Here is a 56,761-nt window from a genome sequence, read left to right as displayed (position 1 = left end):
CGGCGTCGGCCAGGACGAGACCGGGCGGCACACGCTCGGCCCGTGCGGCCCGGATCTGATCCAGGGCGATCTCCGGCTTGGTCTGGAAGCCGATCTCCTGAGGCACGCCGGCCTTCATGCGCCGCTGCGCATCGTGAGCCCACGCTTCCGGCAGGTAGAGGCGGTAGGCGATCGGCAGGCTGGCCTGGCCGTTGGCCAGCGAGAGCGTCACGGCAACTTGGCAGTCATCCTGTTTGCCGACCTGGCCGCAGGATTGCCGGCCCACGCCGACCGAGTGCCGGCCCTTCCTGGGAAAGCCTGTATCCTCGACGATCCAGGCCTGGATCGGGCCCCGGCTCTCGATGACGGGCAGAACCACGGCGCGGACCCGAGCCAGCAACGCGGCGTCGGACCACTCACCGTTAGCCACGAAGTGGTGCAGCACCTGATGGGTGGCCTGAACGCGGGCAGGGGCGATCTGGGCCGCCATCGGCGCGATGCTCTTGCGCGTGCCCGGCAGGAGGAGACCGGTGCAGTAGGCCTTGAGCGGCGCGATCCGGTCCGCATGGCCAAGGACGTCCGAGAGGGTGCCGACGTAGGCGCCGAAGCGCGGCTGGCCAGCCAGGACAGTGTTCAGGGGATCCATATCTCGCTCCTGCACGAGATCGAAGCGCGACCATACGGCCCAAACTCGTGACGCAGTCGCATCAGTCGTTCGGCATACAACTGGTGGTGGCAATGTGCGGTCGACGCGCCCGTGAACCCGTGGGACCCTTGCGCAGCGACAGCGAGGCGCGCGGATCTCGCGTCACCGGTCTGCGCGCGGGCCGGGGCCGGCTCCCGTCGCGAGAGTGCCGGTGAAGATCGGCATCGACCATCTCGCGCACCATCTCCTCCAAGCTCACCGTCGGTTCCCAGCCCAGCACCCGTCGCGCCTTCGCGGCATCGCCGATCAGGACATCGACCTCGGCGGGCCGGAAGAGATCGGGATCGATCACCAGATGGTCGCTCAACGACAGACCCACGTGGCCGAAAGCGATCTCGCACATCTCCCGGACCGTCACCGAGCGTCCCGTCGCCACGACGTAATCATCCGGCGCGTCCTGCTGCAGCATCAGCCACATCGCTCGGACGTAGTCCCGGGCGTGACCCCAGTCGCGTCTGGCGTCGATGTTGCCCAGCCTCAGGTCACGCGCCATTCCGAGCTTGATTCGTGCCACGCCGTCGCTGACCTTGCGCGTGACGAATTCGATCCCCCGCAATGGGCTCTCGTGATTGAATAGGATGCCGGTCGAGGCATGCAGACCGAAGCTCTCACGGTAGTTGATGGTCATCCAGTGCGCGTAGAGCTTGGCAGCCCCGTACGGCGAGCGGGGGTAGAACGGGGTCGTCTCGCACTGCACCGGCTGCTGGATGCGACCGAACATTTCCGATGACGATGCCTGATAGAAGCGCGCATCGGGTGCGGCGAGTCGCACCGCTTCGAGAACGTTCGCGCAGCCGAGACCGGTGATCATACCGGTGAGCACAGGTTGCATCCACGAGGTGTTGACGAAGGACTGCGCTGCGAGATTGTAGATCTCGGTGGGCTGGACGCTGCGCACGACGCGGATCAGGCTCGACAGGTCGGAGATGTCGCCGTCGATGCAGTGAACGCGATCGGCGATGCCGAGCCATGCGAGACGCTGAGAGCATCGATCCTGCGCGCTCGAACGTCTGGTCACGCCATAGACGGTGTAACCCTTGCTCAGCAAAAACTGAGCCAGATAGGCACCGTCCTGTCCGGTAATTCCAGTGATGAGAGCCGATTTCATCGCTTAATTATCCGTCCGACAACATGTTTGATGTGATGATTTAGCTTAACAAATTCGATCATGCATCGAGCTGCTTGCGAAAATACTCGATGGTGCGGATGAGGCCTTCGCGGAGATCGATCGTTGGTTGCCAGCCGAGGACCTTCTTGGCGCGATCGATGTCCGGTTTGCGCTGGCGCGGGTCGTCCTGCGGAAGCGGCCTGCGGACGATCTCGGAGCGCGATCCTGTCAGTTCGACAACCAGTTCGGCAAGATCCCGGACCGTAAACTCACCAGGGTTGCCGAGATTGATCGGCCCTGTCACCGTGGAGTCCGTCTCCATCAACGCGATCAGGCCTTGAACGAGGTCGTCAACGTAGCAGAAGGATCGGGTTTGGCGGCCATCACCATACAAAGTGATGTCCTTGTTGCTGAGTGCCTGGACGACGAAGTTGGAGACGACACGGCCGTCGTCCGGATGCATGCGCGGGCCGTAGGTGTTGAAGATGCGAGCGACCTTGATCGGCAGCCCGTGCTGACGATGATAGTCGAAGAACAGCGTCTCGGCGCAGCGCTTGCCCTCGTCGTAGCAGGAACGAGGGCCGATGGGATTGACCCGGCCCCAGTAGTGCTCGGCTTGCGGGTGCATCTCGGGATCGCCGTAGACCTCGGACGTTGATGCCTGCAGCACCTTCGCCTTCACGCGCTTGGCGAGCCCCAGGACATTGATCGTTCCAAGGACGCTCGTCTTGGTGGTCTGGACGGGATCGAACTGGTAGTGCACCGGGGATGCCGGACATGCGAGATTGTAGATCTCGTCCACTTCCACATAGAGTGGGGATGTGATGTCGTGGCGCAGCAGCTCGAACCTGGGATTCTTCAAGAGGTGCTCGACGTTCTGACGGGCTCCCGTGAAGAAGTTATCGACGCAGAGGACCTCGTGGCCTTGCTCGATCAGACTTTCACAGAGATGAGAGCCGAGAAAGCCGGCGCCTCCGGTCACCAGGATGCTCTTGATGCGTCGATGCGATGTCATGGTCTCGATTTCCCGTTCATCTCAGGATCCTGCAGATCCGGTTTCAGGACGATCCAGGCCGCCATCGACTGGCATGACCTTGATCGATGACGCTGCCGATCCCTGCGAGTCAGCGGCGATCTCACCCCCATGAAGCGCGGTCGCGCCACGGGATCACCCGTACGGGGATCCGGCGTCGCACCGCGGCGTGGCCCGTGGGCTGCCCGCCGTCGCTCGTCCGGACTCGACACGCCTCGCGCCGACGATCGGGCCCGTACCCGGCAGGGCGCTTCCCGGCCCTGCCGTCGCGGGGCCGCGACCCTGCCGCGTGTCACGCACCGGAAGTGCCGGCACGGTTTCGTCTGCTTGCTTCGGGCCGAATGGCATCTCGGCCACCTGCCGTGTAGACGCCACCATGACCGGCGAACGAACTCGTCGCCGCCAAATTTTTTGTATTCGTGATGCGATAATCTCGGTTTTCAAGCCGCTTCAAGCAGTCGCCGATGGCGGACAATCCAGTATACGGCGAAAAAGGCGGCCGAGGGCGGCCGCCATCTGCTTCGACGGAGCGCAGCATGTCAGGCGAGTTGCAGGGGTGATCTGCCGAGCCGGTGGTTCATGCAGCCGCACGCCGTCCGATCGGCCGGCGAAGGGAATCCGGGCCAGATGCGCAGGCCGCGCCGGGACCGCCCCGAGCCGGCGATCGGATCGTCCGGCGGATGCTCCGTCGCTCCGGCAAGGCCCGCCGGGCTTCTGCCGGCGAGGCGCCGCGCCCGCGCGACGGGCGCTCCGAACCCCGACCGGGCCGTCGCAGGCTGGATCCAGCAGCGAGCGGGTGTGCCGGCTCGGCCTGAGCACGACGCGACCGGTCCGGCGGGCGGCACCGTCCCCGATCGGGGCCCGGCGGGCCGGTGCGGGTCCGGCGGGCGCGTGTCCGCTCGGAGACCCGCCCGCCGGCTCGCCGCATCGGCCTTATCGCGAGCCTGCCGGGCGGAGGGCCGCCGCGATGTCGCCCTTGATGGGCGCGCCGACGCCCGCGGGCGACGGGGATTTGGGCGCCGGCGCGGCGGGCGCGCGGGGAGGCGCGGCCTGGGCGTTTCCGGCCCGCGTCTCGGCAACCCGCTCGGCATCCGCGCTCGGCACCGGCTCGGCCGCGATCTGCACGAGATCGCGCGGCATCAGCCGCGTATCCGCGTCCGCCTGCAGGACCTGCACCGTGCCGCCCGTCTCGCGGCGGATCGTGAAGACCGGGACGCGCGCCCGCCCGCCGCGCGCTTCCGAGGCGCTGACAGCCGTGCGTCCCACCTCGGCGCGGCGGCGGATCGGGAGCAGGCTTTCGCGCAGGCTGACCAGCTCACGCTCGACCTCGGCGAGCTGCCCGGAGGCCTCGATGGTGCGGGAATTCTCAAGGTTCGCCGAGGTCTGCTCGGCGATCGCACCCTGGAGCTTCGTTTCCGAGATCCGGCGCTCGATCTCCCGCTGATCGTTCTCGATGTCGATGATCGAGCGCTTGAGCGCGAGCAGCCGCGTGACCGGCACCAAGCGGGCGGTCTCGGAATCCCCGCCGATGGCCGCCAGCTCCTGCTGCAGCATGGTGAGCTGCAGGCCCTTCTTGGCGAGGCTCGCCTTGAGCGCGGCCTCCTGCTCGACCAGGATCTGGGACTGCCGCTTGAGGTTCTTGATCTCGCCGGTCATCGCCTCGCGGCGCTTGGCGAACAGGTGCATCTCGCGCGTGAGAAGCACCTCGGCCTGGGCCGGCTTCAGGCCTTCGGCCCAGCCTTCCGGCACGTCGAAGCTCGGTGCGGACGCGGCTTCGGCGCTGAGCCTGGCCCGCCGGAGGATCGCCGCGGCCAAGCGGCTCTGCGTCTGCTCCTCCTGCTCGACCGCCCGGTAGGCCTCGAAGACCAGGAGCGGGCCGCCATTCTCGAGCAGGCGTGGGGCGCCGCCGGCGAGCACGTAGGCCTTCGCCGCCGTCAAGTCGGTCGCCCAGGCATAGCGGCCCGGGTTCTGGACAGCGCCGCCGACGAAGATCGGAGCCGTCTCCAGGACCGTCACGGTGACGCGCGGCTCAAGGATGCCGGCCCGCTCGCGGCAGGCCGCGATGAGGCGGGCCTCCACCTCGTCGATCGTCTGGCCGGACGCGCCGACGCTGCCGACGAGGGGAAGGCGCAGGTTTCCGTCGCCATCCACCTTGAGCGCCAGGGACATGTCCGGCCGGCCGAACACGCGCACGTCGACCCGGTCCTCCGGCCCGAGCCGGAACGAATCCGCGCTGGCGGGCAGGCTCAGGACAGCGGCGAGTGCGAGACCTGCGAGAAGACGCTTCATACCGACCTCCGTTGTGCGCCGTCGAGGACGGCATCGATCGTTTGGACGAAGCGCGGCCACGTGAAAGCGGCCGCGCGTGCGGGCCCTTGCGCGCCCAACTGCCGGGCCAGATCCGCGTCCTGCGCGATGCGGCGCAGGCCGGCCGCGAAGGCGGCGGGCTCGGGTTCCACCAGCAGACCTGTGACGCCGTCCAGCACGGTCTCGCGCAGGCCGCCCCGGTTGCAGGCGAGCACGGGCCGCCCATGGGCCATCGCCTCGACCGGCGTCAGTCCGAAATCCTCGTTGAAGGCCGGGGCGAGGACCGCCCAGGCCTGCGTGTAGAGGGCGCGCATGCGCTCGTCCGACACCACCGTCTCGAACACGATCCGCTCGTCGCCGCCGGCCAGTTCCTGCAGCTGTGCGAAGTACGGACGGCTCTTGGCGTCGACCATGCCGGCAATGTGCAGGCGGAATCGCTGCAGCGCGGGCGGTGCGTCGCGCAGGAACCGGCGGAATCCGTCGATGGCGAGCTCGATGTTCTTCGTCCACATGATGCGGCCGGGGAGCAGGAACATCGGCTCGGAGGCGCCTTCGGGCACCGCGAGCCTCGGCTCGACGCCCGGATAGGCGAGGTGGATCTTGGATTCCGGAAAGAGACGATTGTCCGCGACGCGCCGCCGGACGGTGTCGGCGATGCAGATGACCTCGTCGAAGTTGCGCCACGCCATGCGATCGACGAGGCGGAACACCGTCTCGGCCGCCCGCTTCACGGGGCGGGCCGGACCGCCGCGCGCCAGCAGGCGATCGCGGTAGACCTCATCGTAGGTCGCCCGCAGCGGCGTGAAGCACAGGTTGACCACGGGCTTGCGGCGGTTCGCGAAGGTCAGGAGCGGGCCGAGACCATCGCAGCAGACGAGAACCGCATCGTGCTCCGCCGGATCGAGGCGGGTCCGGACGATCGACAGCGCGGCCGCGGTGACCGCCGAGTAGGTCCGCTCGACCGAGACCCGGGACAGTTCCGTGACGCCCATCCCGTCGAGTTCCGGGAAGGTTCCGCGTGGATCGAAGTGGTTGGTGTAGATGCGGATCTCATGGCGGCTTCGCCGCTTGATCTCGATCAGCGCCCGCTCGATCCCGCTGCGCAGGTAGACCCAGGGATAATAGACAGCAACTCTCATCGCGGTGCCTCCGGGTAGGGCAGCCTGTGGGCGAGAAGTGTTCGGTACAGGCCGAGGACCACGTCGCCGCTGCGCTCCCAGTCGTAGGCGCGGGCACGCTCGCGGTTGCGGGCGCCGAGGGCGAGGCAGAGGTCGCGGTCGTCCCAGAGACGCTGCACGGCCGCGACCATGCCGGCCGCGTCCCCCGCCTCGACCCGGACGCCTTCCGCGCCCTGCCCGGTGGTCCCGATGACGGCGCAGCCGCTGGCCATCGCTTCGGCGACGACGATCCCGAAGGTCTCGGCGTGCGAGGGAAAGAAGAAGATCCGCGCTTGACGGAGCAGGCGCCGGTAGCGGTCACCGCGGCTCTCGTGCACGGTGAGGTTCTCCGGTGCCGCCGCCCGCAGCGCCGCGATGTCCCCGCCCCAGCCGACGGCAACGAAGCGGATATGCGGGCAGGCCCGGGCGACCGCGAGCAGTTCGGCGACCCCCTTGCGGGCCTCGAACTTGCCGGCGAACAGCACGAAATCCCCTTTCGGTTCGGGCGATGCCTCCTCGAAGAAGGCTGGATCGACACCGGGCGGGGCCAGCACGACGCGGTCGCCCGGCTTCCCCCGCGCGAGGGCGAGGGAGTCCTCGCTGAGGAAGATGCGGCCCTGCGCCGGGAGGGCCACGAGCAGGCGCTCGACCGCACGATAGCCCAGCGCGACCGGCTCGGAGCGCATGACCGACCATGCGCGGCCGAACAACGCCATGTACTCGCAGACGAGAGGACGGCCGGTCAGCCGCGCCGCCACGAAGGCCGGCAGCATCGCGTGGTAGGTGAAGGCGTGCACGAGATCGGCCGAGCGCGCGGCCTCGATGAAGGCCGGAAGCCCGAAGGGCAGGGCCCGGCGGCGCAGCGGCAGGCGCCGCGTCGGCACGCCCTCGTGGTCGCCCAGCGCCGGATCGCCCGCGCAGATCACCTGGACCTCGATGCCGCGCGCGCGCAGATGAAGGGCGCGCCGGTGGGCCAGAACCTCACCGCCGCCGCCGGAATCGGGCAGATAGCGTTCATGGGCGAGGAGGACGCGCATCGTCTCACAGCACCAGGCAACGGTGACGGATCGAGCCGTACGCGAGGGCGCCGAAGATCAGGGCCGCCCGGGGCAGCCCGACCACGATCCGCGCGGCGATCGCGAGCGGATTCCGGTACCGTCCGCTCTCCAGCGTCCGGATCCAGGGATAGGGCAGGGCGGCCAGCAGCAGCACCGGATGCAGCAGCGCGGCCCCGGCGGCGGCGCCGACGGCCAGTGCGAAGGCGGCTGACTGGCGGCTGACGAAGTAGCCGCAATAGAGGTCCTGCCGGATCGCCGGCCGGAGCCGCACCAGGAGGGGCCAGACCCGAAGGTTCAGCGCCTCCCGGTGCCACGCCAGCAGCGTCTGGCGGAAGACCTCGTGGTGCACGAGCGCGTCGGACGCGAAGGCGCGCGCCCAGCCGGACTGCACGACCTTCCAGCCGAGATCCGTGTCCTCGCCCCAGAAGCGGTCGAGGAATTCCGTCGAAAATCCACCGACCCCGAAGAAGGCTTCGCGACGGTAGAAGATGTTGCAGGTTTCGAAGTACGGCGTCGGCGCCGTCACCGTCACGGTCTTCTCGAAGAAGTGCCGCGGCTGATCCGGCCGAGGCAGCGTGCGTCCCTGGACGAGACCCGTCCCGGTCGTCATGGCGGCGACGCCGGCCCGGATCCAGCCGCGCGTCGCCTCGCAATCGTCGTCGATGAAGGCGATGATCGAGCCCCGCCCGATCTCGGCCCCGAACTGGCGCGATGGCGTGGGCGACGAGAAGGCCTTGCGGTGGTAGCTCAGGACCGGCAGGCCGCCCTGCTCGACGAGGGCGCGGATCGCCTCCTCGGTGCCGTCATCGGTGAAATTGTGAACGACGATGATCTCGTACCGGTCGGCCGGGTAATCCTGGCGAAGCAGGGATCCGATCAGACGCACGACCATCTCGCGGCGCCTGCGCGTCGGGACGACCACACTGACAAACGGGAATTCAGCGAAATTCATCCGAACAGCACCGCATGTTCGCGCGAAACGATGGTGACACACAGCGTATTCGCGCAGCGAAAACGGCTTGTGCCTCGGGATCGATGACATTGACGACAATATCATCGGCTTTCGGAGCAGCCGTACTAAAAAGGATCATCCGCACTGCAGATGGCGGCGAGGCGCGAACGAAATGCGGGAGTCTCGACGGGCTGGCCGGGCGGCCCGATCAGGATGCCGCGCTCCCATTCCGGGGCCGTTCGTGGGCGGACGACACGCGCCGACTGCCCGCGCGATGTCGGCCGCCGATGATGGGGCGCACCGGCTCCCGGCCATCGTCGGCGGGGCCCGGCCGAACACGAGAGGGACAGGTTCGGCCGGATGCCGGAAGCGAAGACGGCCGGTCCGTCCGGTGGCGGTTCCTGGACGCCTGCCTCACGGGGGTTCCCGTCATGCGACATCCGGTTGACGGCCTCGCCCTCTCCCATTTCGGCCATGCGGATGTCGGCGTCGCTCAGGCGCCGCGCGGGCTTGGGATCCGGGATCCGCTTCGATCAGGCGGATCCCGGATCAGACGCGGTCGTCCGCGCCGAGGATCGGCGGCGCTGCGACGTCGGCTGCCCGGCGGCGCAGCCCTCCCAGGCGGCGCTTCGGAAACGCGCGACGGTCCATCAGGGCGCGGATCCCGCGGTCGTCGACACGGCGGCTCGCCTGAACCATCCGGCGCCGCGCGAGGGTGTCGGGGAGATGGCGCAACGTCCAGAGCAGCGCCCGCAGCTTGGGCCCGCGGGGGGCGCGCAGGACGGCGTCCGCGAGGCTGTAGGCCAAGGCCGGAGGACCATGGCGCAGCAGGCGGGCCGCACCCCAGTTCACCAGAACGGACCGAAGCCGGTTCTTGGCGGCGTGAAACACGATGGTCTCGGCCGCGCGCCCGATGGCGCTGCCAACCCGGTGGTGGACGACGGCCTCGGGCACGACGCGGACGCGCCACCCGCCGAGCGTGAGCCGCCAGCCGAGATCGGAATCCTCGTAGCCGTAGAAGAAGGCCTCGTCGAACCCGTCGATCTCCGCGAGGGCCTTGCGCCGGACGAGCAGCGCCGAGCAGTTCGTCCACAGCACGTCGCGGGCGCGCGTCGCCGCGGTCGCGGGCTCCCCTTCGAGCGCATCCCACGCGAGACCGAGCGGCCCGAGGGCGCCGCCATACCCGTTCAGCAGGTCCGGCCTGTGCGCGTAGACGACCTTCCCTCCCACGGCCCCGACGTCCTGATCGGCGTCCAGGGCCGCGCCGCAGGCTGCGAGCCAGCCCGGGTCGAGCGACACGTCGCTGTCCACGAACGCGACCGCGGCGGTGTCCGCCTCGCGCCAGCCCAGGTTGCGCGCCGCGGCCGGACCCTCGGGGGCCTTGCAGCGGTAGTGCAAGGCGATGCCCACGGCTGCGAGGGCCGGACCCCATCCGCCGACCACCGCGCGGGTGTCGTCCGTGGAACTGTTGTCGACGACCACCACGGCGCGCGGCCGCCGCGTCTGTGCCGCCAGGGCCGCGAGCGTCGCGGGGAGATCCCGGCCGCGATTGAAGGTCGGAACGACGACGGTGACATCCGATGCCGTCACGGGTGAGCCTCCTGAGTGGCGACGATCGCGTGCATGACACCCATCAGCAGGGTGAAGGTGAACAGCAAGGGATCCCAGAGCAGCGAGTAATCGATCAGCTGCTGCACGTACTCGGCGATGATACCGCAGAACAATCCAAGCGCGAACAGACCCGTCACCTGGGACGAGGCCGCCGAGGCCCGCCAAGCCAGCACGAGACCGCGCAGCAGGAACAGCACGAAGCCGATCAGGCCGAGAAGTCCAAGCTCGGACAGCACGAGCAGGTAGACATTATGGACGGGCGCGGTGCTGCGGAGATGGACCTTGTTGCGGGATTCGTTGCTCGAGAGCGCGTCGAGGGCCATGAGCACGTAGAGATCCGGGGAATAATGCCGGATCTCCAGGCCGAAATTGTTCGGTCCGACGCCGAGTATGGGGCTGGACTCCCACATGCGCGTTGCGGCATCGTTGTACGCAGCCCGGAAATCCACCGAGGCCCCGAAATCGCCCGAGAGCCGCTTCTCGATCGCAGGGGCGAGCGGGGCCACCACGGCGACGAGGAGCACCGCACCCGCCACGATCAGGCCGACCGCCCGCAGGGCTCGGAGCGCGCGGCGCGCCGTCATCAGGGCGATCAGAACGAGGGTCGTGACGAGCAGGAGAGCGATCGGACCGCGCGACTGGGTCAGACAGATCGTGAGAGTGCCGGACAGCGCCACCAGTGCGGCCGCCCGGCCGATCCAGGAGCCGCGCAAGCCGAGCGCGACGGCGATGAAGGGCGGCGTGATCAGGAGCAGGTAGGGGGCGAGGTAGTTCGGATGCCCGAGGGTGCCGGCCGCACGGCGGGCGAGTTCGGCCGGCTCGCTGGACTGGAAGATCTGCGAGAGGCCGTTCTGGCCGGAGGCGAAGGCCGCCTGGAGGACCGAGATCGGCGTTTGCAGGAGAATGACCGCCGCGAGGGCCGCGACGATGATCGTGAGGCCGCGCGCGTCGAGATTGTACTGCAGGTAGAGCAGGAGCAGGGCGAGCTTGAGGTAGCGGACGATCTCGACGGTGCTGCCGAGCGGCTCCGTGCTGGAGGCCGCCGAGAGCAGCCCCACCGCGATGAGCGGCAGCAGCCACAGCACCGGGCCTCCCCGGGTCGGGCGCGGTGGCGCCGGCAGGCGCAGCGCCCGCTCGATTGGCCACAGCAGCAACAGCCCCACCAGGCAGACGTCCGCCGGGCACCAGTACAGGCCACGGCCGCCGAGGTCTCCGTGCAGCCAGTCGAAGTCATAGTATTGGCGATTGTAGGTCAGGGCCACGACGAAGAGGGCGAGCAGCACCGGCCTCAACAGCCCGGCAAGCACCACCGCGGCGAGCGCGGCGAGGCCGGCGACCCCGACGAGCAGGAGACGCGGGCTCACGGTCTCGAGGGAGCCGGCGAGCGGCACGCTCGCGATCCCGAGCAGCCCGACCGCCAGGAGCGGCGCCAGGCGGCCGCCTTCGGCCTCGATCGGCGAGAGACGCAAGCTCATCGGGCCGCCCCCAAGCGAAGCGCCGCGACCGATACGGGCGGCAGGACGAGGCGGAGGCGCGCGCCCGGCGCGACGGGCCGGGTCGCGAGCGTGATCTCGTCCCGGCCGTGCGGGCGCGGGGCGCCGAAATCGGCGGTCTGCGCGAAGGACAGGCCTGGAACCGAAATCATGCCGGTGCCGCGGGTCGCGTCGGGGGCGGGCCCGCTCAGGATCTCCATCGATCCTGCGCGCGACCGGTCGAGGTCGAGCTCGATCTCCGCGGGCGCCTCGAGGCTCGCGTTCGAGAGCAGGATGGCGAGTTCGCCCGACTCGGTGAGCGAGGCCACGGCCTCGACCGTGGAGGCAGCGTCGACCCTGTCGATGAAGCCGATCGGGCCGCCGGAGAATGTCGGGCCGTCCACGCGGGTGCCGATCAGGCGGCCCGACAGGTTCGAAGCGTAGAGGCGCAGCACCTCGAGGGCGGGCGTCGCCGCGTAGCCGCCCCCGACCTTGCGGCCGATCCAGCCCGCATTCAGCAGGTCACTGAGCTTGAAGAACTCGGCTTCCGCGACGCCGGGCGTCCGCAGCAGGACGTTGAGGACCCGCGCCACGTACAGGCCGGACCCCAGGGTCTTCACGTGGTCGAAATACCGGTTGGCCGGATCGACGGCGAAGAGCGGTCCCCACTCGGTGACGGCCAGCGTGAGCCGGCGCCCGGCCTGCACGGAGTGCAGCTGCCGCATCGTCGTGACGAGGTTCGCCGCCATGTTGGCCGGCGCTGCCAGCATGGCCCGGTAGACCGATGCGGCGCTGCCGCCCTCCGGACCCGGCAGCAGGGGCGCGTAGCCGTTATGGATCGCCAGCCCATCGATCTCCGCGGCGAGCGCGGTCAGCACCGTGTCGTTCCAGCCCCGATGGGCGTTGAAGCGGTAGCGCCCGAAATTCTCCAGGCCGATGGCGTAGAAGCGCGCCGCGGGATCCACCGCCCGCACGGCCGCGATGGTCGCGCGGGCGCGCTGCACATAGGTCTGCGGGTCGGTTTGCCCTCGGGAGATGTCCTGCTCCATGTAGAGCTCGTTGCCGAGCTCCCAGGTGACGCGCGGTCGGGCATCAGGGCCGATGCGCGCGCGGACGTAGCGCGCCCACTCGGCCGCGAGCGCGGGCGTGCCGCTGCCGAGGTTCAAGGTGATCAGCAGGTCCGCATCGATCCGTCGCGCGGCCTCGATGATCTCGTCCGTGCCGATGACGTTGGGCGATTCCTCCGGCTCGCCCGGGGCATGCGGGGACCGCGGCCGGCTCGCCTGGGGACCGACGCCGTTGCGCCAGTCATAGCTGTCCGACCAGCCCCCTCCCGGAAAGCGCAGGACGCTCACGCCCGCGGCCTTGGCGAGCGCCAGCATATCCGCGTCGAGCGAGCGGGTCGCGGGGTTCCACAGCCCCTGCGCGTTGCGGATCCACTCGACATTGGCGCCGAACAGATGCCGGCGCACGGGACCGAGATCCTCGCCCGGGACGAGGGAGACACGGGCCGCGACGGGGCGGCCCCGGGCCGGCGCGACCGCCGGCGTCACCTCCGACACGAGCTCGATATCGTCGAAATAGGCGGTCCCGGCCTGGCCCTCGGCGACGAGGAACACGATCGCCTGCCGGGCCGCTGCCGGGACGGCCTCGTCGGAGCGGATGGATTGCACGCTCAGGGGCGGCGCGGCGGCGGCGCGCAGGACGAGGCGCGCTCCGACGTCGGCACCGCTCCCGTCGAGGAACGCGACGCCGACGACCGCGGCCGCGCCGCCCTCCGCGCCGAGGCGGGCCCGCAGCGTGAGCGGCCGGCCGCTGAGATCCGCCGCCTCGATGACTTGGCCGAGGCCGAGCGGCTTGTCGCCGCCGCGATTGCGGCGGTTCGGCGACAGGGCGAGGGTGCGGCCCTGCCCACCCGCGACCGTGACCTGACGGACCTCGCCCTTGTCGGCGGTCTGGCCGTCCTGGCTCCACCCGGGGGGCGGCGATCCCTCCTGTTCGAAATCCGCATTGGCGAGCCGCAGGCCCAGCGCCGGCTGCGCCGTGACCAGGAAGAGGCCGAGCAGCGCGGCGCACAGGGCGCCGCCGGCCGCGAGGATTCGGACGCGCCTCATGCTTGATCCTCCGCGCGCAGATCCCGGCCGGCGAAGACGGCGAGGCCGAGCACCCGCCGGGCCGTCAGGGTGAGGCCGAATGCCGTGAGGGCCATCGTCGCCAGGGTCGCGGCGGCCGCGCCCGTCATCCCGAACCGCGGCACGAGCAGCAGGTTGGCCGTCACGTTGGCGAGGATGCCGAGCCCCGTGACGGTCGCGATGCGGCGTTCGTTGCCCGAGGCGATCAACGCCGTGGAGGCCGCGCCGCCCGCCGCAAGGGCCATGTGGGCGGCTGCCAGCAGGCACAGGGCCGTCGTGCCGGAGCGGAACCCCGCCCCGAACAGCCCGAGAAGCGGGCCGGCGGCGATGGCGAGCCCGAGGCCGGCCGCGGCCGCGAGGGCGAGAGCGGCGCGGCTGGCCTGGGCCAGCGTCCGGGCGGCGGCGTCCCGATCGCCCCGCCCCAGCTGCTCGGCGAGCATGGGCAGCGCGCGCACGGTCGCGGCGGCGGTCCCGAGCGAGATGAGGGCGGCGAAGCGGGCTGCGACGCTGTAGATGCCGGCCGCTTCCGGATCGGCGAAGGCCGAGACCACCATGACGTCGAGCCGCTCGGCCAGGGCGGCCCCGCCGACGAGGAACAGCAGCAGCAGTCCCGGCCGGACCCAGACGCCGAGGCTGGGCCGACCCCGGGCCGTGAGCGCATGGCGGGCGATCGCGCGGCGCAGGGCATCCGCGGTCGCAAGGAGTGCCGCGAGGCTCGCGAGGCTGACCGCGATCAGGGCCGTGACCGCGTCGAGCAGGCCGAATGCCGGCAGCGCGAGCACCGCGCCCATGCCGGTGGCCGCGATCGGGCGCACCAGGAGGAAGGCCGCTTCGGCCGCGAAGGGACGATGCAGGGCCTGCAGCAGCGCTGTCGCGGTCTGCGCGGTCGCGAGCAGCAGGACGAGCGGACTCGCGGCCGCGAGCGCGCAGGCCAAGCCGGGGTCGTCCGCGCCCAGCATCGCGGCGGCGGCGGCGAGAATGCCGCTGCCGAGCAAGCCTCCTCCGACCGTCGCCGCGGCGACGGTGTCGAGGTAGGCCCGGGCCTCCGCACGCGCGCCATTGCTCAGGTACACGGGCAGGAAGCGCGAGGCCGTGAGCGGCAGGCCGCCGGCGGCGAATAGGGCGACCAGGGCGGCGGCGTTGAACGCCGTCGCGAAGGTGCCGTAGGCCGCGGCGCCGAGCAGGCGCGCGAAGGCCAAGTGCATCGCCAAGCCGAGCGCGCAGCCGGCGATCTTGAGGCCGAAAAGCAGGACGCCGCTTCCCGCCACGCTGTTCGCGAGCCGCCGCAGGGACGCCGCGCGATCGCGGCGCGCCCCGGCTCCGGCCGATGGCAGCCCGAGCGCCCTCATCAGACTCGCTCCAGGCGAGCGGGAATGAAGCGGCGCACGCCGTTGAGGACGATGCCGATCGGCTCCGTGCCGAGCCACCTCAAGGCCTCGAGTGCCGCGATGTGCCGCTGGGCGCCGTGCCGGCCGGCGCGCACGACGAGGAGCGTCGCATCCGCCCGGCTCGCGCAGAGGGGTGCCTCCGCATCGCCGGACAGCGGCGGCAGGTCGAGGATGACGAGGCTGGCATCCCCTTGCAGGCCTGGGCAGCTCGCGAAGCCGTCGCGCAGGAACGCCGCGGCGGCGTCCGCGTCGTCCCAGGTTGCCACGACCAAGCGGTCGCCGACGGCGGTCAGGGCCAGGCCGGTCGGCAGATCCGGCGAGGACGGCAACGGGTCCATGCGAACGCGCAGGTCCCGGGCGTGGTGCAGCAGGTCCTGGCTCGTCGAGCCCGAGATGAGGCGCACCGGCACGCGGCCGCGCCGGGCCATGCCGTGAGCGAGCGCGAGGGCGACGGTGGAAGCACCCTCATCCGCCTCGGCGGCGGCGATCGCCAGGACGGTGGGCCGCGCGCCGCGCAGGCGCTCGCTGACCGTGACGACGAGTCGGTCGAGGGCGACCCGCGCCGCCGAGTCGGGATCGCTCGGCGACCAGACCTGCAGCGGGCGCTCCCGCGCCGGCACCTCGCCGACCAGCGGCAGGCCGAGCGCGGCGGCAGCCTCCTCGCCCCGGTAGAGGCGTCCGTCGAAGACTTCGCGCACGAGCGCCCAGCCGCAGGCGAGCACGCCCGAGCACAGCGTGATGATGCCGAGCATCGAGAGCTTGCGAAGCCCGATGGGCGTGCCCTCGGCGGCGGCGGGCTGCACGACGACCACGTTGGAGAGCCGCGCGTTCCTGAGAGCGGCGATGTCGCGCGCCTCCGCGAGACGCTTCTCGGCATCGCGGTAGCGCGCCTCAGCGAGTTCGCGCCGCCGCTCCAGCGACTTCCAGCCGGTCGCCGCATCCTGGAACTCGCGCAACGCCGTCGAGACCTTCTCCACGCGCTCTCGCGCCGCCGCCTCGACGTGGACGAGATCCTGAACCTCGGCCTCGAGCTGGCGGAGCAGCACGACCGTCAGCGCGCCGAGCTTGGCCTCGACTTCTCTCACCTCGGGCGCGTTGGCCGAGTTGTTGACGAGGAGACGCTCGCGCTCGCCGAGCAGCGCCACCATCGAGGGCGCCATGCTGAGGGCCGGCGAGTTCGGCGGAAAGGTTCCGAGGCCCACCGGCTCGCGCTGGCTGGCCGTCCGGACCAGGACGCGGCTGAGCCGTTCGAAGCGCCGACGCGCGAAGTCCAGTTCGAGGGACTGGCGTTCGAGCGCGCGCTGCGCCTCCACGAGGTCGGCCTCCAGAAGGGGCAGCCGGCTCGCCGCATTGCGGGTGTCGTGCTCGCGCTCGAACACCGCCATCTCCGCCTCGACCGCCTCGACGGCCGCCTTGGCGGCGTCGCGCTTGGTGCTGAGGAAGTCGATCTCGCCGCCTCCCTCGAACACCGCCGAGCGAAAGTTCGTGTAGATCTGCAGGAAACGGTCGAGGAGCTGCACGGCCTGCGCCTCGCCGGGCCAGCGCAGGCTGACCGAGATGACGTCGGAGCCCGGCGCATTGTCGAGGATCAGCGACTGGGCGAAGACCTGGCTGACCGCGGCCGAGCGCGACAGCGGCGTCTTCAGGCCAGCCATGATCAGGACGGCATCGGCCCCGTCGCGCATACCCTGGTAAAGGTCGGAGCCGAAGCGCTTCAGGCGACCGTAGAGGCCCGTCGGCTCCGGACGCACCTCCGGCGCGCCGAGGTTCAGGTCCGCGATCAGACGCGAGACCAGCACCTCGTTGCGCATGAGATCCATCTCCGACTGCACGGCACCGCGGGTTTGCGCCAGGAACGTGACGTTGCGGTCCGAGCCGAGCAGCGGCGAGGGCGTCTGATCGACGCCGACGCGAACGTAGAGCTTCGCGTTGGCCTGGAACATGTTCCCGCGCACCAGGCTCAGGTAGCCCACTCCGCACAGGATCCCGATCCCGACGACCGCGGCCATCTGCGGCAGCCACTTGAACACCACGAAGAGGAGGGTCGCGCCCGTGTCGCGGACGCTCCCCCCCGAGGCCGTGTGCGGCCTGGCAGGCGCCAGACCGGTTTCCGATGGGAGCTTGGTCATCCGATCTCACCGATCCGGCCGATGGAGTTCCGGGGCCAGGCGACGGTTTCCGCCAGGGCGTCCGCCGTGCTCCACCGCGGCGACCAGCCGACGGTCCGCCGGACTTTCGCGGCGCTGAGGTGCCGGGCGTCGATCTCCGACCGGGCCTCGCCCAGGACCAGCGGTGCGAGATCCGGGCGCCGGCAGGCGCTGAGGATCGCGTTGGCGAAGGCCATCGTGCGGAGGGGCTTCCCGTTCGATCTCACCGATCCGGCCCATGTAGTTCCGGTACCAGGCGACGGTTTCCGCCAGGGCGTCCGCCATGCTCCACCGCGGCGACCAGCCGACGATCCGCCGGACCTTCGCGGCGCTGAGGTGCTGGGCGTCGATCTCCGACCGGGCCTCGCCCAGGACCAGCGGTTCGAGATCCGGGCGCCGGCAGGCGCGGAGGATCTCGTGGGTGAAGGCCATCGTGCTGAGGGGCGTCTCGTTCGACAGGTTGAAGGCCTCGCCGGCCACGCCCGGCTCGTGCATGGCCTCGCCGATGGCGAGGTATCCGGCCACGACGTCCCGGACGTAGATGTAGTCGCGGATCATCGTGCCGTCTGAGCGCAGCACGGGGCGCTCGCCCCGCAGCGCCCAGCGGATCGTCCCGGGCACCAGCCGGTTGAAGTTGAGGTCGCCTCCGCCGAAGAAGTTGCCGGCCCGCGTGATGCAGATCGGCAGGCCGTAGGTCTCGAAGTAGCTGCGCGCCAGGAGGTCGGTGCAGCTCTTGGAGACGTCGTAGGGTGCGCGCCCGACAAGCGGCATGTCTTCCGTATAGGGAAGGACGTCGGAACTGCCGTAGCTCTTGTCACTGGACGCGACGAGGATGCGTTCGACCTTCCCGTACAGCCGGCAGGCGTCGAGCAGGTTCCAGGTACCCCGAATGTTGGCCTCGAAGGTGCCCACCGGATCGCGCAGGGCCGTGCCGACGATCGGCTGAGCGGCGAGGTGGATCACCGTGTCCACCTCGTGCTCGTTCACGGCACGCCGCAGGGTCTCCCGATCCTCCAGCCGGCCGTGGACGACGATGGTCGGCTTGGCCAAGTCATCCGCCAGCGAATTTCCGTAGGCATTGAGGTCGCGCACGTAGCCGACCACCAATGCGCCGCTCTCGCGCAAGGTCCGCACCGTCCACGAGCCGAGGAACCCGGCCGACCCGGTGACGAGGACGCGCTTGCCGGACCAGAAAGACATCTTGCTCATCGAACAACCTCCAGCTCACGGGCCCGAACCACCGACGGGCGCGACTCGATCCAATCGAACTCGCGGCTCTCAAACATTGCCTCGAGTTCCTGCTGATCCTTGAACGTGTCCATCGACTTGAAGAAGCCGTCATGGTCGAACGAGAACAGCTTTCGACTCCGTAGCAGGGAGGGAAAGACTTCGCGTTCGAGGCTGCTGCCGTGCCAATGATCGAACACGGCCTTCCTCATGATGCAGTAGCCGGCATTGATGCGGTGATCACGCAGGATCGGCTTCTCACGGAAGGCGCGGACGCGTCCCTCGCGATCGGACTCGATCGTTCCGTACTGGGAACGAAGCGGGACGTTGGTGATCGTGGCGAGACCGTCGTGGCTGCGGTGAAAGGCGCGCAGGCTGTCGAGATCGACGTCGCAGAGCCCGTCCGAGTAGGTGACGAAGAACTCGTCGCCCAGCCTGTCCTGGCAGAGGCGGACACGATCGCCGGTGTCGGCCTCGTCGCCGGTGTCCACCAGTTCGACGTTCCAGCCGAGGGACCGCCCGGCAAAGTAGTCGAGAATGACTTCCTTGCGATATCCGAGCGACAGAACGAAATCCGTCACCCCCTGGTTCGCGAAGATCTGCATGACCCGGACGATGATGGGCTTTCCACCGACCGGCATCATCGGTTTCGGCAGGTAGTCGGTGTAGGGGTAGGCGCGCGTGCCGCGCCCACCGGCCAGTATCAAGACTTTCATGTGCGCTCTCTCCTTTGCGCGTTGCTGGTAGCCGTTGGCGGCTCCACGCCGGTGATGCTGGATCCTGATCGCGTGATGCGGGGGTCAGGACGCCGCGAAAGTGCTCAGGCCGTCGGCGCAAGGCGCCGGGGCGGCCGATGCAGGCTCGGAGGCGAAGGGCGGAGTCGCGCTGCCAAGCTGCGTCGGGAGGAATCTCTGGATTGGGAAGCGGCTGGCTCCGCGCCCACCGCGCAGCAGGAACCGCCAGCCGGTGAATGCTATGAGTGCGACATCCAGGTCAGTATTCCGGCGCTGAATGTAGAGAACATCGTAGGCTTGGCGCGCCTGGGCATGCTCGACCGAGTCGACGATGCCGTGGAAACCCATCACTTGCGCCAATCCGGTCATGCCGGGCCTGACGCTGTGACGGTGGTGATAGTTCGGCACCACGTCCTCGTAGGGAACCTGGAGAACGTGCAGGCCGACCGGATGGGCGCGCGGACCGACCAGAGACATGTCGCCGGCCAGGACGTTGAGGAGCTGCGGAAGCTCGTCGATGCAGTAGCGGCGCAGGATCCGGCCCAGCGGGGTCAGGCGCGCTTCATGGTCGTCAGGGTCGCCGATCGCGATGCACTTCGGCGAGGGCCCGACCATCGTCCGGAACTTGCAGATCGAGAAGATCCGGCCGCCCTGCCCGTACCGCGCCTGACGAAACAGGACCGGCCCGGGACTGCTCACCTTGATGGCGATCGCGACAACGACCAGCAGAGGTGCCAGCAGGAGCAGAATGCAGGCACTTCCGATCACGTCGACCGTGCGCTTGGCCAGCGCATCCACGATGGCTGCCGCATCCGCCGCCTGCCGCTCTCCCCTGGCGGGCGCATCCAGGTACGCGTTGCCATCCTCCGGCTCGGCCAGCGCCTCGCGCGGGTGCGAGCTCATGATGAGGCTCGTCATCGACTCCCCCTGATCTTGGCGTGAGCTGAAGAATTCCTCCGGGCCCGGCCGTCTCGGCCCGGGCGAAGATTTGTGATTGCAGTAGACATCGCGGCGGGGCGGCCGGCGGCAAAATTTTTTGCAGCATTCGTCGAATGCTGCCGCCCGGACGTGCCGGTCTGCGATGGATCGATGATCCGGCGCGACCGCAGGTGTGCAGCGCCTTGTGCGCCGACGCACAAGAAAGATGCGACTGATTGCATGCGGTGGAGCGATGGCGGCGGGGATGATCGTCTCGGGCGCGACGGCACTCTGGGGCGCGTCTGCCCTCATCGACGCCGCTTCGCGGCCCCTGGGGGCACGGCAGCCGCGAGGGCTGTTCAACCGCGAGGGCTGTTCCTGGGGGCCCGCCGATCCGCCTTCCGCGGCTCGCGACCTGGCCTGGACGCGGCGGCGCGCGCGGGCGGTGCCGAGGAGCGGTGCCCGGCGATGCCCCGCAGGGGCGCGACTGATCCGGGATGCGCTTGATCGCAGCGGATCCCGGATCACGCGCCCGCGCGGCGCCTGAGCGCGGCGCCTGAGCGACGCCGACATCCGCATGGCCGAAATGGGAGAGGGCGAAGCCATCAACCGGATGGCGGATGATGGGGATCGTGCGCGGGAGCGGTGCCCGCCGGAGTGGAGCGCGATCCGGCACGGGGGCGCAGCATCACGGCCCGAGGGCCGCGGCGGCTACGGCCGGAAGGCGAGCGGACCCGACGCCCATGGAGCCCGTCCGGGACCGGCCCGTCCCGGCGGCGATGCGCTCATCCGGCGCCGTCCGGTGCGCGGTCAGCGCAGCGCGACCGCCAGCTCCTCCACGACACGCTCCACGTCGCGGTCGCTCATGGTGGCGCGCAATGGCAGCAGCAGCCCTCGGTCGGCGAGACGGCGCGCGGTCGTGAGCGGGTGCGGGCGCTCGGCATGAAATGCCGAGAGATGCGGGATGCTATCGAGCGAGGGAAAGAACGGGCGCGCGCCGATGCCGCGCTCGCCCAGACGGGCGATCAGCCGATCGAGGGCCGGCGCAGGGTTGCGAAGGACGAGGGGAAAGAACCACTGGACCGGCTCTGCCCAATCGCGGATGGCCTGCAAGGCGATGGACGGATGATCGGCGAGGAGCTGGCGATACAGTCGATTCAGCTCGGCGTGACGCGCAAGGATCGCGTCCGCCCGCTCCTCCTGCGCGCACAGGATCGCGCAGGCGAGATTGGTCAACCGGTAATTGTAGCCGAGCCGGTGATAGATCGCTCGGCCACCGAGATCGAGCCCGTGGGCTCGCACTTGCGTCGCACGCACGATGAGGTCGGCATCGTTCGTGAGCAGCGCTCCTCCCTCGCCGCAGCTGAAGATCTTGTTCTGGAAGAAGGAGTGCGTGGTGACCGTCGCGGCCGCGGCGACCGGGTTTCCGCGATATCCGGCGAGCGGAGCGTGCGCCCCGTCAGCCACCAGGGCGATGTCCCGCGCCCCCGCGATCTCCTCCAGGGCGTCCATCGGGCAGGGATGGCCGAACAGATGGACCGGCATGATGGCCCGGGTGCGCGCCGTGACCGCGGCGGCCGCGGCGGCCGGGTCGATGCAGAAGGTCTCGGGGTCCACGTCGACGAGAACGGGCCGGGCGCCGGCGTGCAGCACGGCATTCGCGCTCGCCACGTAGGTCGTCGCCGGCACGATCACTTCATCGCCGGGCCCGATCCCGAGCGCCACCAGCGCCACGTGCAGCGCCGCCGTTCCGGACGAGACCGTGATCGCATGAGCGGTGCCGTTCCGGGCGGCCCAGATGGCCTCGAAGCGGTCGCGGAAGGGGCCGGCGGGCCCGATATCCCCGCTCGCCAGCGCCTCGGCCGCGTAGGCGATCTCGAGCTCCGACAGGTTCGGCAGCGAGAGGGGCACGTCGCTCGCGCGACGCGACATCGAGAGGGAAGCGGTCATCACACGGGCACCTCATGCTCGGACAGGTTCGGCAACAGGAGCGCATCGCGCGAGCGACGCGGCGCCGGGAGACGGGCGGTTCATCGCAACGGGATGGCGGCGGGCAGGGGAGGGCCGATCTCGCGCGGCGGGGCGTCGCCGCCGAGCAGGCCCTCGTAGCGGGGGATCAGGGCGTTCCAGGAGAAGGCCTGCGCCCGCGCGCGGCACCGCGCGCGGGTCTCGGGCCGCGCGGCCAGGGCCGCAGCCCTCAGGATGGCCTCGCTCAGTCCGGCCGCGTTCGTGGCGGCCAGCCGCGTCGAGCCCGGATCGAACAGAGCCCCCACCGTCTCGTCCGCGACGATGTCCGGGATGCCGGCGTGCCGCGCGCCGACCACCGGGGTTCCGGCCGCCAGGGCTTCGATCAGGACATTGCCCAGCGCCTCCCAGACGGCCGGGTTCACGCAGACCGTCGCGCGTGCGTAGAGGTGCGGCAGGTCCTCGACGCGGCCGAGACCGAGAAATTCGACTCGATCGCGGAGGTTGCCCGGAACGGCAGCGGACAAAGCCGCGCGGGTGGCCGGGCTCGATCGTCCCGTGTAGACGAGCCGGAGAGCCGGCAGCCGCTCGGCCACGGCCGGGAACGCCTGGGCGAGGAGGAGTGCGCCTTTGCGCGGCTCGTCGGCATCCCCGCTGAACAGGATGTAGGGTTCGCGCGGAGCGTCGTCCGGCAGCGCCTCGAAGGGAGCGGTCTCGGTGGGGGACGCAAGCAACGTCCCGGCGACCCCGTAATCCCGCGCGAGCGCGTCCTGAGCGAAGCGGGACAGGACCGCCACGGCATCCGCCTGCCGCAGCACCATGCGGAACATCAGGCCGTCGGCGGGAATGCGCCGGAAGTAGCGCCGCACCGGAATGCCCGTACACTGAAAGACGAGGCGGAACCGTGCACCCGCCCGGCGCGCGACCAGAGCGCCGACCGCATCGTGGTAGTTCAGGCAGTGCACGGCGTCGAACGGCTCCGCACGGAGCCACCTGGCCAAGTCCCAGCCGAACAGATGCTGGCTGTTGAACCAGCGGCCCGTCAGCGCGGCCGGCCCGGTTCTGCGGCGAAGCAGGACGCGCCGGACCGGGCCATCGGCTTCGATCCGCGTTTCGGACGCGGGAGAACTGGTCAGGACGGTGACGTCGTGGCCGCGGGCCGCCAAGCGCTGCGACAGATCATGGAGCATCCGCTCCGATCCTCGGCGAACCTCCGGCCATGCCGTCGGGTGAGTCACTGCGATCCGCACTGTTGCCTCCAACCGCTTCGCCGCGAGCGACCACGACCGTGTGGCTCCGGCGAGAAACTATCTTGCATTCAGAATTTTCGAGACTGATCTTGAAAAACGATGTAATTTGCCGTGGCGACTTCCGTATCGAGCAAATGCATCGTCAGAGATGAAAAGCTTCAAGGTGTCATTATGGAGCAACGCGCGGGTTCATAGAACGAGTGCGCGGTAGCGAATGCTTCCATAAAGCAGGGATGTTATCATGACGACCATCCGCGGCAGGTGAGCAATCACACGCCCGGCGTGGGCTGCGAGCTGCCGCGGGTCCACGGAGCCGGTGCGATGGATGCCCCGCGCGAGCAGTGCCGGCGGCAGCACGAGCAGCAGCAGCGGCTGCCAGATGACGGCGAACGCCGCCACGCATACCGCGAGGTAAAGCAGCCATATCGGAGGATAGAAGAACAGGCGCGCGACGAGGAGACGTCTCCTGAGTTCCGGATGCCGCTTGACTAGGGCAGGAACCAGAAACAATCGTGTCGGCTCGAGAATCCATTGGAGAAGCGATTGCTGTTCGATCTCGTGCCAGATGACGGCGCGCGGCTCGAAGCGGCGGGTGTAGCCGGCCTCGATGATGCGCCAGGCGAGATCGGTATCGGCACATTCCGTCGCCCGGTTGAGCGGGTCACGGAACGAGAGGGTTTCGTCGAAGCCGCCGAACGCGTCGAACACGCTTTTCCGCACGACCATGTTGGCGGTCGGAAAGGTCGGGTGCTCCTGCGCCGTGACGAACGTGAGTTTGGAGCAGAGCGATGCCGTTTGCTCCGGCTTGGGCAGGACCGGGCCCGTCGAGAACGCGACCGCCGGGTCGGCCAGGGCGGCGATGCCAAGGGCGAGCCATTCGGGATGGGGCCGGCAATCGCTGTCCGTGAAGGCGATCAGCGGGGCCCGCGCCTCAAGCACGCCTCGGTTGCGCGCCGGGGCCGGTCCCTTGTCGTGCTGCATGCGCAGGTAGCGGAGCTGCAGACCCTGGGCCCGCATCGCCGTGCAAAGACCGGCGATATCGTCCTGAGACACGTTGTCGACGACAATGACTTCGAAGCTCTCGACGCCAATCGTCTGCCTGAGCAAAGCTTCCAGGCAGTCCTTCAGCAGAAAGAAGCGGTTCTTCACGGAAATTACGACCGATATGTGCGGATTATTAGTTGAATTATTGCCTGGAATATGGCTAAGATCCCTACCATCCATGGCTTCACCTCCGCCGCGCTTGCCCGCACTCCGCGATCCGATCCGAAACGACGCGGCGCAAGCGCTCCTAGCTGACAAGCGATAGATTTCGAGGCCGCAAGCGTCTGCTAAAAATTATGCGCCACCCGAGCGGTTTCGGGCGGCCATCCACGGACGGCGGTGCATCGTAAGGATTCCGAGTTCAATGGGCCGATTGACTTGTAGCGTGGCGTCGCACCGTGCCGGCGGCGAGAGCAGGTGCTTCCCGTGCGGTCGGCGCGTGTCTTGGTTCGGCGCTTCGGACGATGAAGGGTCGGCAGGGGCCGCAAACGAACACGATGACCGATGGACTTTCTGCCCTGTCCCATGCTGCCCTGTCCCGTGCCAACGGCATGACGGCCGCCCTGGATCGGGCCGCCGATGCGTCGGCCTGAAAGACAGGAGCCGCATCGCTTCGTGTCCGCCCGGCGGCCCCTCCCGCTTGGGTCAGGCCAGCGGGCGGCCGTGACCGGCCCATCGCGTCTCCACTGCGCTTCCTCGCCTGGGCCGTCCGTGTGACCGGGGGCGTTGACCCGCGGGTTCCTCGCCTTCCGGGGGGATGCGACGTCTCACCTGACTCCGCCCTGTCGGCCTCGATCACCCGGCGGCATCGACGCACGGTTGGTCTACGAAGCCGATGCAGTGCGAGCAACGGTCGCGCCGCCGATACCTGACGCATTCAGCAGGTCGTCCCCTTCCTGCCAAGCCAAATTCAAGCGCGACCGAAGAAGCTCCTACTGCAAAGGTGGGACCGCATCTTCACTCTGAAGTGAGAAATATCACCGCCGGCGGTCGCTCTGTCCCGTATTAATGATCCAGATCGGCTGACAGGGCGCCGAAGCAGCGGGATATAGGGTGAAATAGAACTTGGCCTCGGCGCAGGCACGATGTCCGGAGCACTCTCGCGTGGCGAGCCGGACTCTGGCGGCGTGCGGCAGCGCGGCCGGCCTGTCGGCTCCTGAAGCGGGGGCGACTTCGCCGCCCGGTCGGGGTCGGGGCGCAACGTTCGACGGAGCGCAGCGGCCACTCACTGCAGCATCGCTCCGACTCGCGGGGCCACCCGTGCGCCCTCGCTGATCCGGCGTGTAGCTGATCAGTTGAGCACGAACGCGATCGATACGATTGAAGCATGGCGCCAATGCGCATGCACGGCCGCGCAAACGAGTCCAGCCTGATTACTCAGATGTTCGACCGGAATGAACGGTACAAGCAAGCCTCAGGGGACGATCACATGCTTGGGACAGCGATCGGCGGTGCAGCAATTCAGGGCCGCGCAGCCGCGAAAATCAGCCGGCTCACGAATCTCGGCGGCGCGGACCGCGAGGCCTTTCATCACCTCGTGCGCAAGTGGCGGTACGTCGCCGCCCGCGATGATCTCGTTGAGGAGGGCGACCATCTCGGCCATGTCAGCCTGATCATCTCGGGATGGGCTTACCGCTACAAGCAACTGGAGGATGGCCGGCGACAGATCGCGGGGATCCTGTTGCCGGGCGACCTGACGGAGGCGCTCGCCCCGGAGGGATACGCGATGGACTGCTCCATCGCCGCCCTGACGCCGCTCACCTGTGCGGACATCCCGCTCAGGGCGCTGGCGACCGTGTGCGAGCAGCACCCGGCGGTCCGGCAGGCCCTGCTGTGGGAGAGCTTCATCGCGGCCTCGATCCAGCGCGAGTGGCTGCTGAATGTTGGTCAGCGCGTCGGCACGGAGCGGGTCGGCCATCTGCTGTGCGAGCTGTTCCTGCGGCTGCGCCGGGCCGGGCTCACCGAGGACAACAGCTTCGTTCTGCTGCTCACTCAATTCGACATGGCCAATGCCCTGGGCCTGTCGCACGTCCACATCAACCGCAAGCTCGCGCAACTGCGCGATCAAGGGCTCGTGGAGATGCTCGGTCGAACCGTGCGGATCCCCGACATCGCCGCCCTGCAGGCCGCAAGCCTGTTCAACCCGAATTACCTCCACCTCAGCGACGCGGCAGCCCGCAGCGAGGTTCAGCCGCGGCTCTCCGCACCGGCCGCGCCGCACCGGATCGATCACAATCGCCTCGTCACGCACGGCCGTCGGCGGCAGGCAGCGCGCACGCCCCTCGCGGGTGCGGTCCACTCGGTCGCTGATCGGTCCGCCCCATCTGCCGGGTCCCGGCCCCGTGTCGAAGAAGCGGTCAGATTTGCGAGACGGTGAGGCCGGCGATGTGATCCGCAGGCATGGCCCTCACACGGGTCGATCTCCACGCCGGCACACAGGTGGGAATCCGGGTTTCAACCGCGCGGCGCGAATCGACATCAGTCTCGGCCATTGTCACTCTCCATCCGCGCTCCAGTCGTCGACAAGAGCCGGCCATGACATGACGGTCCCCGGATCCTGGTCCGGCCGGAAGGTGAGCCTCCGGGTTCCATTCGGCAGCCTCCCGGGCCGCCGCCGCGCCTCGATCTTGGCCCTGGCATCGGCCAAGGACGAGAACCGGTTCGCATTCAGGCACCAGAGCCGGTTAGACCCTCTTGTGGTTCGCCCTCCGGCCTTCCCGGCGCCGCAGGATGCAGATCCGGAAAAAGCCGGAGCGCACCCGGCTCTTGGCCGGATCGCGGATGCGCCTCCGCAGCGGTGCCGGATCGGGCTTGGTCGGGCGGTGGCGCATGCTCGACCGGCCGATGCCGAGCGCGCCGCAGCCGCGCCGCTCGCTCCCCCCGTGCGCCTCTCGCACCTGGTTCACGAGGTCGCTGCTTTGCGAGCACGTCCTGCAGGATGGGCTTGTCGAGGCTCAGATCAGCCACGCGCTGCTTGAGCTGCCGCTTCTCCTCCTCCGGTGGCTTCAGCCGTCGCAACTCGCCCGTGCCCAGTCCGCCGTAGAGCTTCTTCCAGCGTTAGAACGTCTGCTCGGAGATGCCGATCCGGCGCAGGACCTCCGCGACCGGCGTCCTGGTCTCGGCCTCCAGCCCAAAGGCGATCAGCTCCTCGGTGAACCGGCCCGTCTTCACGGTTCCGCTCCTCCCCTCAGGCGCTCACAAAACCGGAAAACTCGCACTCACGCCGGACCAAAGCGATGGGGGGACGTCGAATCTCACCCAGTGGGTCATCCGGCGGTTTGCCAGACGCCGTCTGGACCACTCGGCGCCCGGGTTGCACCCTGGCCAGATGCGCAAAGCGAGCTGCCGGCATACAAAGGATCCACAATATGGGATGTGGTCGAGCTCCGGAAGCGGGAGTGCAATAGGCTGATGGCTGTCAATTCTCCCGAGCTGAAAGCATTCCTGGTCGACACGCCCTTCTTCGGCGGCCTCTCGGACACGAGTCTCGATCTCTTGATCTCGATGTTGGTTGAACGACACTTTGAGGCAGGCGCCACTATCATAGTAGAGGGAGAGCCTGGACACTCGATGTATATTGTTCATTCGGGAGAGATTATGGTAACTAAGATCGGGAGATCGGGATGTGTCGTTGATATATGTCATCTCGGCCCAGGTGATTTTTTCGGAGAGATGACCGTCATTGAAATACAAAATAGATCGGCAACCCTCATTGCAAAACAACCGGTCGTGGCATACGAGCTCACAGCTCGAAACCTATATAACTTTTATAAAAAAGACATCTATGCATACGCGATGGTGTTGCAGAACATAAATCGAGAACTTTGCCGAAGGCTACGCCAGGCCGACACCCACATTGTCGGCACCGTGAGTGCTACGCGCGGTCCGATACTTTAGATGCGATCGAACAGCGCCGCTGCAAGGAGCGTGGCGGCTCAGGTCTCCTGAATTGTTCCCTTAGGAAAAGATTCGGCCGCCTCCTTGCGGTTCGCCGACCCGTGTCGGGCAGAGCGGCACTCGGGATCGAACTCGGGAGCGCTACGCTCGCTTCCGTCCGAGCGACCGCCCCGCTTCCGGATCCCGATCCAGCACGCACCCCGAAGGCCGCGAGCCCGAGCGTAGGTGCGGTTCCGCTCCTGCCACGCGTGCTCCGCCGGCTTCCGCTCACCCTCGTGGGTGTGGGTGGAGCGCCTTGTCCTCATCCGGATGCGCGCAGAAGGCCGACATCACCGGGCTGTTGGCCACGAACGGCGGGATGCTGTCCGCCTCGGAGGGGGCGAACGTCAGCGCGCCGATCCATCCGACATCCGGTTGATGGCTTCGTCATCTCCAATTTCGGCCATACGGATGTCGGCTTCGCTCAGGCGGCGCGCTCAGGCGCGTGATCCGGGATCCGCTGCGATCAAGCGGATCCCGGCTTCCCGCCTTGCCCGGGCGAGCGCAGCGTCGGCGGAAGGAGAACCGGGAGAGGGAGCGGACATCCCGGATGCCGGCTCGGCAGGGAGCGCGTGGCGGGACCCGTCCATCCCCCTCCGCGCCCCGGCGCCCCGGTCACGCGCCGCGGAACAGGGCGTAGCCGAAGCGCGTGAACTTGAGGGGCAGGTGGACGTGCGCGGCCACGTCCTCGATCGTGAAGCGGAACGGCACCCGGTCGAGGAAGCGCCCGCCCCCCTCCGCGGCGAGATAGTCGCCGACGTCGAAGGTGACCTCGTAGATCCCCGCCGTCACGCCCGCCCCGCCGGAGATCGGGTGGGGCAGGTGGCCGTCCGGGCCGATCCGGCCCTCCGCCACCAGCCGCCGCCCGGCCGGGTCGAGCGCCTCGACGGTCACCCGCAGCCCCGCCGCCGGCCGCCCCGTCGCCACGTCCACCGCGTGGACCGAGATCCCGCCCGCCCTCATCCGATCCTCCCCCCGACCTCCGGCCGGCGATGCGCCCAGGGGCGCCGCCGCTCCATCGCCTCCGCCACGTCGAGCAGCAGCCCGTCCGCCCCGTACCCGGCCACGAGCTGCAGGCCGACCGGCAGCCCATCCGGGGACGGAGCGACCGGCAGGCTGATCCCGGGCAGCGCCGCGGCGTTGACCCAGCCCGTATAGATCGCGTGGCCCCGCGGCCCGACCGGCCGGCCGTCGATCCGCGCCGGACACACCTGCGCGGCCGGCCAGGACAGGGCCGCGATGGCCGGCGTGACCAGGAGATCGATCTCCGCGAAGAGCGCGCTCGCCGCGTCGCGCAGGGAGGCGACGCGGTCGAGGATCCGGGCGAGGCAGGTCGCCGGGGCGCGGGCGCCCTCCTCGGCCATGGCGCGGTAGGGCTCGCTCGCCCGCCGCCCGAGGGCGGGATCCTCCGCGAAGAGCCGCGCGAGGCCGATCCGCCCAATCTCCGGCCAGAGGTCGTTGAGCTCCGCCACGTCGAGCGGGAACCGGCCCTCCGTCACCGTCGCCCCGCAGGACGCGAGGTCGTCCAGGGCCTCCCGGCAGGAGGCGGCGATCGCCGGATCGAGGGGCGCGTCGCCGAGGCGCTCGACGTAGAGCGCCCGCAGCGGCCGCGGCGGGGCGGCGGGCGGCGTCGGGAAGCGGGACCACAGCACCCGCGGATCCGGCCCGGCCATCAGCGCCAGCACCGCCCGGCTGTCCGCCACCGTGCGGGTGAGGGCGCCCGCCACCTCGAAGTCGAGCAGCGGCGAGGGCAGGCCGCCGCGGCGCGGCACGAGGCCGAGCGAGGTCTTGAGCCCGACGAGGCCCGTATGGGCGGCCGGGCGGCGCAGCGACCCGCCCCCGTCCGTGCCGAGCGCGATCGGGGCGTAGCCGGCGGCCGTCGCCGCCGCCCCGCCGCCCGTCGAGCCGCCGGGCGTGAGCGCGGGAGCCCAAGGGTTGCCGGTGGTGCCGAACCGGGCGTTGGCCGTGTAACCCTGCACGGCGAATTCCGGCATGTTGGTCTTGGCGAGCGTCACCAGGCCCGCCGCGCGCATCCGCGCCACCGGCAGCTCGTCCCGGGCCGCGGGCGGCTCGGGCCCGTCCCGCGGCTCCGCGAAGCTCGCGGGCAGGCCGGCGGTGACGAGGAACTCCTTCACCGTCATCGGCACGCCGTCGAGCCGCGACAGCGGGCGCCCCGCCCGCCAGCGCGCCGCGCTCGCCTCGGCCTCCTCCCGGGCGCCCGGAGCGAGCCGCGTGACCGCGTTCAGCGCCGGCTCGCAGGCATGGAGCCGCGCGAGGCAGGATTCGAGCACCACGACCGGACTCGCCCGCCCATCGGCGAAGCACTCTGCCATCTCGGTCGCGCTCAGTGCCCAAAGGGCGGTCATGGCGGGCTCCTGCGGCTGCCGGTCTCCCCGGGGAGGCGGCTCAACTCACGGCATGGCATGGATTTTCCTCGAACCGGCATACGATTTGCGAAGACCGGCGGGCAAGTTCGATGCCGCGGGGTGAAGGCCGGTGACGGAAGCGACGATGCGGGCCGGGACGGGCCGGTCCGTCGTGCTCGACGGGATCACCCACCGCTACGGGGAGGCGGTGGCGGTCGGGAACGTGACGCTCGACATCAGGGGCGGGGAACTCGTCTCGCTGCTCGGCCCTTCCGGCTGCGGGAAGACCACGCTCCTGCGGATCGTCGCGGGCTTCCTGCGCCAGACCGAGGGGCGGGTGATCGTCGGCGACGCGGTCATGGACGACCTGCCGCCGAGCCGGCGGGCGGTCGGCATCGTGTTCCAGAACTACGCGCTCTTCCCGCATCTGAGCGTCGCCGAGAACGTCGCCTACGGCCTCGCCGCGCGCGGGGCGCCGAGGGCCGAGCAGGAGGCGGAGGCCGAGCGCCTCCTCGGCCTCGTGCAACTCGGCGCCATGGCGGAGCGCTACCCGCGCCAGCTCTCCGGCGGGCAGCAGCAGCGCGTGGCGCTCGCCCGCGCCCTGGCGATCCGGCCCGCCGTGCTCCTCCTCGACGAGCCCTTCGCGGCCCTCGACAAGAATCTCCGCCTCGACATGCAGATCGAGGTCAAGCGGCTGCAGCGGGTGGCGGGCGTCACCACGATCCTGGTCACCCACGACCAGGAGGAGGCGCTGTCCCTCTCCGACCGGGTGGCGGTGCTGTCGCAGGGGCGGCTGGAGCAGTTCGCGGCCCCGACCACGATCTACGACGCGCCCGAGAGCCTGTTCGTCAACACCTTCGTGGGCTCGGCCAACACGATGCCGGGACGCGTCGTCGGCCAGGAGGGCGCGGGCGCCCGCGTCGCCCTCGATGCGGGCGGCGAGATCGTGGTGCGGCGCCCGGGCCGGGCGCTCGCGCCGGGCGCGCGCGTCGTCGCCTGCCTGCGGCCCGAGCACCTGCGCCTCACCGACGGCGAGGAGGGCATCGCGGGCGTGGTCGAGATGGCGCTGCCGCTCGGCCCCACGGTGATCCACGAGGTGCGGGTGGGAGCGGGCGGCGCCCTCAAGGTCGCCGAGCCGCGCCTCGGCGGCGCGGCCGCGCGCCCGCCCGGCACCGCCGTGCGGGTCGCCGTCGCGCCCGGCCTCGCCTCCGCCTTCCCCGCCGCCTGATCCTCGCCCAGGACGCTCCGATGATCCTCGACCGCCGCCGCCTCCTCACCACCGCCCTCTCGCTCGGCGCGATGGAGCTCTTCCCCGGCCTCTCCCTCGCGCAGGCGAGGCCCCTCGTCTTCGCCACCTTCACGGGGAGCTGGGAGGAGGCGCACAAGGCCGTGCTGGTCCCCGCCTTCCGCAAGGAGACCGGCAACGCCCCGATCGTCCTCGACCCGATGCTGTCCGTCGACCAGATCGCCAAGGTCTCGGCCGCCCGCGCGAACCCGCCGATCGACGTGATGCTGCACGATCCGGGCCCGGCGCTCACCGCCCAGGCGCAGGACCTCGTCGAGCCCTACCCGGTCGAGCGCAGCGCCTCCTTCAAGGACCTCATCCCGGACGCGCAGGAGGCGACCGGCCCGGCGGCCTTCTTCCAGGTCGTCGGTCTGACCTACAATCCCGACACGGTGAGGACGAAGCCCACCTCCTGGGCCGATCTGTGGCGGCCCGAATACAAGGGCCGGGTCGGCATCACCAACATGAACTCGACGCTCGGCACCGGCTTCATGGTCGAGATCGCCAAGATGCACGGCGGCTCCGAGGCGAACATCGATCCGGCCTTCAAGGCCATGGAGGCGCTCAAGCCCAACCTCTCGGCGGTGGCGGCCAATCCGGGGGCGCTCGCCACCCTGTTCCAGCAGGGCCAGGTCGACATCTCGCCCGGCAACTTCAACGCCATCCAGATCCTCAAGGCCAAGGGCGTTCCGGTCGAGTTCGTGGCGCCCAAGGAGGGGGCGATCGCCTTCAAGACCGCGATCCAGATCGTCAGGAACTCGCCCAACCGCGACCTCGCCTTCAAGCTGATTGAGGCGGCGATCTCCGAGCCGGTCCAGACCCGGCTGATGCAGGCCCCCTACCTGATCGTGCCGACCAACGCCAAGGTGACGATGAGCGGCGAGATCGCCCAGGTGCTCGCCCGGGACACCGACGACCTGCGCAGGAAATTCGTGTTCCAGGACTGGAAGGCCATCAACGCGCAGCGGGCGGCCTGGATCGAGCGGTTCAACCGCGAGATCAAGCTCTAGAGGCGGCGGCCATGAGGCGGCGCCTCCCCGACGTCACCGTCTACGACCTGCGGCTGGCGAGCCCGCTCGCCCTGTTCTTCGCGGCCTTCTTCGCGGCGCCGCTCGCGGCGCTGCTCGGCCTCTCGCTCAAGGGGCCGGACGGAACCCTGGGCCTCGCGCAGTACGCGGCGTTCCTCGGCGATCCTTTCAGCCTCGGCGTGCTCGGCGCGACGCTCTGGCTCGGGCTCAAGGTGACGCTCGTCTGCCTGATCCTCGGCTACCCGCTCGCCCTGGTGGCGACCCGGGCCGGGGGGCGGGTGCGCGGCCTCGTCATCCTGGCGGTGCTCACGCCCCTCCTCACCAGCGTGGTGATCCGCACCTTCGCGTGGATCGTCATCCTGGGCCGCCAGGGCGTGGTCAACGGCGCGCTCGCCTCCCTCGGGGTGAGCGGCCCGCCCCTGCGGCTCCTCTACGCGGAGGGCGGGCTGGTGGCGGCCCTCGCGCAGGTGCAGATGCCCCTGATGGTGCTGCCGCTGATGACGGCGCTGGCCCGCATCGATCCGAGCCTGTGGGACGCCTCCGAGGCGCTCGGGGCCGGGCGCTGGCGCACCTTCCGGCGGGTGACGCTGCCCCTCTCCCTGCCGGGGCTGATCGCCGGCTCGGTCCTCACCTTCGCGGCGGCGATCTCGGGCTTCATCACCCAGTCGCTGATCGGGGGCGGGCAGATGCTGTTCATGCCCGGCTACATCTACCAGCAGGCGATCGCCCTGCAGAACTGGCCCTTCGCGGCGGCGATGTCGGTGATCTTCCTCGTCGCCGTGCTGGCGGTCATCGTCGCCTTCAACGCGCTCGGCCGCCTCGCGCGCGGCTACGCCCAGACCTGAGGCCGCCCGATGTCCCGCCCGATGTCCCGCCCGCCCGGCGCCCTCGACCGGCTCAGCTTCGAGATCGCGGTCGCGCTCCTCGCGGGCGCGGCGCTGATCCTGCTCCTGGCCCCGACCGTGATCGTGCTGGTCGTGTCCTTCACGGACGGCCTGTCGCTGCGCTTCCCGCCGCCGGGCTATTCCCTGCGCTGGTACGGGGAACTCGCCGAGGCGTGGCAGCTGCACTTCGCCCTGCGCAACAGCCTCACCGTCGCGGCGGCCGCGACCCTGCTCTCGGTGGGGCTCGGGGTCATGGCCTCGCTCGCCGTGGCGCGCTCGCCGCGCCTCGCGGCGCGGCTCCTCGACAGCCTGTTCCTCTCGCCCCTCGTCCTGCCGGCCCTGGCCTTCGGGCTCTCCAGCCTGATGTTCTTCTCGCTCCTCGGCTGGCCGGTCTCCGTGACGACGCTGGTGATCGGCCACACGGTGGTCTGCGTGCCCTACGTGGTGCGCAACACCGTCGCGGCGCTGACCCAGCTCCAGCCGGTGCTGCTCGAGGGCTCGGCGAGCCTCGGCGCCTCGCGGCTCTACACGCTGCGCCGCATCACCCTGCCGCTGATCCGGCCGGGGGTCCTGTCGGGCGGCTTCCTCGCCTTCATGGCCTCGTTCGACAACATCCCGGTCTCCCTGTTCCTGCGCGACGCGGCGACCGACATGCTGCCGATCCGGATGTGGCAGGACCTGGAGGGGCGCCTCGACGTCACCATCGCGGCGCTCTCCGGCGTGCTGATCGTCGCCACCATGGCGGGCATCGCCGTGATGGAGCGGCTGACGGGCCTGTCGAAGCGGCTGGCATGACCCGCGGGAGCGCGCCCGCGCGCCCCGCCCCCTCCCTCACCGAGCACGCGGCGGCGGAGCTCCGCCGCCTGATCCTGCTCAACCGCCTGCGGCCCGGCGAGGCGCTGAACGAGCCCGATCTGGCGCGGCGCCTCGGCATCTCGCGCACGCCGATCCGGGAGGCGCTGAAGCTGCTCGCGGGCGAGGGGCTGGTGACGCTGCGCCGGAACCGGGCCGCCCTGGTGTCGCGCCTCGACCCGGCCGGGCTGGTGCCCCTGTTCGAGCTGGAGGCGGCGCTCGAGAGCTACGGCGCGGGCCTCGCCGCGGAGCGGATGAGCGAGGGCGACCTCGCCCGCCTCGCGCGCCTGCAGGAGGCGATGGAGGCCCTGCGCGAGGACCGCGACGCCTACGTGCGCCTCAACCGCCAGGCGCACCGCCTGATCGTGGCCGCCGCGCGCAGTCCGGCCGTGGCGGAGGCGCATGAGCGGGCCTTCGTGCGGCTGGAGCGCGCGCGCAACCTCGCCCTCGACACGGGCGGGCGGCTCGACGAGTCGCTCGCCGAGCACCGCGCCATCCTGGCGGCCCTGCGCGCGCGCGACGCCGAGGCCGCCCGCCTCCTGATGGCGCGGCACGTGGCGCGCACCCAGGCGCTCCTGGTGGCGCGGCTGGCGGAGGGGGAGGGACGGGCGCCGGAGGCGGACGGGGCGTCCGGACCCTCGCGCTGAGGTCCTTTCCGCCCGGCGGGACCGCGCTTGACGGACGGGCGGCCGCGCGGCGTGGTGACGGCATGCCCCCGCTCCCCCTCTCCCGCCGGCGCGCGAGGCCGGCTCAAATCCTTCTCCGGGCCCTCCTGGTCGCCCTCGCGGCGCCGCATCGGGTCCTCGCCCAGGACGCGCCGCCCCCCGCCGGCGAGGCCGTGCCGGGCTTCGCGCACTGCCTGACGGACCTCGCCGCCGAGGCGACCGGCCGCGGCGTGCCCGAGGCGACCGCGTCCGCCCTCCTCGGGGACCTCGCGCCGGATCCCGAGGTGCTGGCCGCGGCCGGCCACCAATCCGAGTTCGAGAAGCCGCTCTGGGACTACCTCGACGCGGCGGTGAAGGACGAGACCGTCGCCGATGGCCGCGCCAAGCTGGCCGCGTGGGAGCCGGTCCTGGCCCGCATCGAGGCGCGCTACGGCGTCGACCGCTTCGTGCTGCTCGCGATCTGGGGCATCGAATCCGGCTACGGCGCCGTGCTCGACAAGCCCGGCAAGGTGCGGCCCGTGCTGCGCTCCCTGGCGACCCTGGCCTGCGCGGACCCCGCCCGCGCCGCCTCCTGGCGCGACGAGCTCGCCGCCGCCCTGCGGATCGCCGCGCAGGGCGACGCGCCGGTCGCGGACCTGACCGGGTCCTGGGCCGGCGCGATGGGCCACACGCAGTTCATGCCGACCACCTATCTCCGCTACGCGGTGGATTTCGACGGCGACGGCCGGCGCGACATCTGGCACTCGCCCGCCGACGCGCTCGCGGCGACGGCGCACTACCTGAGCGCGGAGGGCTGGCCGGCCGGCGCGCCCTGGGGCTACGAGGTCGCGCTGCCGCCGGGCTTCGCCTACGCGCTCGCGGACGAGACCACCGAGCGCCCGCTCGAATCCTGGGCGCGGCTCGGCCTGCGCCGGGCGGACGGGCAGCCCTTCGCGGCCACCGGCGTCCCGGCGCGGCTCGTCCTGCCGGCCGGCGCGCGCGGCCCGGCCTTCCTGCTCCTGCCGGGCTTCCGGGCGATCACGCGCTACAACGCCTCCTTCGCCTACGCGCTCGCCGTCTCGCACCTCTCCGACCGGCTGCGCGGGGAGGGGCCCCTCGTCGGCGCGTGGCCGCGCGGGGACCGGCCGCTCAGCCGCGACGAGCGCCGCGACCTGCAGGCCCGGCTGGAGGCGCGGGGGCACCCGGCGGGCGGCGTCGACGGGCGGATCGGCCCCAAGACCCGGGCCGCGATCCGCGCCTTCCAGGCGGCCGCCGGGCTGGTGCCGGACGGCTACGCCGACGCCGCCCTCCTCGATCGCCTGCGGGAGACGCGCTGACGCCGGCCCGGATGCGCCGAGGCCCCTTGCCGCGCGCCGTTCCGCCCGCAATTAGGGGCGGGTCGCGTGTCCGCGAGGATGATATGAACGGTCTCACACGTGCGGTCCTGGCGGCCGGTCTGGTCGCCTGCGGCCTCGGTCCCGCCGCGGCCCAGACGGCGCCCGCGGCGGGCAACGACGCGGTGCTGCTCACCGTGTTCCTCAAGCACGACCAGTCGAAGAACCTTCACGAGATCAACGCGCAGCTGCAGAAGAACGGCTACTACGACCAGTTCCCGCCGGCCGGCACCGAGGTCGTGTCCTGGTACGTGGTGATGGGCATCGGCCAGGTGGTGACGCTGCGGGTGCCGCCCGCGAAGCTGCGGGACGTCAACGTCGCGCTGGAGAACACCGCCTGGGGTCCCTACCGGACCGAGTTCTACCCGACCTACGACTACAAGGCCCTGGCCGAGGAGCAGAAGCGGAAACTGGGCTCGGGCCCGAAGGCCGGGGGCGCGGGGGACCCTTCGCCGCGGTGACTCCGCCCGCCTTCGGGCTCCGCGCCCCCCTCCTGGCCGACCATGACCCGTCCGGCTGGCGAGGCGGTTCCCGGCAATCCGGTCGGCGAAGTCGGCGGCGGCGGCGTTGAGAATCGTGCTGACCGGATGGTCCGAGACACCTCCCCCGCCGCGGCTGGATGCCCTCACCGTCCGGCCCCACGGGCCGTTCGTCGGCGGCGGATCCAGGCCGGACGGGTGCGCGGCCTCGTCCCCCCGTCCTCGCCGATCGGCGCGTGGGTCGTGCCGGACGGCGAACGATGGGCGCTCTCGCATCCCACATCCGCTCGATCCCTTCGGGAGAGCGGATTGGGGCTTGGCTCACGCGCCGCGCGGGCGCGGGATCCGCTCGGATCAACCGGATCCCGGATCAGGTGCCGCAGAAGGTCCTGAGTACCCGCTCGTGCTCCTGCGGCGGCTCGGCGTAGCGGGCGCGCTCCGGCTGCTCGGCGTAGGGCTCGCTCAGCACCTCCACCAACTCGCCGAACGGGGCGACATCGTCCCGCTCGATCGCCGCCTCGATCACCGCCTCGACCTGGTGGTTGCGCGGGATGAAGCGCGGGTTGACCCGGTCCATCGCCGCCCGCCGCTCCGGGCCCGGCATCGGCTCCGCCGCGAGGCGCGCCCGCCAGCGCGGGGCCCAGGCGTCGAAGGCGGTCGGGTCGACGAACAGGTCGCGCACGGCGCGCTCCGCCGCCGGGTCGGCGGCCGCGGCCCCGAGATGCCGGAAGGTCAGGGTGAAATCCGCCGCGTTCTCGGCCATCGCGGTCAGGAGGTCGCTGGCGAGGCCCACATCCTCCTCCCGCTCCTCCAGGAGGCCGAGCTTGCGCCCGAGGCCCCCGTGATAGGCGCTCTCGAACAGGGCCGGGAAGGAAGCGAGCCGGTCCTGCGCGTCCCGGATCGCCGCCTCGGTGTCCTCGCCGAACAGCGCGAGCAGCGATTCGGCGAGGCGCGCGAGGTTCCACTGCGCGATCATCGGCTGGTTCCCGTAGGCGTAGCGGCCGTGCTCGTCGATGGCGCTGAACTTGGTCCGCGGGTCGTAGGCGTCCAGGAAGGCGCAGGGGCCGTAATCGATGGTCTCGCCCGCCACCGACATGTTGTCGGTGTTCATCACCCCGTGGATGAAGCCGACGCAGAGCCACTGCGCCACCAGCGCCGCCTGGCGGGCGATCACCGCCGACAGCAGGGCCGGGTAGGGATTCGCCTCCCCGGCGAGGTCCGGGTAGTGCCGGGCGATGACGTGGTCGGCCAGCGCCCGCACGCCCTCGGTGTCGCGGCGGATCGCGAAGAACTGGAAGGTGCCGACCCGGATGTGGCTCGAGGCGACGCGGGTGAGGATGGCGCCCGGCAGCACCCGCTCGCGGATCACCCGGTCCCCGGTCGCCACCGCGGCGAGCGCCCGGGTGGTCGGGATGCCGAGCGCCGCCATCGCCTCGCTGACCACGTATTCGCGCAGGACCGGCCCCAGCGCGGCCCGCCCGTCGCCGCTGCGCGAGAAGGGAGTCGGGCCCGCGCCCTTGAGCTGGATGTCGCGCCGGATCCCGGTCCGGTCGACGACCTCGCCGAGCAGGATCGCCCGCCCGTCGCCGAGCTGGGGCACGAGGTGGCCGAACTGGTGGCCCGCATAGGCGGTAGCGATCGGCTCCGCCCCGGCCGGCATGCGGTTGCCGGACAGCATCGCCACCCCGTCGGGGCTCGCGAGCCAGTCCGGGTCGAGGCTCAGCGCCTCCGCGAGCGCCCGGTTCAGCCGGATCAGCCGCGGCGCCGGGACCGGCGTCGGGTCGGTGCGGGCGAAGAACCGCGCGGGGAAGCGGGCGTAGCTGTTGTCGAAGGGGAGGGGCGTCATCGCGGGGCTCTGGCCTTCCTGCCGGGCCGTCCGCGCCCAGCGGGCGCCGAGACGGGCTCTGCGGGGACAATGCCGCTCCCGGCGAATGGTTGGCACCCCGCCCCGGCGCGGGCGCCCTGCGGCGCGGTGCGGCAGGGGGCCCGGCTCAGCCGAGCGCGTCGCCGAAGCGCTCGACATGCGCCGCGAGCCCGAGCCCGTGCGCCCGCACCAGCGCCTCGGCCCCGTCGCCGTCGCGCCCGCGCAGGGCGCGCAGGATCGCGCGGTGCTCGGCATTCGAGCGGTCGGCCCGGCCCTCGGCCCGGATCGCCACCCGGCGGATGCCGCGCACGTGGATCATCAGGGTGCCCGACATCGCCTCCACGATCTTGCACTGGCCGAGCGCGATCACCGCTTGGTGGAAGCGCAGGTTCGCGTCCGAATAGGCGTCGAGGCTGTCGGCGGGCGGGCGTTCGAGGAAGTCGGCGAAGAGCGTCTCCAGCCCGGCCAGCTCCGCATCCGTGGCGCGCTGGCAGGCCAGCCGGGCCGCCATGCCCTCCAGCGCCGCCCAGGCGTGAATCATGTCGATGATCTGCCGGCGCGTCTTGCGGACCACGAAGACCCCGCGGCGCGCCTCGGAGCGCACGAAGCCCTCCTGCTCCAGCACCGTGAAGGCCTCCCGCACCGGGGTGCGGCTCACCCCGAGGTCCCGCGCCAGCCGGCGCTCGTCGAGGCGGATCTCCTCCGGACTCCCGTAGATGTCCATCTCGGCGATCGCCGCCTTCAGCGCCTCGTAGACGAGCGTGCGCAGATTCGCCGAAGCGACGATCGGCGTCACCGTGAATTCCTGCGACCTCACCATCTCGCGCACCTGTGCGTCTCCCTGCCCGGCGGGCCCGGCGGGGCCGCTTCCGACGGCCGCCCCGATCCGTTCCCTCCGCCCCCCGCGCCGACGGAGCCCCCGCCGGCCCGATGCCCGCGGATCCGCCGCTTGACATCGCCTGGATCCTGGCATACCACATGCCAACACAACAAGACAAAATACTCGCTGGCGACCTCCACGAAGAGGCCCGCTTTCTGGCGAGACGAAACCGGGAGGACCGCAGAGAATGACGGTAATCCGCACGCCAATGTTGCCTGAAGGCTCACCTCGCCGAAGACCTGCGGCCCGGCGCGACGCGTGACCGGGCGGATGAGCGGGACGATCGAGTGGAAATCAACGCGGGATGAACGCGGATGATAGTGGCTGAGTGCGATTACGAGCAAGTCGTGGAGGCGGTGGGCGACGCCATCGTGGTCTCCGACGCGGAGGGACGGATCACGGCCTGGAACGCGGCCGCCGAGCGCATCTTCGGCTTCACCAAGCGGGAGGCGCTCGGGGAGACCCTCGACCTGATCACGCCGGAGCGCCACCGTCGGCGTCACTGGGACGGCTACGCCAAGACCATGGCGACGGGCGTGACCAAGTACGGCACCACGCTCCTGCGGGTGCCCGCCTTGCACAAGGACGGGCGCTCGCTGTCGATCGCCTTCACGGTCGGGCTGCTGCACGGCCCGGAGGGCGTCGTGACCGGCATCGTGGCGTCGATCCGGGACGAGACCAGCCGCTGGGCCGAGGAGAAGGCGCTGCGCCAGCGCATCAGCGACCTCGAAGCGGTCGGCTGACCGGTCTCGTCGAAGAGGGCGGCCCTGGTCCGCCCGCTTCTCAAGAGAAATCCCAAGTTATCGCAGGTTTCGCCGGGCGGCCGCGAGGCTCTCGTCCGAACCCTGCTCAGCGACACGGGCCGAAGCGGCCGTGTGATTGTCACAAGGCGGGATGAGCCGCCGATCTGCAAACGGAGGAATGTCCTCATGAGCAAGCCCCTCGAAGGCATCAAGATCATCGACTTCACGCACGTCCAGGCCGGGCCGGCCTGCACCCAGCTCCTCGCCTGGTTCGGCGCGGACGTGATCAAGGTGGAGCGGCCCGGCGCAGGCGACGTCACCCGCACCCAGCTGCGGCACGTCGAGGATGCGGACGCGCTCTACTTCACGATGCTGAACTCCAACAAGCGCTCGCTCACCCTCGACACCAAGACCCCGCAGGGCAAGGAAGTCCTGGAGAAGCTGATCAAGGAATCCGACGTCCTCGTCGAGAATTTCGGCCCCGGCGCCCTCGACCGCATGGGCTTCTCCTGGGCCCGGATCAACGAGCTCAACCCGGGCATGATCGTCGCCTCGGTGAAGGGCTTCAGCGAGGGCCACCACTACGAGGACCTGAAGGTCTACGAGAACGTGGCGCAGTGCGCGGGCGGCGCGGCCTCGACGACCGGCTTCTGGGACGGCCCCCCGACCGTGAGCGGCGCGGCGCTCGGTGATTCGAACACCGGCATGCACCTCGCGATCGGCATCCTCACGGCGCTGCACGCCCGCAACAAGACCGGCAAGGGCCAGAAGGTGGCCGTGTCGATGCAGGACGCGGTGCTCAACCTCTGCCGCGTCAAGCTGCGCGACCAGCAGCGCCTCGACGCGCTCGGCTACCTGGAAGAGTACCCGCAATACCCGCACGGCGAGTTCAGCGACGCGGTGCCGCGCGGCGGCAACGCGGGCGGCGGCGGCCAGCCCGGCTGGGTGCTGAAGTGCAAGGGCTGGGAGACCGATCCCAACGCCTACATCTACTTCACGATCCAGGGCCACGCCTGGGCCCCGATCTGCCGCGCCCTCGGCAAGGAGGAGTGGATCGAGGATCCGGCCTACAACACCGCCCGCGCCCGCCAGGACAAGATCTTCGAGATCTTCGCCTTCATCGAGAGCTGGCTGGCCGACAAGACCAAGTACGAGGCCGTGGACATCCTGCGCAAGTTCGACATCCCCTGCGCGCCGGTGCTGTCCATGAAGGAGATCGCCGCGGACAAGTCGCTGCGGGCGAGCGGCTCGATCGTCGAGGTGCAGCACCCGCAGCTCGGCAAGTACCTGACCGTCGGCAGCCCGATCAAGTTCTCGGACCTCAAGGTCGAGGTCAAGGCGTCGCCGCTCCTCGGCGAGCACACCGACGAGGTGCTGCGCGACCTCGGCTACACCGAGCAGCAGATCGAGATGCTCCACCAGGAGCGCGCGGTCTGATCCGGGATCCGCTTGATCGAAGCGGATCCCGGATCACCAGCCTGCGCGGCGCCTGAGCGACGCCGACATCCGCATTGCGAAGCAATCAACCGGATGGCGTATGACAGGGCCCGCGGCGACGACGGCGGCGCGTCCCTCACGGGGCGCGCCGTCCGTCGTCTCGCGTCCGGCTCCCGCCGGACGGTGATCCGCGTCCGGCCCGCGGCCGGGCGGTGATGCGCGCCCGCTCCCGCCGGGCGCCGATCCTGACGCCGGGGCCCGCGCGGCCCGCACCGCGAGGAACCCGCAGCCGATGCTCCGCCGCCTGAGGCGTTTCCTGCCCGATCTCACTCCCGTCAGCCTGGACGAGCGCCTGCACGCGGCGATCGGGGCGCTGGCCGGGATCCTGGCGACCGGCCTGATGAGCCGCGCGGCGCTCGGCGACCACGCCTCGCTGCCCGTCCTGATCGCCCCGATGGGCGCCTCGGCGGTCCTCCTCTTCGCCGTGCCGGCGAGCCCGCTCGCCCAGCCCTGGTCGATCCTCGGCGGCAACACGGTCGCGGCGCTGATCGGCGTGACGGCCGCCACGCAGATCGCCGACCCCTTCGTGGCGGCGGTGGCGGTGAGCGTCGCGATCGCCGTGATGACGGCCCTGCGCTGCGTCCACCCGCCGAGCGGCGCGGTGGCGCTGACGGCCGTGCTCGGCGGCCCGGCGATCCACGAACTCGGCTACGGCTTCGTGCTCTGGCCGGTCGGGCTGAACTCGCTGATCCTGCTCACCACGGCGATCCTGTTCAACAATTTCACCGGGCGCAGCTACCCGCACCGGGCGCCACAGGCCTCGCCCGCCGGCCGCGGCGCGATGCCGGCCCCCTTCACCAGCCTGGGCTTCACGGGCGCCGACCTCGACGCGGCGCTCGAGGATTTCGGCGAGTTCGTCGATATCGGCCGGGCCGACCTCGACGCCATCCTGCACCACGCGCTGCTGCGGGCCTCGCGGCGGGCGCTCGGTTCGGCGACCTGCGCCTCGGTGCTCTCGCGCGCGGTGGTCGGGATCGCGCCCGACGCCTCCCTGGACGAGGCCCTGGCCCTGTTCCGGCGCCGCCGCATCCGGGCGCTCGCCGTGACGGACGAGGGGGCGCGGGTGGTCGGCCTCCTCACCCACCACGACCTCATCGACAAGGCGGCCTGGAACCGGAACGGGCCGCGCCTCGACCTGCCGCGCCGCCTGCGCCTGACGCTCGCGCGCGGCCGCGCCCCGCACCACTGCGTCGCCGACGTGATGACGACGCCCGTGATCCCCGTGCGCCCCGAGACGCCGCTCGCCGACGCGGCCCTGTGGATGTCGCAGGCGGGGCTCGTCCACCTGCCGGTGGTGGGGCCGGACGATCGGCTGATCGGGCTCGTCTCGCAGGGCGACGTGGTCAACGCGCTGCTGGTGGCGAACGGGGCCCGGGCGGGCGGCCCGGTGCTGACCCCGCGCGGCGAGGGCGCGCTCGCCGGCGCCGCCTGAGCGGGTTCAGGCCCGGTACTGCGCGTCGGTGACCGGGTCGAGCCACGCCACGGCCTTCCCGTCCTGCCTCTCCTGGATGGCGATGTGGCTCATCCCGGTCCGGGCGGTGGCGCCGTGCCAGTGCTTCTCGCCGGGAGCGAACCAGACGACGTCGCCCGGCCGGATCTCCTCGACGGGACCGCCCTCGCGCTGCGCCCAGCCGAGCCCGGCCGTGACGATCAGCGTCTGTCCGAGCGGGTGGGTGTGCCACGCGGTGCGCGCGCCCGGCTCGAAGGTCACGAGCGCGCCCGCGACCCGCGCCGGCGCGGGCGGGCTGAGCAGCGGGTCGATGCGGACGGCTCCGGTGAAGTAGTCCGGCGAGCCCTGCTCGGATGGCCGGGCGCCGCTGCGTGTGATCTCCATCGCGTCCTCCGTGTCGGCCGGGGCGGGGCCGCCCCCCGCCCGACCTTACGGGGCTGCGCCGGGATGACCAGGGGATCGGACCGCCCTTCTCCCGCGGGACGGGGACGCGCGGGAGCATCCGGGACCCGACCAGGCCGTCGCGACCAGGGCCCGGGCCCCCCGCGGCGGACCGGCCCGCCCGGTCTCATCCCGCCGCGACCGCGTCGTCCTCGCCCGCCGGCACCCGGTCGGCCCGGCCCGCGAGGAAGAAGTCGACGGCCTGCGCGGCGAGCGCCGGCTGCCACGCGTGCGGGCCCTCGTGCTCGACGTAGGTCAGGTCGTAGCCGGCGCGCCGGAGCAGCGCCGCATGGGCGCGGGCGCTGCGGTCGATCGGGATCTGCTCGTCCCGCGTGCCGTGCGAGAGGAAGATCTTCGGGGCGCCCTGCTGGACCTGCACCGACAGGAAGCCCGCCGAGGACACGATGACGTGGCTCACCACGTGACCGTTGGTCAGCCCGAGGGAGAGCGCGTAGCTGCCCCCGTCCGAATGCCCCGCGAAGGCGAGGTGGTCCGGATCGAGGAGGAAGCGGTCCGCCACCGCGGCGAGCGCCGCGTCGAGCCGCTCCCGGTCCGGCCCGTTGCCGGCGATCACGATGTCCCAGGTCGGGAAGAGCGATTGCGGCAGGAGCAGCAGGAAGCCGCGCGCCTCGGCGTGCGCCTCCAGCATCGGCAGGATCTTCTGCGCGCTGCCGCCGCCGCCGTGGAACAGCACGACGAGGGGCGTCGGCCGGCGCGGGGCGACCGCCGGCGGCACCACCAGCAGCGCGTCGCGCTCGGGAAAGAGGCCGATCGCGTGGCGGCCGGGCGGCAGGGGAGGCCGGGTCGGCAGGCGATGGGCGAAGGACAGGCAGCCGGCAAGTTCGGGATCGATCACGGGACCCTCTCGCAGCATCACGCGAAAAACCCGCCGGCGGGACGCGCCGGCGGGGCGGGTGGCGGGCTGAGCATCATGCGCCGAGGTGGCCGCCGGTTCGGCGGCGGCCATGATGCGGCAGCGAAGGCCTCGGCGGATTGGCCGCGCGCGGTTCCGCCGAGGCGCCCGCCGCGGGGCGAGGCCGCGGAGGCCTCACTTCTTCTTGCGGACCGAGCTCTGCGGGTTGAGGCTGCCGATATTGCCGCTCTCGGTGCCGGCGCGCGGGTCGATCACCGCGTTGATCAGGGTCGGGCGGCCCGAATCCATCGCCTCGTTCACGGCGCGGCTGAGTTCCTCGGGGGTGGTGGCGTGGACGCCGACGCCGCCGAACGCCTCCATCATCCGGTCGTAGCGGGAATCCTTGACGAAGACCGTCGTGCCGGGATCGCGGCCGGTCGGGTCGGTGTCGGTGCCCCGGTAGATGCCGTTGTTGTTGAAGATCACGACGCAGACCGGCAGGTTGTACCGGCAGATCGTCTCGATCTCCATGCCCGAGAAGCCGAAGGCGCTGTCGCCCTCGACGGCGAGGACCGGCTTGCCGGTCTCGATCGCCGCCGCGATGGCGAAGCCCATGCCGATGCCCATCACGCCCCAGGTGCCGACGTCCAGGCGCTTGCGCGGCTGGTACATGTCGATGACCGAGCGGGCGAGGTCGAGGGTGTTGGCGCCCTCGTTGACCAGGATCGCGTCCGGCCGCTCGCGGATGATGTCGCGCAGCGCCCCGAGCGCCCCGTGGAAGTCCATCGGCGAGGCGGCCGTCGGCGAGGCGGACTTGGCGAGCTTCGCCGCCATCTTGGAGGCGTTCTCCTCCTTTTTCTTGGCGATGGTGGCCGTCCAGTCGGCCGGCGGGGCCGGCCAGTCGGCCTGCATGCCGGCGAGCAGGGCCTCGACGCAGGAACCGATATCGCCGACGAGCGGGGCGGCGATCTCGACGTTCGAGTCCATCTCGCGCGGCTCGATGTCGACCTGGATGAACTTCTTGGAGCCGGGCTCGCCCCAGGTCTTGCCCTTGCCGTGTGACAGGAGCCAGTTGAGGCGCGCGCCGAGCAGCAGCACCACGTCGGCGTCCTTGAGCACCAGCGAGCGGGCGGCGCCGGCCGATTGCGGGTGCGTGTCGGGCAGGAGGCCCTTGGCCATGCTCATCGGCACGTAGGGGATGCCGCTCGTCTCGACGAGGGCGCGGACCGCCTCGTCGGCCTGCGCGTAGGCGGCGCCCTTGCCGAGGATGATCAGGGGGCGCTTGGCATTGCGCAGCAGGTCGAGGGCGCGGGCGACCGCGGCCGGGGCCGGGATCTGCGCCGGGGCCGGGTCGATCACCTCGACCAGGGACTTGGCGCCGGCCTCGGCGTCCATGACCTGCGAGAACAGCTTGGCGGGGAGGTCGAGATAGACGCCGCCCGGCCGGCCCGACACCGCCGCGCGGATCGCGCGCGCCACGCCGATGCCGATATCGGCCGCGTGCAGCACCCGGAAGGCGGCCTTGCACAGGGGCTTGGCGATGGCGAGCTGGTCCATCTCCTCGTAGTCGCCCTGCTGCAGGTCGACGATCTCGCGCTCCGAGGAGCCGCTGATCAGGATCATCGGAAAGCAGTTGGTGGTGGCGTTGGCGAGCGCGGTGAGCCCGTTGAGGAAGCCCGGCGCCGAGACCGTCAGGCAGATGCCCGGCTTCTTGGTGAGGAAGCCCGCGATCGCGGCCGCGTTGCCGGCATTCTGCTCGTGCCGGAAGGAGATCACCCGCATGCCGGCGGCCTGGGCGAGGCGGCCGAGATCGGTGATCGGAATGCCCGGCACGCCGTAGATCGTGTCGATGCCGTTGAGCTTGAGCGCGTCGATGACGAGGTGGAAGCCGTCCGTCAGCTCCGGCTCGCTCTGCACCGACGCGGCGGGCGCGGCGGCCCCGTACGAGGTCGGCAGGGTGTCGGGAGCCGGCTCGGCCTGCGTCTTGACGGTCGTTTCCATCGGGGGTCCCCTGGTGCTTGTTGGGTTGGGCAGGCCGGGCGCGGTCGGTCCCGGCGGCGTAGGGTCTGGGCGCGGGGCGCCGGTCTGGGGCGCGGGCGCGCCGCGTGCGGCCGATCTCGACGGCGCCCAGGGCGGGCGGCGCGGCGGCCGGAAGGCGGAGGCGGGCCGGCCCTCACGGGCGCGGGCCGCGGCAGCTCACGCGGGAGGCGGTGAATGGGCGTCTGACATCGGCGTTCCTCCGGCGCTGCGGGTTCTCGGCGCCTCCCCCGGGCGCCGAAGCGCCGGAAGGGTCTCGCGCCGGCCTGCTTTTTGTATCAGGTCGACTGTATACCAGATGGACATTGCGGCGACGGGCGCGATTTGTCAATCCGGGGATCGCGCGGCCCGGCGCCGATTGCGCGCCGGCCGGGCGATCGCCGGCCGGGCGATCGCCGGCCGCTCGGAGCTGGGCCGGGTCGGCGGCCGGACCGCGGCGCGCCGCGGTGCCGCCGGACTGGCGGCGAAGGATCCCGGCGCTCCGTCGCGCGTGCGGGAAGTGAGGCGGCGCCTCCGAGAAGGACCGCGATCAACGGCTGTGCGGCCCTGACGCGACCACCCTTCCGCGGCCGCGCCGGCCGGCTCGGCTGCGCGCGCGGCCCTGCTCCACTGCTCCTCTGCTACTTGGCATTCCCGCTCAGCGCGAGCATCGGCAGCGTCCCGCCCGGCACCATGGTGCTCGGCAGCCTGCCGTCCCAGCGCTCGGCCTGGACGAGGGTGACGAGGCTCGGATTGTCGCGCAGGGCGTCGCCGCGGGCGCGGATCGCCTCGGCCTCCGCCATCCCCTTGATCCGGATCGCCTCGGCCTGGGCCTGGGCCTGCGCGCGGACCGCGTCGGCGTCGGCGGTGGCCTTGGTCACGGTGATCTGGGCCTGCACCTTCTCGCGCTCCGCGTTCTGGCGCAGGCGCAGCACCTCGACCTCGGCCAGCATCCGGTCCTCGATCGATTTCTCGTAGGCCGGCGAGAACTTGATGTCCTCGACGTTGACGCCCGTGACCGTGATCGGCCCGCTCACCGCCTTCTGGATCGCGTCGGTGATCTCGGCGTTGAGCCGGGCGCGGTCCTGGATCACGGATTGCGCGGTGAAGCGGCCGATCACCACCTTTGACTGCTTGAGCACGAGCGGGGTCAGCAGCCGCGCCACGGCCGCGTCCGCCCCGCCGTAATCGGCGTAGACCTCCGCCACGCGCCCGGACTCGAACTGGTAGTTCACGGAGATCATGTAATGGGCGGTCTGCTGGTCGTGGCTGTAGCCCTCCAGCCTCTCCCAGCGGAGCAGCTGGTTGCGCACCGGGATCCTGGCGACGCTGTCGACGAAGGGGAGCTTGAAACCGAGCCCCGGCTGCGCCACGGCGTGGATGGCGCCGTTGCGGAGCACGACGCCGCGCTCCGTCTGGTCGATCGTGTACCACGAGCCCAAGACGAGGGGCAGCACAACCAGGGCGGCGCCCGCCGCGAGCGCGACCGTCGCAGGTATCCGCATCTGTCTCTCCCGGCCCATGCAGGGTCCGAACCGAGCCTGATCATCGATCGCGCCGGGGCGAATGGCCAGTGCGCGGCCGCACGGGGGCAGATCCGACGCGGACATCCCTGGGGCCGGGTCCCCGCACGCCGGATTTCCTTGGGTGATGAGTGGGCGCGCGGCCCGGGACGCCCCGCCCGGACCACGGTGCTGCATTCCTGCAAGGGGGCGCGCAAATCACGGCTGCCCTCACCCAGGTGAATCCGCGGCGCGCGGACGGGAGGCAGGCTGCGGAGGGGCAGCGGCCCGGAAGGATGCCGGCGGGGGGCGGTTCATGGCGCGGCGGGCAGGCAGGGGGCGCGAAGGCGCCTGGGGCGCGATCATCCTCCTCGCCTGCGCGCCGGCGCTGGCGCAGGAGCGCGCGCCGCGGGCGACGCTCGACGAGAGCGGCCTGACCGTGCGCGGCCCCGACGACGCGGTCCGGTTCGAACTCGGCGGGCGGCTGCACGCCGATTTCGGCGCGGGCGGCAGCCGGGCCCTGACCAACGAATTCCCGGTCGCGGCCGATCTCCGCCGCCTCTGGATCGAGCCGAAGCTCACCTTCGGCCGAAACCTGATCCTCAACCTGCAATACGATCCGGCCAGCGCCGCGACGCCGATCAACAACCTGCTGCTCAGCTACAAGGGCGCGCCCGTCGCCGCGGGCATGCCCTCGTGGACGCTGACGGTCGGCAACTTCAAGGAGCCGTTCAGCCTCGAGCAGCTGATCTCGAACAACGACACGACCTTCATGGAGCGCTCGCTCGCCGACACGTTCGCGCCCGGGCGGGACACGGGCCTGGCGCTCGGCACGCATGGCCGGAACTGGACGCTCGCCGCGGGCGTGTACGGCGGCAACGTCAACGCGGATGTCGGGCGCGGCGGCGTCGCCGGCACGCTGCGGGCGACCGCGGCGCCGATCCTGGCGCAGGATCGCGTCCTGCATCTCGGGATCGCCGGCAGCTACCGCGGCCTGGACCGGGGCGGGCCGGCCCTGTCCTTCGGCACCACGCCCGAGAGCGTCCTGTTCCGCGAGAGCCTCGTCGACACGGACGTGATCGCGCAGGCGCGGGCGGTCGGGCGGCTCGGCCTCGAAGCGGCCTGGGCGCAGGGCCCGCTGCGGGTGCAGGCCGAGGTCATCGCCACGCGCGTCGAGCGGACGGCCGGGCGCGACGTCGCCTTCCGGGGCGGCTACGTCTACGCCGCCTGGGTCGTGAACGGGAAGGCGCCGCGCTACGTCGTGGAGGCCGACACGGCGACCGAGATCGGCCTGTTCAAGCGCGTCGCGCCGGAGGGCGGCCAGCGCGTGTCGCGGGGCGGCCCGGGCGTCGTCGAACTGGCGGTGCGCGTCGCGGCGGTCGACCTCACCGACCGCGACATCCGCGGAGGCCGCCAGCGGGACGTGACGGTCGGAGTCAACTGGTATCCCGAGCCCTTCCTGCGCGTGATGGCGAACTACGTCCACGCCTGGGCCGATCCGGCCGCGACCGGCCGCCCGGCCGAGGCCGAGATCGGGCAGGTGCGCCTGCAGATCGCCTTCTGATGGCACATCCGCTTGATCCCTTCGGGACGGCGGATTGGGCTCAAGCGCCGCGCGGGCTCGTGATCCGCTGTGATCAACCGGATCCCGTGTGAGCCGGCGCGAACCGGGCGCCCCCGCGCCGGAGGGCCGGCTCATGGTCGGCCGGGCTCGGCGTCACGCGCCACGCGGCGTCGCCGACGTCGTGCGCGACGAGGCGTGCGCCGCGCGGGTCGACGGCGACGCCCACGGGCCGTCCCGCGCCGCCGCCCTCGGCCGCCCATGCGCGAAGGGCACGGGCACGAGCTTGTCGCCGCCGAGGTCGCGCCGGTCCCAGCTGCCGTGCTCGCCCACGAAGGCGCCGCCCCGGCATTCCGGCGGGAGGGCCTCCGAGCGCGAGACGGCGAGCCCGAGCGGGGCGAGGTGCGAACTCAGCGCGTCGTCCGGCTCGACCGCGGTCGCGACGAGGTCGGGCCGCTGCGGCTCGCGGCACGGGCCGACGTGCTGGCCGTCATCGCTGTCGGGCCAGCCGTGGAGGGCGCCCTCGCGCGCCGAGGTGCGATAGTCCGGGTCGAGGTTCGGCCCGATCTCGTCCCGCTCGTCGACGATGGCCCGGAGTGCCCCGGTTCGCGGCTCGAAATCGAGGCCGGCGGGGTTGCGCAGGCCGCTCGCGAAAATGCGCGACAAGCCCATGGCCCGGTCGACCTCCCAGATCCGCGCCCGCCCGCGCTCCGCCTCCGATCGGGAAATCGCGGATGTCGGGGTCTGCCATGCGCCGCCTCCCCGCAGGGGCTCCGCAGCGCGCCCCTTCCTGGATGCTCACTCAGGGTGTCGTCCCGCAACGGCCGTGGGACGGGGCCGGCTTCGAGGAGACGCGGCGCCCCGTCCGCCTGCGCGGGCGCCGCGCACCCCTCAGGCGATCTCGCTCTCCGTCAGTTCGATGTCGCGCGGATCGGGGACGTAGTCGCACCAGGCGCACCGGCCCTGCGGGGCCACGGCCGCGATGTTCCGCTGCGAGCACAGCGGACACACGTGCAGGACAATCCTGTCCCCGACCAGGGAGGCGCTGCCGCGGCCCTTGAACGTCAAATTCGAACGCATCTCGACATCCGACACGAGCGGTACTCCACTGCGCTGTTCGTGATTGCTGTGCACACCAACCGCCAGAGTCGCTGGATTGTTTCCTGCGGGGGCGTGCGCGGGAGGTTGGATTTCGGCGATGCACGGGATGACGTCTCCCCGCCTGGCGCGGCCGATGCCGCGACGCGGTCGCCCGGCGATCCCCAGGCCGCGATCGGTAGGGTGATCGTGCCGGAGACGCCGTCGGGGGCAAGGGCATAGGCGACCTCCGCCTTGAGCTGGCAGGGGAGGGCGCGCCCGATCAGCTCCCGGCCGAGCCCTTGCGCGGCGGCTCTCCCTCCCCCGGCGAGGGGACCGGCACGCCGCTTTCCTGCCACGCGACCCGCGGCAGGCGCTGGCCGCCGGGCGCCGCGATCACCCGCCAGCGCGCTTCGAGCCGCCCCTCCGGCCGCGACAGCGCCCCGTATACGGACAGGAGGCCGGCCCAGCACCTCCTCGGCGGTTCAGCCGAACACCGCCTCGGCGCCGGGGTACCACGCGGTGATGCGGTCGCCCGGATCGGTCGTGAAGATGGCGCAGTCGCGGGTCGACTCGACGGTGAGGCGGAAGCGCTCCTCGCTGGCGTGGAACCGGTGCAGCCTGCGCAGGCGGTCGATCACCGGCCCGAGGATGGTGGCGGAGGTGCGCAGGAACGCGGTGTCCTCCGGGCCGAATTCCCGCGGCGCCCGCGCGTCCGCCTGCAGCAGGCCGTAGGCTTCGCCGCCGGGCAGGCGGATCGGCACGTTCACCAGGGCCCTGATGCCGTGCGACGTCATGCAATCGGGGACGTCGAAGCGCTCCTCCAGGCCGAGATACGGCGTGATGACCGGCTCGCCCGCCGCGATCGAGTAGGCTTCCGACAACCGCCCCTCCAGCGGGATGCGCACCCGGCCCGCGCTGCTCAGGGCCGGCATCGGGTGGCGGCCCGGCATCGTGGGCCGCTCCTCCCGCCGAATTTCCAGGAGCTTGGCGAAGTCGGATTCGAGCGCGTCCCGGACGAGCCGGCAGGCCTCGGTGAGCACTTGGTCGAGATCCTCAGATCTCGGGGCGAACTCGCCGAAAACGGCCAGAACGCGCTGGCGCCCCATCATCTGCTGGTGGTCCGGCATCCTACCGTCCTCGCAGGGCTCGCGCCGACCGAGCGACGGCCCGAGCACGCCGGGAGGCGCGCCCGTCCCGCCGGCCCGAACGCGCCCATGCAATCGGGAAGGCACGAGGGCCGGCTTCGGGCCGGCTCCGGCGCGGCGGCGTCGCGCCGCCTCACCACCGGCCCGGGCCGGCGCGCCCATCCTCGCCGAGGCGGCGGCGCTCGTCGGCGATGACCGCCTCGATGGATTCCAGATCGCGCTGCACGAGGGCCAAGCGGCCGAGGGGCAGATCGCGGTAGCCGGCGCGCACCAGCGCCCGGCAGAGCTGGCGGCGATGGTTGAGGAGGCGGTCACGCGCCGCTTCGGCCTCGCGAAGGAACTGCTCGACGGCCGGTCGCTCCATGGTCCTCCACCCCGTCGCTGACGCGCCCCACCCGCGCGGGCGGCCACAGCCAGAACGCGGGACGCAACGATGGGTGCGACCTCGGCCGCACGCAACATGGGGTGCATGCGCGGCGCGCGCGGCGAGGCGGTCGCGGTCTCCTGCCCCGCGCCGGTCGCGGCCGAGGAGACGGATCCGTTCGAGGCGATGCCGGGGCGCGGGTGGTTCCGACGACGCCGGCGCGTCGCGGCCCTCGTCCAACCGTCAGCGCAGCCCCTCCCGTGACCGGCCGCGCTGCCCCGGACGATGCACGTTCCGACGTCGTGCATGAATGCAGCTGAGTATCCTTACATCACTCTTGCGGCACATGAGCAATTTGTAAGCTTCTTGTATTCTGGCTTGTAAATTGCGGTCGTGTACGAATGACGCTCGGCATAGATACGAGCACGTGCAATGCGTCGCCCGCAGATCACCCGCGACACACTCGAGAAGATTGTTTTGAGATACGTCAGGGGCAAGCATGCCTCGACCGTGGTGCAGGCCGTCGAAATAGGGGTGAAAAGAGGAAGCAATTCTCCTTCGCATTTTGCTCTCGTCATTCCAGACGGATCATCAGAAAATCTTGAGGAGATCGGAATGACTGCGACAGAGTGCATCCGGTGTCTGTACAGGTTTTATGATGTGATCGACGAGAAGCTGAATTAAGTAGGCGGGCAAGACGGGGCGGCCCGGCCATCCGTGAAGCTGACGCCCGCGGATCGGCGAGTCGTGAGTCACTTCGCGCGCGATCCGCCCGGCCTCGCGAAGGCTCCGCCGCCCGGGCCGGCGCTGGTGCTCGGCGCGAAGGGTGCCGGGTCGGAGGGCCGCGACCTGATGGCCGCGGCGGCGGGAGGGCGCGCCCGCGTTCAGCGAATTGCGATTCTGCCCGAAACTTGACGTCTGACAGTTTATCCGGGGCGCAAGTCGGCTTGACTGTATTCAAGGGCGACGCCCACGGCAAGACGCGTCCGTGGTCCGCTGGTCGGCGCCGGGTCCTTCATGATCTCAAGTTTAGGAGTCACGGTTTACATTATGAATGCGGGCATCAAATCGCTGAGAGACATTGAAGGTATGGTGCTTGCCCGTGTAAAGAAAATTCATAATGGGGACAAAGTTGTCGACGTACAGATCTTGCCCGCTGAGGATGGCGGCGATGTTCCAAACGTGATCGTGACGATGAGCGAACCAGAACCTAGTAATTCAGAAGTGATAATCGAGTGGATAAGGAACATTATTGTTGTGTTCTATAATGTTTACGAGATTGTCGATAACAAGCACTGATGACTTGCAAAGGATGAGTGGCGCGGTGCTGGTTGCACGGGTCCGCAGCGTGGAACCCGGTGCAAAACTCGATCGACCGGCGCCACGCCGGCGGGCCATCCGGAAGAGGGAGGGAGGCTGGCTGGGGCGCCCGCATTCGATTCTGGGACTGCCGGCGCCGAAGCACGCCACACTGATGGTCCGGCGCTCTGATTTCGCCCGGTTTCCCGGATCAAGCCGCTGCCCCTGTCCCGGCTCTGTGCAACGAGCGGCTTGCCTGTGACCGGGTCGAGTTGGACCGTCGGCGCCGCGCCGGCCTTGCGCCTCGCGGAGCGCGCAGGCCCCCTTGGTCTGCACGACGCTGCTGTGGCCGAGCTGGGCGCGGACCATCTCCGTCGTCAGCGTTGATCCGAGCCCGCCCGTCGCGAGGCGCGCTGAGGCGAGATGCGGACGCCGGTGGTTTGGTCGCTGGGATCGGCACGTCCCTGGCTGCGAGCAGGGGGGCGCGCGCCGGTCGGGGGTGATCAGCGGGGCCGGCGGGTTCAAGGCGGTGATCATCCGGGAGGCCCTCGCGCGGGGGAAGGTGGTCTCGGCCGTGGCGCGCCGTCGCGGTCCGACGCCCCGCAGGTGCTCGGCCGGCGCTGGAAGGCGCGGCTCGCCCCGGAGCGCCCCGCGGCGGTGGCGCGGGCCCACGGCCCCGATGGCCTTCCTGTCGGCGGTCACCGCCGCGGTGCCGTCCCTCCTCGCGCGTCGGGGCGTGGCCCTCGACCGCTCGACCCTGGCCGTGTGTGGGCGCGCCGCACGTGTGTGGGCGCGCCGCACGCTTGCCGCGCTGCCGTGCTCGCCCGCGTCGCCGGGCGGCGTCCCAACCGCCGCCTCGACGAGGTGCTGCCTAGGCCTGCCCCGCCGCGCGAGATCTCTAAGACGTGGCCCGAAACCTCCGTTTACGATATAAGCCGAATCGCACAGCGATCTTACTGACGTGTGATTGATGTGCCAAAGCAGGACTGTGCATTCGCGCGCATTGTTAAATCATGTCGCCCATGCCTGGGGAGGTTTGTTATATGAGCAGCTATCTTCATGATCCGTTTCCTCGCTTTATTGACAGAAATCTGATCAAAACTATATTTGAGGTCGGCTCGCGCGATGCAAAGGACGCGGTAGCGGTTGCTGACTTTTACGATGCGGAAAAAATCTTCATAGTCGAACCAAATCCTGACGCCCTGGAAATTTGTCGTGCCACGATTTCGGGCCGCGGTAATGTGAAGCTGATCGAAGCTGCCGCCAGCGATGTTCCGGGAACTTTATCATTCTATCCTGTTGTCTCGAGTCATCAGCCGGACGGCACCGAGACTCACAATATCGGCGCGTCGAGCCTTTTGAAATCATCCGGTCGCTATGGTGAGACCTACGTCCAGACGGAGATCAAGGTTCCAGCCGTGCGCCTGGATGATCTCTGCCGCGAGCACATGATTCAGAGCATCGACCTGCTCTGCATGGACGTCCAGGGAGTAGAGGTGTCTGTGCTCCGTTCACTGGGAAGCAAACTTTGGGATGTGAAGTATATCATCACTGAAGCGACGGTCGTCAATCAATACGAGGGGCAAGATCAATTCCACAATATAGTTGAATATCTCGTGCATCGAGGATTTCGGCTTGCCGCGGTGAACATGGAAAATGGGTACTGGGGCTTCGGTAACATATTGTTCATTAATAGAGAGATTGAGGTTCCGATCGTCGGATCTTAACGCCCCTGCGATCTGATTGGTTGCCTAGTTCAAACCTCTCTTCGCGCGCGAAGCGGCGCAGTGAGCTCGGCGCCATGGCGCAGCAAGGGCCGTGCTCGCCGAGCACGGCCCTCGCAAACTCATGATTTGCCAAAGCGGCGATTGCGCTCATCGTCGCGCCCGACGCGATCAGGCCAGCCGAACCGCTGCGCGAACTCGCGGCAGCGGCCGCGGGCCGCCCTCGTCCGGCTCGGCGGGCGGGGTACGGAGCGTGGTGAAGGCACGCCTCGTGACCGGGTTGGAGGCTGAAGTGCACTGCGCGGGTTCGTCGAGGGGCATGCGGAGCCTGCTGCAGGTCCGACCTCCCAATGGATCAGCGGGGCTCATGCTCCGGGATACGGCTCTGGCGAACGCACCCGCAAGGGCATGAGCCGGTGCGCGGAGGTTGTGCCGGCTTCTGTGGGTCCGATCACACCCTTTGTTCCGTCTTGTCCGCGTTCACGAGGCCCGGAAAACAAAGGAAAAATTGGCTGGGGCGCCAGGATCCTGTTCCTGCGGCACCGAAGCCAAATTCCCGAGCAAGATCAATGGCTCGCCCGGATCGATGGAGCCGCATTTGTAGCAAGGGAGTGGGGCAGATAGCAACTGCTCGGTGTTCGTCGGTCGCTCGAATGACGAGCTTTTGCTAAGAAGCTGTACGCAATTAAACGACTTGCTGCGCCTGGGCATGAGCGACCATCCGCCGTGAGATGATGGAGATCATGGCAACCCAGACGTGCGCCGCGAAGAGATCCGGCTGGCGGTCATACACGACATTGAGCCGGCGGTAGCGGCTCAACCAGGCAAACAGCCGCTCGACCACCCACCTGATCCCGCACGGCAGGAACTGGCCGTCCCGTGTGCCGCCAGGTGAGACCGAGACGTGGATGTCGTGCACGAGCGCCGCCTCGGCGAACGGCGCTCCCTTGAAGCCGCTGTCGCCGAGCAGGTCGCCCTGAAAGCCGAGGTTCGCCAGCCGCGGCAACAGCGGCAGGGTACCGGCCCGGTCATCCACATTGGCTGGTCCGAAGGCGAAGTCGAGCAGCGACCCGTGCTTGTCGCAGACCGCCAGCAGCTTCACGCCTTTGACCAGTTTGCCGCCGTCGATGCCCCGGACCCACGCACTCGGGGCCGAGCGCAACGAGCGGCTGTCGGCCACCACCGCCGAGGGCACGACCTCGTCGCCGCGAGCCCGCCGCCAGTCGAAGGCAAGCCGCTGACCCAGGCGCCGCCACAGTCCAAGCCGTGTCCAGCGGGCAAAGGCG

General features: G+C 70.5%; 48 protein-coding genes and 2 pseudogenes (2 of these 50 running past the window's edge). 17 read left to right on the top strand and 33 right to left on the bottom strand.

The features are described 5' to 3' along the window. The 18 genes from MET2598_RS0116770 to MET2598_RS0116685 form a co-directional block, all read right to left on the bottom strand. A protein-coding gene (locus tag MET2598_RS0116770; protein WP_012333773.1) for an IS701 family transposase crosses the window boundary here: on the bottom strand, positions 1–625 show its beginning. It extends 695 nt beyond the left edge of the window; 625 of the gene's 1,320 nt are visible here — the first part of the coding sequence; it begins with the start codon at positions 623–625; the stop codon falls past the left edge of the window. Between the two features lie 61 nt (positions 626–686). Continuing rightward, positions 687–1,793 (bottom strand): GDP-mannose 4,6-dehydratase, encoded by a 1,107-nt coding sequence (locus MET2598_RS0116765; RefSeq protein WP_018261632.1) that lies wholly within the window; start codon positions 1,791–1,793, stop codon positions 687–689. 58 nt (positions 1,794–1,851) lie between these two features. After that, the gene (locus tag MET2598_RS0116760) at positions 1,852–2,808 is read right to left on the bottom strand and encodes a UDP-glucuronic acid decarboxylase family protein (RefSeq protein WP_012333775.1); all 957 of its coding nucleotides are present in this window, start codon (positions 2,806–2,808) and stop codon (positions 1,852–1,854) included. Between the two features lie 951 nt (positions 2,809–3,759). Then, positions 3,760–5,115 carry a polysaccharide biosynthesis/export family protein gene (locus MET2598_RS0116755; RefSeq protein ID WP_012333776.1) on the bottom strand — a complete coding sequence of 452 codons (1,356 nt, stop codon included), beginning with the start codon at positions 5,113–5,115 and terminating at the stop codon, positions 3,760–3,762. Further along, complete coding sequence (locus tag MET2598_RS0116750; protein ID WP_018261631.1) at positions 5,112–6,272, bottom strand: glycosyltransferase family 4 protein; 1,161 nt, start codon at positions 6,270–6,272, stop codon at positions 5,112–5,114. Before MET2598_RS0116750 ends, MET2598_RS0116755 begins: the two co-directional genes overlap by 4 nt. Continuing rightward, positions 6,269–7,327: a glycosyltransferase family 4 protein gene (locus MET2598_RS0116745; RefSeq protein ID WP_018261630.1), complete on the bottom strand. Its 1,059-nt coding sequence runs from the start codon at positions 7,325–7,327 to the stop codon at positions 6,269–6,271. The genes MET2598_RS0116750 and MET2598_RS0116745 overlap by 4 nt, the downstream gene beginning before the upstream one ends. A gap of 4 nt (positions 7,328–7,331) precedes the next feature. After that, the gene (locus MET2598_RS0116740) at positions 7,332–8,300 is read right to left on the bottom strand and encodes a glycosyltransferase (RefSeq protein WP_012333779.1); all 969 of its coding nucleotides are present in this window, start codon (positions 8,298–8,300) and stop codon (positions 7,332–7,334) included. 549 nt (positions 8,301–8,849) lie between these two features. Beyond that, complete coding sequence (locus MET2598_RS0116735; RefSeq protein ID WP_018261628.1) at positions 8,850–9,890, bottom strand: glycosyltransferase family 2 protein; 1,041 nt, start codon at positions 9,888–9,890, stop codon at positions 8,850–8,852. Then, entirely contained in the window at positions 9,887–11,386 is a 1,500-nt protein-coding gene (locus tag MET2598_RS0116730) for an O-antigen ligase family protein (protein ID WP_026190773.1), read from the bottom strand. The genes MET2598_RS0116735 and MET2598_RS0116730 overlap by 4 nt, the downstream gene beginning before the upstream one ends. Beyond that, positions 11,383–13,497 (bottom strand): alpha-L-arabinofuranosidase, encoded by a 2,115-nt coding sequence (locus MET2598_RS0116725; RefSeq protein WP_018261626.1) that lies wholly within the window; start codon positions 13,495–13,497, stop codon positions 11,383–11,385. Before MET2598_RS0116725 ends, MET2598_RS0116730 begins: the two co-directional genes overlap by 4 nt. Continuing rightward, positions 13,494–14,864: a lipopolysaccharide biosynthesis protein gene (locus MET2598_RS0116720; RefSeq protein WP_012333783.1), complete on the bottom strand. Its 1,371-nt coding sequence runs from the start codon at positions 14,862–14,864 to the stop codon at positions 13,494–13,496. Before MET2598_RS0116720 ends, MET2598_RS0116725 begins: the two co-directional genes overlap by 4 nt. Next, the gene (locus tag MET2598_RS0116715) at positions 14,864–17,032 is read right to left on the bottom strand and encodes a GumC family protein (RefSeq protein WP_018261625.1); all 2,169 of its coding nucleotides are present in this window, start codon (positions 17,030–17,032) and stop codon (positions 14,864–14,866) included. Before MET2598_RS0116715 ends, MET2598_RS0116720 begins: the two co-directional genes overlap by 1 nt. Positions 17,033–17,038: 6 nt before the next feature. Continuing rightward, entirely contained in the window at positions 17,039–18,250 is a 1,212-nt protein-coding gene (locus tag MET2598_RS0116710) for an NAD-dependent epimerase/dehydratase family protein (RefSeq protein WP_265576388.1), read from the bottom strand. Between the two features lie 5 nt (positions 18,251–18,255). After that, positions 18,256–18,993 carry a nucleotidyltransferase family protein gene (locus tag MET2598_RS0116705; protein ID WP_012333786.1) on the bottom strand — a complete coding sequence of 246 codons (738 nt, stop codon included), beginning with the start codon at positions 18,991–18,993 and terminating at the stop codon, positions 18,256–18,258. Between the two features lie 84 nt (positions 18,994–19,077). Further along, positions 19,078–19,929, bottom strand: a complete 852-nt coding sequence (locus MET2598_RS0116700) for a sugar transferase (RefSeq protein ID WP_012333787.1) — start codon at positions 19,927–19,929, stop codon at positions 19,078–19,080. Between the two features lie 810 nt (positions 19,930–20,739). Beyond that, positions 20,740–21,879, bottom strand: a complete 1,140-nt coding sequence (locus tag MET2598_RS0116695; RefSeq protein ID WP_018261624.1) for a DegT/DnrJ/EryC1/StrS family aminotransferase — start codon at positions 21,877–21,879, stop codon at positions 20,740–20,742. 80 nt (positions 21,880–21,959) lie between these two features. Then, entirely contained in the window at positions 21,960–23,084 is a 1,125-nt protein-coding gene (locus tag MET2598_RS0116690) for a glycosyltransferase family 4 protein (RefSeq protein WP_018261623.1), read from the bottom strand. Positions 23,085–23,333: 249 nt separating this feature from the next. Beyond that, positions 23,334–24,368 (bottom strand): glycosyltransferase family 2 protein, encoded by a 1,035-nt coding sequence (locus MET2598_RS0116685; RefSeq protein ID WP_012333790.1) that lies wholly within the window; start codon positions 24,366–24,368, stop codon positions 23,334–23,336. 1,147 nt (positions 24,369–25,515) lie between these two features. On the opposite strand from MET2598_RS0116685, the gene MET2598_RS38165 reads away from it, so the two are divergent. Beyond that, positions 25,516–26,565, top strand: coding sequence for a Crp/Fnr family transcriptional regulator (locus MET2598_RS38165; RefSeq protein ID WP_018261621.1), 1,050 nt, complete (start codon positions 25,516–25,518; stop codon positions 26,563–26,565). A gap of 310 nt (positions 26,566–26,875) precedes the next feature. Here MET2598_RS38165 and MET2598_RS39305 read toward each other — a convergent pair. Beyond that, positions 26,876–27,359 (bottom strand): annotated as a pseudogene (locus MET2598_RS39305) (transposase); the annotation flags it as partial. 240 nt (positions 27,360–27,599) lie between these two features. On the opposite strand from MET2598_RS39305, the gene MET2598_RS39300 reads away from it, so the two are divergent. After that, positions 27,600–28,085 carry a cyclic nucleotide-binding domain-containing protein gene (locus tag MET2598_RS39300; protein ID WP_084674002.1) on the top strand — a complete coding sequence of 162 codons (486 nt, stop codon included), beginning with the start codon at positions 27,600–27,602 and terminating at the stop codon, positions 28,083–28,085. Positions 28,086–28,352: 267 nt separating this feature from the next. Here the strand turns inward: MET2598_RS39300 and MET2598_RS42840 are convergent, their stop codons facing one another. The 3 genes from MET2598_RS42840 to MET2598_RS0116660 form a co-directional block, all read right to left on the bottom strand. Beyond that, on the bottom strand, positions 28,353–28,445 hold the full coding sequence (locus MET2598_RS42840; RefSeq protein WP_236728908.1) for a hypothetical protein: 93 nt from the start codon (positions 28,443–28,445) through the stop codon (positions 28,353–28,355). Positions 28,446–28,739: 294 nt separating this feature from the next. Next, a complete protein-coding gene (locus MET2598_RS0116665) occupies positions 28,740–29,087 on the bottom strand; it encodes a hydroxyisourate hydrolase (protein ID WP_018261618.1) in 348 nt (115 codons plus the stop codon). Continuing rightward, positions 29,084–30,490, bottom strand: coding sequence for an amidase (locus tag MET2598_RS0116660; protein WP_018261617.1), 1,407 nt, complete (start codon positions 30,488–30,490; stop codon positions 29,084–29,086). Before MET2598_RS0116660 ends, MET2598_RS0116665 begins: the two co-directional genes overlap by 4 nt. A gap of 145 nt (positions 30,491–30,635) precedes the next feature. Here MET2598_RS0116660 and MET2598_RS0116655 point away from each other — a divergent pair, with 145 nt between their 5' ends. From MET2598_RS0116655 to MET2598_RS0116625, 7 genes are all read left to right on the top strand, one after another. Beyond that, complete coding sequence (locus MET2598_RS0116655; protein ID WP_018261616.1) at positions 30,636–31,718, top strand: ABC transporter ATP-binding protein; 1,083 nt, start codon at positions 30,636–30,638, stop codon at positions 31,716–31,718. Positions 31,719–31,738: 20 nt separating this feature from the next. Next, complete coding sequence (locus MET2598_RS0116650) at positions 31,739–32,785, top strand: ABC transporter substrate-binding protein (protein ID WP_018261615.1); 1,047 nt, start codon at positions 31,739–31,741, stop codon at positions 32,783–32,785. 11 nt (positions 32,786–32,796) lie between these two features. Continuing rightward, positions 32,797–33,648 (top strand): ABC transporter permease, encoded by an 852-nt coding sequence (locus MET2598_RS0116645; protein ID WP_012333797.1) that lies wholly within the window; start codon positions 32,797–32,799, stop codon positions 33,646–33,648. 21 nt (positions 33,649–33,669) lie between these two features. After that, positions 33,670–34,482, top strand: a complete 813-nt coding sequence (locus tag MET2598_RS0116640; RefSeq protein ID WP_026190772.1) for an ABC transporter permease — start codon at positions 33,670–33,672, stop codon at positions 34,480–34,482. Next, positions 34,479–35,186, top strand: coding sequence for a GntR family transcriptional regulator (locus tag MET2598_RS0116635; protein ID WP_012333799.1), 708 nt, complete (start codon positions 34,479–34,481; stop codon positions 35,184–35,186). The genes MET2598_RS0116640 and MET2598_RS0116635 overlap by 4 nt, the downstream gene beginning before the upstream one ends. Positions 35,187–35,248: 62 nt before the next feature. Next, a complete protein-coding gene (locus MET2598_RS0116630) occupies positions 35,249–36,520 on the top strand; it encodes a lytic murein transglycosylase (RefSeq protein WP_018261613.1) in 1,272 nt (423 codons plus the stop codon). Between the two features lie 83 nt (positions 36,521–36,603). Then, complete coding sequence (locus MET2598_RS0116625) at positions 36,604–37,038, top strand: hypothetical protein (RefSeq protein WP_012333801.1); 435 nt, start codon at positions 36,604–36,606, stop codon at positions 37,036–37,038. Between the two features lie 388 nt (positions 37,039–37,426). Here MET2598_RS0116625 and MET2598_RS0116620 read toward each other — a convergent pair whose 3' ends face one another. Beyond that, a complete protein-coding gene (locus MET2598_RS0116620) occupies positions 37,427–38,902 on the bottom strand; it encodes a protein adenylyltransferase SelO (protein ID WP_018261612.1) in 1,476 nt (491 codons plus the stop codon). Between the two features lie 145 nt (positions 38,903–39,047). Beyond that, complete coding sequence (locus MET2598_RS0116615) at positions 39,048–39,740, bottom strand: GntR family transcriptional regulator (protein WP_012333803.1); 693 nt, start codon at positions 39,738–39,740, stop codon at positions 39,048–39,050. A gap of 374 nt (positions 39,741–40,114) precedes the next feature. On the opposite strand from MET2598_RS0116615, the gene MET2598_RS0116610 reads away from it, so the two are divergent. The 3 genes from MET2598_RS0116610 to MET2598_RS0116600 all read left to right on the top strand — a co-directional run bounded on the left by MET2598_RS0116610 (position 40,115) and on the right by MET2598_RS0116600 (position 43,472). Beyond that, entirely contained in the window at positions 40,115–40,543 is a 429-nt protein-coding gene (locus MET2598_RS0116610; RefSeq protein ID WP_012333804.1) for a PAS domain-containing protein, read from the top strand. Between the two features lie 186 nt (positions 40,544–40,729). Beyond that, positions 40,730–41,980, top strand: a complete 1,251-nt coding sequence (gene frc / locus MET2598_RS0116605) for a formyl-CoA transferase (protein ID WP_012333805.1) — start codon at positions 40,730–40,732, stop codon at positions 41,978–41,980. Between the two features lie 292 nt (positions 41,981–42,272). Beyond that, complete coding sequence (locus MET2598_RS0116600) at positions 42,273–43,472, top strand: HPP family protein (protein ID WP_018261609.1); 1,200 nt, start codon at positions 42,273–42,275, stop codon at positions 43,470–43,472. A gap of 6 nt (positions 43,473–43,478) precedes the next feature. Here MET2598_RS0116600 and MET2598_RS0116595 read toward each other — a convergent pair whose 3' ends face one another. The 4 genes from MET2598_RS0116595 to MET2598_RS0116580 form a co-directional block, all read right to left on the bottom strand. Continuing rightward, the gene (locus tag MET2598_RS0116595) at positions 43,479–43,874 is read right to left on the bottom strand and encodes a (R)-mandelonitrile lyase (RefSeq protein ID WP_012333807.1); all 396 of its coding nucleotides are present in this window, start codon (positions 43,872–43,874) and stop codon (positions 43,479–43,481) included. Between the two features lie 184 nt (positions 43,875–44,058). Continuing rightward, positions 44,059–44,805: an alpha/beta hydrolase gene (locus tag MET2598_RS0116590; protein ID WP_050777580.1), complete on the bottom strand. Its 747-nt coding sequence runs from the start codon at positions 44,803–44,805 to the stop codon at positions 44,059–44,061. A gap of 174 nt (positions 44,806–44,979) precedes the next feature. Beyond that, positions 44,980–46,785 carry an oxalyl-CoA decarboxylase gene (oxc, locus tag MET2598_RS0116585; protein WP_018261608.1) on the bottom strand — a complete coding sequence of 602 codons (1,806 nt, stop codon included), beginning with the start codon at positions 46,783–46,785 and terminating at the stop codon, positions 44,980–44,982. Positions 46,786–47,441: 656 nt separating this feature from the next. Then, on the bottom strand, positions 47,442–48,305 hold the full coding sequence (locus tag MET2598_RS0116580) for a prohibitin family protein (RefSeq protein WP_018261607.1): 864 nt from the start codon (positions 48,303–48,305) through the stop codon (positions 47,442–47,444). A gap of 313 nt (positions 48,306–48,618) precedes the next feature. Between MET2598_RS0116580 and MET2598_RS0116575 the strand changes: the two genes are divergently transcribed. Then, positions 48,619–49,866: an OprO/OprP family phosphate-selective porin gene (locus tag MET2598_RS0116575; RefSeq protein ID WP_018261606.1), complete on the top strand. Its 1,248-nt coding sequence runs from the start codon at positions 48,619–48,621 to the stop codon at positions 49,864–49,866. A 73-nt stretch (positions 49,867–49,939) separates the two neighbouring features. Here MET2598_RS0116575 and MET2598_RS0116570 read toward each other — a convergent pair. From MET2598_RS0116570 to MET2598_RS0116550, 4 genes and pseudogenes are all read right to left on the bottom strand, one after another. Then, positions 49,940–50,580, bottom strand: a pseudogene (locus MET2598_RS0116570) (PQQ-dependent sugar dehydrogenase); the annotation flags it as partial. A gap of 174 nt (positions 50,581–50,754) precedes the next feature. Continuing rightward, positions 50,755–50,958 carry a hypothetical protein gene (locus MET2598_RS0116565; protein WP_415926891.1) on the bottom strand — a complete coding sequence of 68 codons (204 nt, stop codon included), beginning with the start codon at positions 50,956–50,958 and terminating at the stop codon, positions 50,755–50,757. Between the two features lie 467 nt (positions 50,959–51,425). Beyond that, positions 51,426–52,070 carry a GAF domain-containing protein gene (locus tag MET2598_RS36690; protein ID WP_018261604.1) on the bottom strand — a complete coding sequence of 215 codons (645 nt, stop codon included), beginning with the start codon at positions 52,068–52,070 and terminating at the stop codon, positions 51,426–51,428. A gap of 151 nt (positions 52,071–52,221) precedes the next feature. Further along, positions 52,222–52,452 carry a hypothetical protein gene (locus tag MET2598_RS0116550; RefSeq protein WP_018261603.1) on the bottom strand — a complete coding sequence of 77 codons (231 nt, stop codon included), beginning with the start codon at positions 52,450–52,452 and terminating at the stop codon, positions 52,222–52,224. Between the two features lie 432 nt (positions 52,453–52,884). On the opposite strand from MET2598_RS0116550, the gene MET2598_RS41180 reads away from it, so the two are divergent. The 4 genes from MET2598_RS41180 to MET2598_RS39290 all read left to right on the top strand — a co-directional run bounded on the left by MET2598_RS41180 (position 52,885) and on the right by MET2598_RS39290 (position 55,478). Continuing rightward, complete coding sequence (locus MET2598_RS41180) at positions 52,885–53,136, top strand: hypothetical protein (protein ID WP_150108705.1); 252 nt, start codon at positions 52,885–52,887, stop codon at positions 53,134–53,136. A 63-nt stretch (positions 53,137–53,199) separates the two neighbouring features. Continuing rightward, on the top strand, positions 53,200–53,367 hold the full coding sequence (locus MET2598_RS41175) for a hypothetical protein (RefSeq protein ID WP_157182179.1): 168 nt from the start codon (positions 53,200–53,202) through the stop codon (positions 53,365–53,367). Between the two features lie 135 nt (positions 53,368–53,502). Next, positions 53,503–53,751, top strand: coding sequence for a hypothetical protein (locus tag MET2598_RS41170; protein WP_157182178.1), 249 nt, complete (start codon positions 53,503–53,505; stop codon positions 53,749–53,751). A gap of 1,043 nt (positions 53,752–54,794) precedes the next feature. Next, complete coding sequence (locus MET2598_RS39290; protein ID WP_157182177.1) at positions 54,795–55,478, top strand: FkbM family methyltransferase; 684 nt, start codon at positions 54,795–54,797, stop codon at positions 55,476–55,478. Between the two features lie 682 nt (positions 55,479–56,160). On the opposite strand, the gene MET2598_RS0116535 is transcribed toward MET2598_RS39290, so the two are convergent. Further along, positions 56,161–56,761, bottom strand: the 3' portion of a protein-coding gene (locus tag MET2598_RS0116535) for an IS5 family transposase (protein ID WP_018261600.1). It continues 194 nt past the right edge of the window; 601 of the gene's 795 nt are visible here — the last part of the coding sequence; its start codon lies beyond the right edge, outside the window — the gene reads right to left on this strand; it ends in the stop codon at positions 56,161–56,163.

The organism is Methylobacterium sp. WSM2598, assembly GCF_000379105.1.
GTDB lineage: Bacteria > Pseudomonadota > Alphaproteobacteria > Rhizobiales > Beijerinckiaceae > Methylobacterium.
This window is presented reverse-complemented; position numbering and strand designations above follow the sequence as displayed.

Excerpts from the sequence above, each read along its gene's own strand:
- MET2598_RS0116550 (WP_018261603.1), bottom strand. The coding sequence starts at position 52,452 with ATGGAGCGACCGGCCGTCGAGCAGTTCCTTCGCGAGGCCGAAGCGGCG.
- MET2598_RS0116705 (WP_012333786.1), bottom strand. The coding sequence starts at position 18,993 with ATGAAAGTCTTGATACTGGCCGGTGGGCGCGGCACGCGCGCCTACCCC.
- MET2598_RS0116620 (WP_018261612.1), bottom strand. The coding sequence starts at position 38,902 with ATGACGCCCCTCCCCTTCGACAACAGCTACGCCCGCTTCCCCGCGCGG.
- MET2598_RS0116575 (WP_018261606.1), top strand. The coding sequence starts at position 48,619 with ATGGCGCGGCGGGCAGGCAGGGGGCGCGAAGGCGCCTGGGGCGCGATC.
- MET2598_RS0116710 (WP_265576388.1), bottom strand. The coding sequence starts at position 18,250 with ATGTCTTTCTGGTCCGGCAAGCGCGTCCTCGTCACCGGGTCGGCCGGG.
- MET2598_RS38165 (WP_018261621.1), top strand. The coding sequence starts at position 25,516 with ATGGCGCCAATGCGCATGCACGGCCGCGCAAACGAGTCCAGCCTGATT.
- MET2598_RS0116740 (WP_012333779.1), bottom strand. The coding sequence starts at position 8,300 with ATGAATTTCGCTGAATTCCCGTTTGTCAGTGTGGTCGTCCCGACGCGC.
- MET2598_RS0116725 (WP_018261626.1), bottom strand. The coding sequence starts at position 13,497 with ATGAGGCGCGTCCGAATCCTCGCGGCCGGCGGCGCCCTGTGCGCCGCG.
- frc (WP_012333805.1), top strand. The coding sequence starts at position 40,730 with ATGAGCAAGCCCCTCGAAGGCATCAAGATCATCGACTTCACGCACGTC.
- MET2598_RS0116660 (WP_018261617.1), bottom strand. The coding sequence starts at position 30,490 with ATGACCGCCCTTTGGGCACTGAGCGCGACCGAGATGGCAGAGTGCTTC.
- oxc (WP_018261608.1), bottom strand. The coding sequence starts at position 46,785 with ATGGAAACGACCGTCAAGACGCAGGCCGAGCCGGCTCCCGACACCCTG.
- MET2598_RS0116760 (WP_012333775.1), bottom strand. The coding sequence starts at position 2,808 with ATGACATCGCATCGACGCATCAAGAGCATCCTGGTGACCGGAGGCGCC.
- MET2598_RS39290 (WP_157182177.1), top strand. The coding sequence starts at position 54,795 with ATGAGCAGCTATCTTCATGATCCGTTTCCTCGCTTTATTGACAGAAAT.
- MET2598_RS0116615 (WP_012333803.1), bottom strand. The coding sequence starts at position 39,740 with ATGGTGAGGTCGCAGGAATTCACGGTGACGCCGATCGTCGCTTCGGCG.
- MET2598_RS0116690 (WP_018261623.1), bottom strand. The coding sequence starts at position 23,084 with ATGCTCCATGATCTGTCGCAGCGCTTGGCGGCCCGCGGCCACGACGTC.
- MET2598_RS0116720 (WP_012333783.1), bottom strand. The coding sequence starts at position 14,864 with ATGAGGGCGCTCGGGCTGCCATCGGCCGGAGCCGGGGCGCGCCGCGAT.
- MET2598_RS0116695 (WP_018261624.1), bottom strand. The coding sequence starts at position 21,879 with ATGACCGCTTCCCTCTCGATGTCGCGTCGCGCGAGCGACGTGCCCCTC.
- MET2598_RS0116640 (WP_026190772.1), top strand. The coding sequence starts at position 33,670 with ATGTCCCGCCCGCCCGGCGCCCTCGACCGGCTCAGCTTCGAGATCGCG.
- MET2598_RS39300 (WP_084674002.1), top strand. The coding sequence starts at position 27,600 with ATGGCTGTCAATTCTCCCGAGCTGAAAGCATTCCTGGTCGACACGCCC.
- MET2598_RS0116590 (WP_050777580.1), bottom strand. The coding sequence starts at position 44,805 with ATGCTGCGAGAGGGTCCCGTGATCGATCCCGAACTTGCCGGCTGCCTG.
- MET2598_RS0116730 (WP_026190773.1), bottom strand. The coding sequence starts at position 11,386 with ATGAGCTTGCGTCTCTCGCCGATCGAGGCCGAAGGCGGCCGCCTGGCG.
- MET2598_RS0116700 (WP_012333787.1), bottom strand. The coding sequence starts at position 19,929 with ATGACGAGCCTCATCATGAGCTCGCACCCGCGCGAGGCGCTGGCCGAG.
- MET2598_RS0116745 (WP_018261630.1), bottom strand. The coding sequence starts at position 7,327 with ATGCGCGTCCTCCTCGCCCATGAACGCTATCTGCCCGATTCCGGCGGC.
- MET2598_RS0116600 (WP_018261609.1), top strand. The coding sequence starts at position 42,273 with ATGCTCCGCCGCCTGAGGCGTTTCCTGCCCGATCTCACTCCCGTCAGC.
- MET2598_RS0116685 (WP_012333790.1), bottom strand. The coding sequence starts at position 24,368 with ATGGATGGTAGGGATCTTAGCCATATTCCAGGCAATAATTCAACTAAT.
- MET2598_RS41180 (WP_150108705.1), top strand. The coding sequence starts at position 52,885 with ATGCGTCGCCCGCAGATCACCCGCGACACACTCGAGAAGATTGTTTTG.
- MET2598_RS0116750 (WP_018261631.1), bottom strand. The coding sequence starts at position 6,272 with ATGAGAGTTGCTGTCTATTATCCCTGGGTCTACCTGCGCAGCGGGATC.
- MET2598_RS0116645 (WP_012333797.1), top strand. The coding sequence starts at position 32,797 with ATGAGGCGGCGCCTCCCCGACGTCACCGTCTACGACCTGCGGCTGGCG.
- MET2598_RS36690 (WP_018261604.1), bottom strand. The coding sequence starts at position 52,070 with ATGCCGGACCACCAGCAGATGATGGGGCGCCAGCGCGTTCTGGCCGTT.
- MET2598_RS41170 (WP_157182178.1), top strand. The coding sequence starts at position 53,503 with ATGAATGCGGGCATCAAATCGCTGAGAGACATTGAAGGTATGGTGCTT.
- MET2598_RS0116625 (WP_012333801.1), top strand. The coding sequence starts at position 36,604 with ATGAACGGTCTCACACGTGCGGTCCTGGCGGCCGGTCTGGTCGCCTGC.
- MET2598_RS0116765 (WP_018261632.1), bottom strand. The coding sequence starts at position 1,793 with ATGAAATCGGCTCTCATCACTGGAATTACCGGACAGGACGGTGCCTAT.
- MET2598_RS0116715 (WP_018261625.1), bottom strand. The coding sequence starts at position 17,032 with ATGACCAAGCTCCCATCGGAAACCGGTCTGGCGCCTGCCAGGCCGCAC.
- MET2598_RS0116610 (WP_012333804.1), top strand. The coding sequence starts at position 40,115 with ATGATAGTGGCTGAGTGCGATTACGAGCAAGTCGTGGAGGCGGTGGGC.
- MET2598_RS0116650 (WP_018261615.1), top strand. The coding sequence starts at position 31,739 with ATGATCCTCGACCGCCGCCGCCTCCTCACCACCGCCCTCTCGCTCGGC.
- MET2598_RS0116630 (WP_018261613.1), top strand. The coding sequence starts at position 35,249 with ATGCCCCCGCTCCCCCTCTCCCGCCGGCGCGCGAGGCCGGCTCAAATC.
- MET2598_RS0116580 (WP_018261607.1), bottom strand. The coding sequence starts at position 48,305 with ATGCGGATACCTGCGACGGTCGCGCTCGCGGCGGGCGCCGCCCTGGTT.
- MET2598_RS0116655 (WP_018261616.1), top strand. The coding sequence starts at position 30,636 with ATGCGGGCCGGGACGGGCCGGTCCGTCGTGCTCGACGGGATCACCCAC.
- MET2598_RS0116755 (WP_012333776.1), bottom strand. The coding sequence starts at position 5,115 with ATGAAGCGTCTTCTCGCAGGTCTCGCACTCGCCGCTGTCCTGAGCCTG.
- MET2598_RS0116595 (WP_012333807.1), bottom strand. The coding sequence starts at position 43,874 with ATGGAGATCACACGCAGCGGCGCCCGGCCATCCGAGCAGGGCTCGCCG.
- MET2598_RS0116665 (WP_018261618.1), bottom strand. The coding sequence starts at position 29,087 with ATGAGGGCGGGCGGGATCTCGGTCCACGCGGTGGACGTGGCGACGGGG.
- MET2598_RS0116635 (WP_012333799.1), top strand. The coding sequence starts at position 34,479 with ATGACCCGCGGGAGCGCGCCCGCGCGCCCCGCCCCCTCCCTCACCGAG.